This window comes from Bacteroides sp. HMSC067B03 (assembly GCF_001811315.1).
Lineage (GTDB): Bacteria > Bacteroidota > Bacteroidia > Bacteroidales > Bacteroidaceae > Bacteroides > Bacteroides faecis.
The window spans coordinates 71,585-123,663 of sequence record NZ_KV804450.1; the positions used below are offsets into that span (position 1 = coordinate 71,585).

Annotated in this window: 54 protein-coding genes; 24 read left to right on the top strand and 30 right to left on the bottom strand. The window is 40.3% G+C overall.

Features of this window, described 5'->3' with window-relative positions; all coding sequences use genetic code 11:
* Positions 1 to 219: 219 nt before the first annotated feature.
* From HMPREF2794_RS21985 to HMPREF2794_RS22000, 4 genes are all read right to left on the bottom strand, one after another.
* The gene (locus HMPREF2794_RS21985; protein ID WP_008763123.1) at positions 220 to 459 is read right to left on the bottom strand and encodes a hypothetical protein; all 240 of its coding nucleotides are present in this window, start codon (positions 457 to 459) and stop codon (positions 220 to 222) included.
* Positions 456 to 683 (bottom strand): hypothetical protein, encoded by a 228-nt coding sequence (locus HMPREF2794_RS21990; protein ID WP_070752688.1) that lies wholly within the window; start codon positions 681 to 683, stop codon positions 456 to 458. Before HMPREF2794_RS21990 ends, HMPREF2794_RS21985 begins: the two co-directional genes overlap by 4 nt.
* Positions 680 to 940, bottom strand: a complete 261-nt coding sequence (locus HMPREF2794_RS21995; protein WP_070752689.1) for a hypothetical protein — start codon at positions 938 to 940, stop codon at positions 680 to 682. The genes HMPREF2794_RS21990 and HMPREF2794_RS21995 overlap by 4 nt, the downstream gene beginning before the upstream one ends.
* Before the next feature lie 121 nt (positions 941 to 1,061).
* Positions 1,062 to 1,283 carry a hypothetical protein gene (locus HMPREF2794_RS22000; RefSeq protein ID WP_139147286.1) on the bottom strand — a complete coding sequence of 74 codons (222 nt, stop codon included), beginning with the start codon at positions 1,281 to 1,283 and terminating at the stop codon, positions 1,062 to 1,064.
* 180 nt (positions 1,284 to 1,463) lie between these two features.
* On the opposite strand from HMPREF2794_RS22000, the gene HMPREF2794_RS22005 reads away from it, so the two are divergent.
* Complete coding sequence (locus tag HMPREF2794_RS22005; protein ID WP_070752693.1) at positions 1,464 to 1,751, top strand: helix-turn-helix domain-containing protein; 288 nt, start codon at positions 1,464 to 1,466, stop codon at positions 1,749 to 1,751.
* A gap of 40 nt (positions 1,752 to 1,791) precedes the next feature.
* On the opposite strand, the gene HMPREF2794_RS22010 is transcribed toward HMPREF2794_RS22005, so the two are convergent.
* Positions 1,792 to 2,406, bottom strand: coding sequence for a KilA-N domain-containing protein (locus HMPREF2794_RS22010; protein WP_309569013.1), 615 nt, complete (start codon positions 2,404 to 2,406; stop codon positions 1,792 to 1,794).
* Positions 2,407 to 2,964: 558 nt separating this feature from the next.
* Between HMPREF2794_RS22010 and HMPREF2794_RS22015 the strand changes: the two genes are divergently transcribed.
* Complete coding sequence (locus tag HMPREF2794_RS22015; RefSeq protein ID WP_070752697.1) at positions 2,965 to 3,210, top strand: hypothetical protein; 246 nt, start codon at positions 2,965 to 2,967, stop codon at positions 3,208 to 3,210.
* Positions 3,211 to 3,657: 447 nt separating this feature from the next.
* On the opposite strand, the gene HMPREF2794_RS22020 is transcribed toward HMPREF2794_RS22015, so the two are convergent.
* The 20 genes from HMPREF2794_RS22020 to HMPREF2794_RS22110 form a co-directional block, all read right to left on the bottom strand.
* Positions 3,658 to 5,055, bottom strand: coding sequence for a phage portal protein (locus HMPREF2794_RS22020; protein ID WP_070752699.1), 1,398 nt, complete (start codon positions 5,053 to 5,055; stop codon positions 3,658 to 3,660).
* Positions 5,056 to 5,108: 53 nt separating this feature from the next.
* Entirely contained in the window at positions 5,109 to 6,161 is a 1,053-nt protein-coding gene (locus HMPREF2794_RS22025) for a hypothetical protein (protein ID WP_070752701.1), read from the bottom strand.
* A gap of 1 nt (position 6,162) precedes the next feature.
* Positions 6,163 to 9,927: a hypothetical protein gene (locus HMPREF2794_RS22030; RefSeq protein ID WP_070752703.1), complete on the bottom strand. Its 3,765-nt coding sequence runs from the start codon at positions 9,925 to 9,927 to the stop codon at positions 6,163 to 6,165.
* Between the two features lie 19 nt (positions 9,928 to 9,946).
* On the bottom strand, positions 9,947 to 10,654 hold the full coding sequence (locus HMPREF2794_RS22035; RefSeq protein WP_070752705.1) for a hypothetical protein: 708 nt from the start codon (positions 10,652 to 10,654) through the stop codon (positions 9,947 to 9,949).
* 9 nt (positions 10,655 to 10,663) lie between these two features.
* The gene (locus HMPREF2794_RS22040; protein WP_070752707.1) at positions 10,664 to 12,166 is read right to left on the bottom strand and encodes a hypothetical protein; all 1,503 of its coding nucleotides are present in this window, start codon (positions 12,164 to 12,166) and stop codon (positions 10,664 to 10,666) included.
* On the bottom strand, positions 12,166 to 12,435 hold the full coding sequence (locus HMPREF2794_RS22045; RefSeq protein ID WP_139147287.1) for a hypothetical protein: 270 nt from the start codon (positions 12,433 to 12,435) through the stop codon (positions 12,166 to 12,168). The genes HMPREF2794_RS22040 and HMPREF2794_RS22045 overlap by 1 nt, the downstream gene beginning before the upstream one ends.
* Positions 12,436 to 12,518: 83 nt before the next feature.
* Complete coding sequence (locus HMPREF2794_RS22050) at positions 12,519 to 12,881, bottom strand: hypothetical protein (protein WP_070752711.1); 363 nt, start codon at positions 12,879 to 12,881, stop codon at positions 12,519 to 12,521.
* Positions 12,882 to 12,892: 11 nt separating this feature from the next.
* Entirely contained in the window at positions 12,893 to 13,192 is a 300-nt protein-coding gene (locus HMPREF2794_RS22055; protein WP_139147288.1) for a hypothetical protein, read from the bottom strand.
* Positions 13,193 to 13,202: 10 nt separating this feature from the next.
* The gene (locus HMPREF2794_RS29100; protein ID WP_153880813.1) at positions 13,203 to 13,376 is read right to left on the bottom strand and encodes a hypothetical protein; all 174 of its coding nucleotides are present in this window, start codon (positions 13,374 to 13,376) and stop codon (positions 13,203 to 13,205) included.
* Complete coding sequence (locus HMPREF2794_RS22060) at positions 13,373 to 13,660, bottom strand: hypothetical protein (RefSeq protein WP_070752715.1); 288 nt, start codon at positions 13,658 to 13,660, stop codon at positions 13,373 to 13,375. Before HMPREF2794_RS22060 ends, HMPREF2794_RS29100 begins: the two co-directional genes overlap by 4 nt.
* A 24-nt stretch (positions 13,661 to 13,684) precedes the next feature.
* Positions 13,685 to 13,978 (bottom strand): hypothetical protein, encoded by a 294-nt coding sequence (locus HMPREF2794_RS22065; protein WP_070752717.1) that lies wholly within the window; start codon positions 13,976 to 13,978, stop codon positions 13,685 to 13,687.
* A 3-nt stretch (positions 13,979 to 13,981) separates the two neighbouring features.
* A complete protein-coding gene (locus tag HMPREF2794_RS22070; protein WP_070752719.1) occupies positions 13,982 to 14,467 on the bottom strand; it encodes a hypothetical protein in 486 nt (161 codons plus the stop codon).
* On the bottom strand, positions 14,454 to 14,645 hold the full coding sequence (locus tag HMPREF2794_RS22075; protein ID WP_070752721.1) for a hypothetical protein: 192 nt from the start codon (positions 14,643 to 14,645) through the stop codon (positions 14,454 to 14,456). The genes HMPREF2794_RS22070 and HMPREF2794_RS22075 overlap by 14 nt, the downstream gene beginning before the upstream one ends.
* A gap of 378 nt (positions 14,646 to 15,023) precedes the next feature.
* Positions 15,024 to 16,115: a DUF6371 domain-containing protein gene (locus tag HMPREF2794_RS22080; protein ID WP_070752723.1), complete on the bottom strand. Its 1,092-nt coding sequence runs from the start codon at positions 16,113 to 16,115 to the stop codon at positions 15,024 to 15,026.
* A gap of 140 nt (positions 16,116 to 16,255) precedes the next feature.
* Positions 16,256 to 17,701: a DNA primase family protein gene (locus HMPREF2794_RS22085; RefSeq protein ID WP_083312163.1), complete on the bottom strand. Its 1,446-nt coding sequence runs from the start codon at positions 17,699 to 17,701 to the stop codon at positions 16,256 to 16,258.
* On the bottom strand, positions 17,688 to 18,017 hold the full coding sequence (locus tag HMPREF2794_RS22090) for a hypothetical protein (protein WP_008763106.1): 330 nt from the start codon (positions 18,015 to 18,017) through the stop codon (positions 17,688 to 17,690). Before HMPREF2794_RS22090 ends, HMPREF2794_RS22085 begins: the two co-directional genes overlap by 14 nt.
* 11 nt (positions 18,018 to 18,028) lie before the next feature.
* A complete protein-coding gene (locus HMPREF2794_RS22095; RefSeq protein ID WP_070752725.1) occupies positions 18,029 to 18,304 on the bottom strand; it encodes a helix-turn-helix transcriptional regulator in 276 nt (91 codons plus the stop codon).
* 211 nt (positions 18,305 to 18,515) lie between these two features.
* Positions 18,516 to 19,151, bottom strand: coding sequence for a hypothetical protein (locus HMPREF2794_RS22100; protein WP_070752727.1), 636 nt, complete (start codon positions 19,149 to 19,151; stop codon positions 18,516 to 18,518).
* An 8-nt stretch (positions 19,152 to 19,159) separates the two neighbouring features.
* Positions 19,160 to 20,311: a site-specific integrase gene (locus HMPREF2794_RS22105; RefSeq protein ID WP_070752775.1), complete on the bottom strand. Its 1,152-nt coding sequence runs from the start codon at positions 20,309 to 20,311 to the stop codon at positions 19,160 to 19,162.
* A 262-nt stretch (positions 20,312 to 20,573) separates the two neighbouring features.
* Positions 20,574 to 21,152, bottom strand: coding sequence for an HdeD family acid-resistance protein (locus tag HMPREF2794_RS22110; RefSeq protein WP_022301893.1), 579 nt, complete (start codon positions 21,150 to 21,152; stop codon positions 20,574 to 20,576).
* 172 nt (positions 21,153 to 21,324) lie between these two features.
* On the opposite strand from HMPREF2794_RS22110, the gene HMPREF2794_RS22115 reads away from it, so the two are divergent.
* Both HMPREF2794_RS22115 and HMPREF2794_RS22120 read left to right on the top strand, forming a co-directional pair.
* Complete coding sequence (locus HMPREF2794_RS22115; protein WP_010538427.1) at positions 21,325 to 23,442, top strand: RNA degradosome polyphosphate kinase; 2,118 nt, start codon at positions 21,325 to 21,327, stop codon at positions 23,440 to 23,442.
* Positions 23,439 to 24,368 carry a Ppx/GppA phosphatase family protein gene (locus tag HMPREF2794_RS22120; RefSeq protein ID WP_010538428.1) on the top strand — a complete coding sequence of 310 codons (930 nt, stop codon included), beginning with the start codon at positions 23,439 to 23,441 and terminating at the stop codon, positions 24,366 to 24,368. The genes HMPREF2794_RS22115 and HMPREF2794_RS22120 overlap by 4 nt, the downstream gene beginning before the upstream one ends.
* A gap of 67 nt (positions 24,369 to 24,435) precedes the next feature.
* Here HMPREF2794_RS22120 and HMPREF2794_RS22125 read toward each other — a convergent pair whose 3' ends face one another.
* Complete coding sequence (locus HMPREF2794_RS22125; RefSeq protein WP_022301895.1) at positions 24,436 to 26,295, bottom strand: SLC13 family permease; 1,860 nt, start codon at positions 26,293 to 26,295, stop codon at positions 24,436 to 24,438.
* A gap of 345 nt (positions 26,296 to 26,640) precedes the next feature.
* Between HMPREF2794_RS22125 and HMPREF2794_RS22130 the strand changes: the two genes are divergently transcribed.
* Positions 26,641 to 28,257, top strand: a complete 1,617-nt coding sequence (locus tag HMPREF2794_RS22130) for a PAS domain-containing sensor histidine kinase (protein WP_022301896.1) — start codon at positions 26,641 to 26,643, stop codon at positions 28,255 to 28,257.
* A 118-nt stretch (positions 28,258 to 28,375) separates the two neighbouring features.
* On the opposite strand, the gene HMPREF2794_RS22135 is transcribed toward HMPREF2794_RS22130, so the two are convergent.
* Positions 28,376 to 29,521, bottom strand: a complete 1,146-nt coding sequence (locus tag HMPREF2794_RS22135; protein ID WP_010538431.1) for an iron-containing alcohol dehydrogenase — start codon at positions 29,519 to 29,521, stop codon at positions 28,376 to 28,378.
* A gap of 78 nt (positions 29,522 to 29,599) precedes the next feature.
* Positions 29,600 to 29,740 (bottom strand): hypothetical protein, encoded by a 141-nt coding sequence (locus HMPREF2794_RS29105; RefSeq protein WP_022301897.1) that lies wholly within the window; start codon positions 29,738 to 29,740, stop codon positions 29,600 to 29,602.
* 367 nt (positions 29,741 to 30,107) lie between these two features.
* On the opposite strand from HMPREF2794_RS29105, the gene trpB reads away from it, so the two are divergent.
* From trpB to HMPREF2794_RS22200, 13 genes are all read left to right on the top strand, one after another.
* Positions 30,108 to 31,292: a tryptophan synthase subunit beta gene (trpB, locus tag HMPREF2794_RS22140; protein WP_010538432.1), complete on the top strand. Its 1,185-nt coding sequence runs from the start codon at positions 30,108 to 30,110 to the stop codon at positions 31,290 to 31,292.
* A gap of 43 nt (positions 31,293 to 31,335) precedes the next feature.
* Positions 31,336 to 32,742: an anthranilate synthase component I family protein gene (locus tag HMPREF2794_RS22145; protein ID WP_022300754.1), complete on the top strand. Its 1,407-nt coding sequence runs from the start codon at positions 31,336 to 31,338 to the stop codon at positions 32,740 to 32,742.
* Positions 32,743 to 32,811: 69 nt separating this feature from the next.
* Positions 32,812 to 33,378 (top strand): anthranilate synthase component II, encoded by a 567-nt coding sequence (locus HMPREF2794_RS22150; RefSeq protein ID WP_022300755.1) that lies wholly within the window; start codon positions 32,812 to 32,814, stop codon positions 33,376 to 33,378.
* Between the two features lie 4 nt (positions 33,379 to 33,382).
* Complete coding sequence (trpD, locus tag HMPREF2794_RS22155) at positions 33,383 to 34,381, top strand: anthranilate phosphoribosyltransferase (protein ID WP_022300756.1); 999 nt, start codon at positions 33,383 to 33,385, stop codon at positions 34,379 to 34,381.
* A gap of 27 nt (positions 34,382 to 34,408) precedes the next feature.
* Positions 34,409 to 35,191, top strand: a complete 783-nt coding sequence (trpC, locus tag HMPREF2794_RS22160) for an indole-3-glycerol phosphate synthase TrpC (RefSeq protein ID WP_022300757.1) — start codon at positions 34,409 to 34,411, stop codon at positions 35,189 to 35,191.
* 30 nt (positions 35,192 to 35,221) lie between these two features.
* On the top strand, positions 35,222 to 35,845 hold the full coding sequence (locus HMPREF2794_RS22165; protein WP_010538437.1) for a phosphoribosylanthranilate isomerase: 624 nt from the start codon (positions 35,222 to 35,224) through the stop codon (positions 35,843 to 35,845).
* 19 nt (positions 35,846 to 35,864) lie between these two features.
* Positions 35,865 to 36,635, top strand: a complete 771-nt coding sequence (gene trpA / locus HMPREF2794_RS22170) for a tryptophan synthase subunit alpha (RefSeq protein ID WP_010538438.1) — start codon at positions 35,865 to 35,867, stop codon at positions 36,633 to 36,635.
* Between the two features lie 265 nt (positions 36,636 to 36,900).
* The gene (locus tag HMPREF2794_RS22175) at positions 36,901 to 37,941 is read left to right on the top strand and encodes an asparaginase (protein WP_010538439.1); all 1,041 of its coding nucleotides are present in this window, start codon (positions 36,901 to 36,903) and stop codon (positions 37,939 to 37,941) included.
* A gap of 212 nt (positions 37,942 to 38,153) precedes the next feature.
* The gene (locus HMPREF2794_RS22180; protein ID WP_010538440.1) at positions 38,154 to 40,568 is read left to right on the top strand and encodes an LruC domain-containing protein; all 2,415 of its coding nucleotides are present in this window, start codon (positions 38,154 to 38,156) and stop codon (positions 40,566 to 40,568) included.
* 240 nt (positions 40,569 to 40,808) lie between these two features.
* Positions 40,809 to 41,174: a response regulator gene (locus HMPREF2794_RS22185; RefSeq protein ID WP_008763087.1), complete on the top strand. Its 366-nt coding sequence runs from the start codon at positions 40,809 to 40,811 to the stop codon at positions 41,172 to 41,174.
* Between the two features lie 12 nt (positions 41,175 to 41,186).
* Positions 41,187 to 42,347 (top strand): sugar transferase, encoded by a 1,161-nt coding sequence (locus HMPREF2794_RS22190; protein ID WP_070752728.1) that lies wholly within the window; start codon positions 41,187 to 41,189, stop codon positions 42,345 to 42,347.
* A gap of 189 nt (positions 42,348 to 42,536) precedes the next feature.
* On the top strand, positions 42,537 to 43,274 hold the full coding sequence (locus HMPREF2794_RS22195) for a glycosyltransferase family 2 protein (RefSeq protein WP_371441465.1): 738 nt from the start codon (positions 42,537 to 42,539) through the stop codon (positions 43,272 to 43,274).
* The gene (locus HMPREF2794_RS22200; RefSeq protein WP_010538443.1) at positions 43,256 to 43,879 is read left to right on the top strand and encodes an acyltransferase; all 624 of its coding nucleotides are present in this window, start codon (positions 43,256 to 43,258) and stop codon (positions 43,877 to 43,879) included. Before HMPREF2794_RS22195 ends, HMPREF2794_RS22200 begins: the two co-directional genes overlap by 19 nt.
* Before the next feature lie 599 nt (positions 43,880 to 44,478).
* Here HMPREF2794_RS22200 and HMPREF2794_RS22205 read toward each other — a convergent pair.
* Both HMPREF2794_RS22205 and HMPREF2794_RS22210 read right to left on the bottom strand, forming a co-directional pair.
* Positions 44,479 to 45,090 carry a response regulator transcription factor gene (locus tag HMPREF2794_RS22205; protein ID WP_055269694.1) on the bottom strand — a complete coding sequence of 204 codons (612 nt, stop codon included), beginning with the start codon at positions 45,088 to 45,090 and terminating at the stop codon, positions 44,479 to 44,481.
* Entirely contained in the window at positions 45,080 to 45,784 is a 705-nt protein-coding gene (locus HMPREF2794_RS22210; RefSeq protein ID WP_008763082.1) for a hemerythrin domain-containing protein, read from the bottom strand. The genes HMPREF2794_RS22205 and HMPREF2794_RS22210 overlap by 11 nt, the downstream gene beginning before the upstream one ends.
* Before the next feature lie 202 nt (positions 45,785 to 45,986).
* Between HMPREF2794_RS22210 and HMPREF2794_RS22215 the strand changes: the two genes are divergently transcribed.
* The 6 genes from HMPREF2794_RS22215 to HMPREF2794_RS22250 all read left to right on the top strand — a co-directional run bounded on the left by HMPREF2794_RS22215 (position 45,987) and on the right by HMPREF2794_RS22250 (position 51,894).
* Positions 45,987 to 47,162: a phosphoribosylaminoimidazolecarboxamide formyltransferase gene (locus tag HMPREF2794_RS22215; RefSeq protein WP_010538446.1), complete on the top strand. Its 1,176-nt coding sequence runs from the start codon at positions 45,987 to 45,989 to the stop codon at positions 47,160 to 47,162.
* Positions 47,163 to 47,312: 150 nt separating this feature from the next.
* Positions 47,313 to 47,819, top strand: coding sequence for a flavodoxin FldA (gene fldA, locus HMPREF2794_RS22220; protein WP_070752731.1), 507 nt, complete (start codon positions 47,313 to 47,315; stop codon positions 47,817 to 47,819).
* A gap of 33 nt (positions 47,820 to 47,852) precedes the next feature.
* Entirely contained in the window at positions 47,853 to 48,215 is a 363-nt protein-coding gene (locus HMPREF2794_RS22225; protein WP_010538448.1) for a DUF2023 family protein, read from the top strand.
* Between the two features lie 151 nt (positions 48,216 to 48,366).
* Entirely contained in the window at positions 48,367 to 49,392 is a 1,026-nt protein-coding gene (locus HMPREF2794_RS22230; RefSeq protein ID WP_010538449.1) for a TQO small subunit DoxD, read from the top strand.
* Between the two features lie 952 nt (positions 49,393 to 50,344).
* Complete coding sequence (locus HMPREF2794_RS22245) at positions 50,345 to 50,806, top strand: radical SAM-associated putative lipoprotein (protein WP_055269688.1); 462 nt, start codon at positions 50,345 to 50,347, stop codon at positions 50,804 to 50,806.
* Positions 50,803 to 51,894: a TIGR04133 family radical SAM/SPASM protein gene (locus tag HMPREF2794_RS22250; protein WP_055269686.1), complete on the top strand. Its 1,092-nt coding sequence runs from the start codon at positions 50,803 to 50,805 to the stop codon at positions 51,892 to 51,894. Before HMPREF2794_RS22245 ends, HMPREF2794_RS22250 begins: the two co-directional genes overlap by 4 nt.
* The last annotated feature ends 185 nt before the right edge of the window (positions 51,895 to 52,079 follow it).

Sequence of the window (52,079 nt, forward strand, 5' to 3'; positions counted from 1 at the left end):
TTTATTCTTGCGTCATTTGCGTCATATCCGTCATAAAAGCATGGTTTATTGCCGGAAATGGCGGCATTTAAGCCGACTTGCTAAAGGCAACTATAATGCTAATCTTTGAATATTCTTCAATAATTTGCAAGAAATGTAATCCCGGCAACCATATTGTTACCGGGGTGGCTTTGTTGATTGGCGTCAACTTCAGTGTCGGACCGAGATCCCTGATACTTACTATGTATTCTCATCACTCCTATGTGTACTTCCTTTCCCAATTGTTGCCCATTTGATAACATCATAAGCGTTACAATACCATCTCCCATTTTGACGGTTAGGCGGTATTTTCTCAGCGCGAATATCACCGGAACCTACCAATTTAAACAAACGCCCTCTACCTCCAACAATGTCAGCTGCTTCACGCTGACCAAAAGTCTTATCATTAAGTACAATCTTCAATATTTCCTCGTTTATCATACCCGCCCCTCATCATCTATAGATAATTCCTCTATCAACTTATGATAATCATGTATTACCATCAACGGGTAAAGATCCGCCTCACTGTATTCATCATTAGCCAAAACCTGTTCCACTGCTTTTGTATAAGTATCACAAAGGAAAACTTTCCTTTCCTCTATTCCTTCTTCCCGTAACTGTTTGATAAACCGAGCGGCTGCGTCTGTTACTTTGATCGTCTTCATACCTTCTCCTCCTTTTTAAGTTCTGCGTGCACCTGAGATAAAATATCATCTCCTATAAAATCGCTTATTGTTGCGATCATGTCCAAAGTACTATTTTGCATCTCTCCGATCTGTTTGGCCGGATATTCCTGCCAGTCCTGATAATCTAGATCTTTGAAATGCTCTTTTACATAGTTGTTGAGTAAGCCGTTCAGCTCTGTAGCAGACCGCAATAGGTCCGCCAACTCTTCGTTAATGTTTAATGGGAAATAAACCATAATATAATATCTTTATGATGGGGTCGTGATTCACGACGTCATCGGGTTAATAATCTAGTAAAGATAGGACACCTATTTTCACAAACCAGTATCCCCAAAATGGATAAAGTATAATCACAAATTACACAGTTTTAAAGTGTACAAGGCATGGATAATCCTTGCTTATGTCAAACATAGCATTGTAGTTATGTTTCCGACCTTGTGCAGTAAGATGAAGCTTGTTGTAACGCTTCGGTTCTATACAAACTTCTCTGCTGCTTACTTCTTCATAACTGGAACAGTGTTTCAAAAAGATGTGCTCCACCTGTTCCAAGATTTTAGTAATGTTCTTCTTTGTTGCCATAATCATTTTTATTGGTGTTTATTATGATTTTCTGTTTTTGATGACGCAAAAGTAAGCATAAAATATTACTAAACAACAAAATGGGTAACTTTTAATTCTTACCTTAACATTAATTAGTAATATAACGATGTTACCAACCGAATATATCAGTAATTTTACATCATAAATAACAGATATTATATGAACATTGAAGTATTACTAAAGAAAAAAGGGCTAACAAAAACTGCGTTTGCTGACTTATTAGGTGTACCCAAACAGACCGTAAATTCTTTAATGAAGAACCCAACTTTAGCAACTTTGGAACGATTTGCAGCGGCTTTAGATGTTCCGGTAAGAGAATTGTTTGCCGAAAACGAAGAAGCCAAAGGTGAAGAGCTAACCGCCTTAATTCAGCATAAAAGTGACTATTACAAAGCCACTTCTGTAGAGGAATTGAAAAAAATCATATCCCAGATAGAAGAAAAATAGTATTCTTGCGATAAAATAAAAGAGCTTTTAAGTAAATAGCTCATTCTTCCATAGCGTCAGGGGTGTCGTGAATCACGACGCCCTGTGATTTACAATGACTAAACCCGTTGCGGAAATTCCCGTTTTGGGTGATAAGTTTCGCAAGATCTCCTATGAGAATATTTGTAGACGAACTTGTTACACATTCCGTGAATACTACGGCTGGCTTTGTTTCCTCTATGATAGACAGCTTCTCCTGTTCCTTTTTCTCCACTTCCAATGCCAATCGTTGCTTCTCCTCACGTTTGCCATTTTGGGCAAGACTGATAACCAAGTCGGGGTTATTAATCATTTGTTCAAGTGTGGGCTGCGTGGCGGTCATGCCGTATCGCATCAACTCATCAAGTTTTTCAGTACACCACAGCTTCAAATCAATGTCTAACCATTGACAGAAATCAACTACTATTAATCTGTGCATCCAAGTACCACCTCCGTTATGTGATGAACCTGCCTTTGATATAACTAATTGATTTTCAGAAATACCATATTTTCTTGTAATTGCGTTAATTAATTGATTTGTAGCAGGTAAGGACAAATAATCATTGGGACGCTTCCCATAGATTTTTGCAAGCTGTGTGGCGTTAACCATTACACTATCACCTTTCAGAAAGGTGATAGGATTCCCTTTTTTATGTCAGCGCAAAATTGCGCCCACATTGATAATCAAGCAACAAGGTGAAACGCCGGAACGGTTAACGAGCGTAAATTTGCGCCCACATTGATTTTCACTCATACGGGCAATTACCCCTATGTAACGTCTGTTATCTGCCCCAAACAATGTTTGGGTCAGCTTTTCATCTTCAGGCAACAAGGTGAAACACGATAATGCCCGTATTTAAAATACGTGTTCAAACCGTATTTAAAGCGTAACTACCTGATTATCAATTTTAGGGGAAATTTCCCCTAAATGGCAAAAAGGCATATTCTATTTTACTAACTTGCTGATTTTCCACTCGCCAATTTTGGCGAGTCTGAAAATCAATAAGTTACCTTGACAGGTGATTATTATCAAGTTTTCAACAAAAATGGCGAAAACTTGCTCCATAATTTTGTGGAGCAAGACGTAATTATCCGGTGGTCAAAAAAGTCAATTAATTAAATTCTACTGATTTCGTTTGATTTCTCGCTGCAAATTCCTATCTTTGTATTTATAATACATATACAACAATGCAAAATGGGTAGCTGGAGCGAAAGACAAGAAGAAAAAAGAGAAGGAAAGGAGAAAGACAAGACCAGGCGGGAAAAGCTTGCAGGGTATTTCTTTAATCTTTCACAATTAACATATACAGCTTTGGTTCTTGGTGGTATGGTGCTATTTTTTCAAGGTAGCGTTATAAACTTAAAACTTTTAATCATGTTACTTGTTGGTTGTATATTAGCTTATTCATGGGCGAAAATTGGAAACAACTTATTAAAATGAATTGATATGAATGCAGGAATATTTGTATTTGTTGTGTTGGCTGTTATAGCGGTGCTATTCTTGATTTATACCGAAACTCCATCCGGGAAGAAATGGATCAAGAATTTATAGAATATTATGAACGGATTAACGATAATATTCATGTTTACTAGCGCCGTAGGGGCTGGAATAGCAATTTGGCTTAACACCAAAAGTGGCAAAAAGTGGCTTAACAGTCTTTGATATAATAAACTGATTCGCTATATTTGTGAACAGGTCTTTTACGAAAGGGGGTAATGTGAATAATAGTAGCATTGCCCCCTTTTTCTATTGCTCAAATCAGACCTACACACTTACACATGCCTAGGTTATTTTTATATCTTCATGGCATAAAAAAAGAGCGACCGTTTCACAACGCCCGCCCCTTCAGGACTAAAAACATTATTATGAACAAATCAAAATGAACCCTTAAAACGCACTAACATTTATTGAACCCTTGCTTTCTTCCGCTACGGCTTCTTCTTCCTGAATCTGCTTTAATGTCGCTTCCGGATCATTAGAATAACCGAGTGCCTTAATACTTTCCAACTGGCTTAATATTGGTTTACCACCGTTTGCAGTAGTAAGCTTTTCTATTTCATTCTTTTCGTCGTTCTGGATAAACGGAGTTATGATGTTTTCAACGTCTACATTATCTATCTCTTCCTTCCACTGTACATTCATCAGGGAAAGGAACGCTTTCACAATACTACTTTCACGGTCTAGAAGTTCCAACCAGTTCCCCGCCTCGTCACCTACTTTCAGATGTGCATCAGTAAGAAGCGTCTGGCGTGCATCGTAGCCGATATTTCCCAAATTTTTCATCTTTTCAAAGGAAATATCCGGCATCTGTGATTGTGACCAGAAGGAGTTAGTAAGCGTTTCCACATGATACTTCAAGGCTTCGATAGATTGCGCCCATGAAACATAGGAAACATCTCCCCCGTTTTCAACACGGAACACTCTACGGCTTTCCCCTTTGTCCTCTTTCCCTTGCATTCCTCCCGCAACTTTCAGGATAGGTGCACTATTATATGCGATCACATCGCTATTACGTGAAAGGGTATACTCGATCTCTTTTCTGATATATGACAAATCAGCGTAGATAGCAGAATCCCTGTAAGCATAGATAGCCGGTATCTTCATCAGAACGATAGGTTCGTTGGTCACTTCTTCCCAGGACCGGTTATTTTCCTGTTTCCACTTGTAATGCTTATTGGCTGTGTATGTCTCGAAATACGTAATTTCCTTATCCAGTATCTTTTTGGTGTATTCCAGTGACATTGCGAGCATGTCGCCCCGTTCGTCAAAAAGAGGATACAGGCTAACACCGTCCATTGGTGAGTAAGTATTGCATTTAAGTTTAAATTTGCTTCTGAATCCGTACAGGCTGTTAGGCTTCTCAACCGCATACCATATCGTACAGATTTCACATGCCGCATAATAGGCATTTCCTCGCCTGATGTTTTCCGCATCGATGCGGGCGTACTTGTATATTGCTTCAATAGCTTTTGCAATACTTTGGCGAGTTTCATTATCTTCGATGTTGTGATATACACGTTTGACCGGGATAGCGAAAGTAAATTCAGTCATTCGCCTTGTGAGAAGTTTCTCCAGCCCGAGATAGATTCGGGAAGCCTTTTCTACCGAACCATCTGTTTTTACTTTATTTTTCCGGGTGACTGTATCCGTCACTATCTCGTGCTCTTTGGGTTCATAATCCTTGATAAGTTTATCCCATGAAGGAACACAGACGGATTTCCTTTTCAATGCTTCAATGATAACATCAACCGATCCTGCGGTTAGAATTTGGTTTATTTCGTTCATAATTCGGGTGCGCTGCATCTTCACAACGCTTGGTTTAATTCGTTACAAATATACTATTTTTTTTGTGGATAAAGAATATTATTTACTATTTCCTGATTGTCCTTAATAAAATACGGAGAAGTCCCTTTTCTTTTGGCCGCTTTGATACGGCGCGCATTTGCTCCTACCCACCGTTTGAAAGTATCCGGCACGTCCTTAACTTCGTTTACACTGCTCGTATCGTTCGGATCATCAAAGTAGCCATGTGCCCAGAATTCCTCATCAGTTTTCATTATTGGCAAACAGTAATCTTTGCAAAGCGGATGCCAGCCGACCCATTTGAAATTCTTGGGGTATTTACCGGCCAGAAGGTCGCAAATGTCCTTTTTCTTATGCATCCCGCTAGGCTTGATTTCATAGCCTACTATAAAATTCATTTGTTCCCATCTCATTTGCTCCGCCCTTCTATATGCGATGTTTATTTCAGATGCAGCGAGTCGGGCACTCCTGAACTCACAGTCATGAATATCAGATGCTTTGCCATATTTCTCTTTATAGTCCTTCTGGAACGTCGGAAAGTTATTCAGATACTTACTTACCTTCTTGCTAAGAGTTATTGCGCTGTAGCCCTTCTGAATGGCTGTAGAGATTGTTTCCTCCAGCTCTTCTTTCAGCTCCTGCGACTGGTTCCATAACCTTTGCGAAAGATTCATCCCGTTATCTCTTCTTTGTTGAAAAGCTTTCAGGGCATCCGAGTTGGTCTGGTAGTACATTTTATACTTCTTCCTGTCTATCTCGCCTACATAAGATTGTAGAACCTTATCTGCAAGCAAACTCTGGATTTCGTTACTTTGCTCCCATTCTTTAGACGTCCCTTGGTAGATGAGAACCTGCATATCTTCCACGAAGTTGCGCAAAAGATTGTCTATCCCCGCTTTCGTCTGGGGATAGTCCTTGAACCGGAAAATCTTCTTTGCCTCCGGATCGTAGCCGGTACGAAGTGCGAGTTTTGACGCTTCGAGTGCCAAATCTTTGTATATCTGCTGCACCATGAGTATATACTTCTGCAATCGTCGGTCCAACTCCTGGTACTGCTGCTTCTGATTGGGTATTTTAGGCTTTGTCATATTATCTGCGTGCTAATCCTGCCGTATTATTCTTTACCGCTGCGAGATCATTCTTCATTTCTTGCAATGCTTTTGTATATTTGGTGATATCCTCCAGGTAACTGTTAGTTAATACCTGTTGGTACAACATGTTGTTTAATGTGGCATTTCCCGCCTCGTTTACACTTAACAATGCATCTGTTACCTGATTAAGTAACATGAGCTGGTTTTTGCTTTCTTCACCAGCGATCTGAAGGGCTGTGAAACGACCTCTCAACTCTCCGGCATCCTCATGTGTCATTTCGGTACCAAAGCCTTTCTTGGAAGATTCCTGAGATGAAGAGGAAGAACCACCAACAATAGCATCAATATTCTTTGCTTCTTCTGTAGCAGCTCTTATAATATCATTCCAATCTTTTCTAAGGTCGCTTATCTCTTCTGCTGTTAAATCCAACTTTCCATTATTATCACTATCGGCCAAAAGAGTATATTTTTTATAGAATTCTTGTGCTTTACCACGTAACTGGTCAATAACAAATGACTGTAACAAGGCGTTACGCATTATTTCTTCGAAGTCTTCTCCAAAGTCAGCTATTCCCCTTTTCCCACCTTTCAACCCTTCCAAGATGGCTTCTTCTATACTCTGCGATGTTGCCTGAAACAAATCTTTATTTAAGGTTTCTTCCAAATCCTTTGCTTGGTCATTTAATTCTACGAACTTATCAATGGCTTGCTGCATCCAATCAGGCAATTTGGACCAAATATCAGCATTATTTTTCATAGCCCATATTGCTTCCTCTGATATGAGTTTATTATCTAAATCATATCCTCCATTAGCATTTATAAAATCAAATATTTCCTTAGCATCTGGATATTGTCTAAAATCAAGAAACTTTCCATGATTAAACAGTTGAACAAGCCCTAATGTTGTATGGTCAACATCACCAACAGGCATAGATTTTATGATATCTTCATAAGCTTTTTTTCTTGCATCTTCAAGTGTGGTCAATGATTTGCCGGCTATTTCAAAATAATCATTTGCTGCTGCTTCCTTCAGCAATTCCAGATAACGTTCGGTTTGGTAGTTAATAGCCTGCCAGTAGCCCTCCTGTCGACGTTGATATTCTTCATATCTTTTTTGTTGGGCTTCGCTATCATCAAATAAGCTTGTTATTTTAGTCGCAACTTGCAAGGCCGCACCGATAATAGCGAGAACTACAGATGCTTTTTCTACTGTTGTAATGGCCGAAGATGCCGCTTTAGCGGTTCCTTCCATTGCCTTTGCTGAACTTTCGGCAAGTAATGTAATACCATCAATCATTTGTAAAGTTGATGACGTTATACTCCCGGCAGCAGAAAGGATTTCTCCCGCAGTCCCTCCTACGGTATTTCCTATTTTGTCAAATTCCTCTTCTACCTTAGAAAGAACTTTATACAAAGATTTCCACTCTTTTTCACTACGTTTATCAGGGGAAGTTGTATTTTTATTAGCCTTGCCGATCTGCTGCTTTAGTGCATTTACTTTTGCCCGTTGAGTAGCTAATCCCTCACTGCCAGGCGTGAGAAATTCCGTTCGCTCCAATTCCCGTTCCGCTTCAGCCAATAACCGTTGTAATTCTTTCAGGCTTAAATCTGCAATACTATTGGCCCACGACTGGAAAGACTCTTCACGCATGGCAAATTCTTGATCTATGGAATTGAGCGTCTCTGTACGCTGATATTCTAATTCATTCAGTTGCGCGTCAGAAGCACCGGATTTCTCTAATTTTTCACGATCTCTATTAAATCGTTTTTCAGCATTCAATCGCTTTGTTGTATAGTCTTGATACTTGGAGAGTAGATCGTCATAGTATTCCGTTAGATCATTGGTTTGCTTCTTTAACGTTTCACTCTTAATTATATCAAAAACAGAAGTATCAACAGAGACGGAAGAAGGATTGAACGTCTGCTTTTTGTAGCTCTTATCTTTTGACAATTTGGCGTCTTCTTCCGCTTCAAATATTTGTCTTTGAATATCAACCACTTTATTAATATAGTCCTGCCTCTGCCTTTCGATAGACTCCAGTTCCATTTTATTATTTAACTTTCGCTGTCTCTCCTCCTTCTCGAACCCATCCTGCATTGCATCAATACGGGCTTGTTCTTCTTGGTTGGCCAATTCCACCTCTAGGCGGATACGTTCACGGCTGCTTTTGCTTCGGAGCTCTGCAATACGGTGCAACCGGTCGGAGTAGGCGTTTACGTCTTCGGCACCGGTATCCTCATCGCTGTCATCGCCTGCGTTAAATGTAAGATCAATGGCGGAAACACTATTTGCAAGTTCTTGACTTTGCTTGTTAAGTTGATATAATTCTGTTCTCAATTCTGCCGCCTCATTTTCCATGCTCTTTATTCTTCCCAACTGGGCACCTATTCCCATTTGAGCGGATGCGTACAAATCAGGCATAGCTTCTCGGTCTATTTTGTCCCTTTCTGCAATTAATTCCTTTAATTTGTTCTGGGCTTCTTCATAGCCTTTATATGCCTCATTTATTTGTGTTTCTAAGTCTATCGTTTTACTTTTATTTTCAGCAATCCGGCTTTCTACCGCCCTTGCTTGTGCCGCCTTAAGAATGGAAGCGGCCAAATTCTCGTAGCTTTGTTGTGCTGTTCCGTTTTTGATGGCTTCTGCATCTAGGTTTTTGAAATAATCAGGGTATTCTTTTTGGAGTTCTTTTACGGCTTTGTTTCTTTCTTCCTGCCCTCTTGCTGTATCTATGGCAGCTTTGTATAGCAGTTGCAATCGGGTTATATCTTGTTGAGCGTTTTTTGATCCTTCATTCAACGCTTCACTGAAAACCTTTTGGGATTCTTTTAAATCATCTACCGCCTTTTTTGCCTTAAACAGCGTTCCGACCCACTTTATAATATCATCACCAAAGGTAACAAACAACGTAGTAACTACCGCCAAAATAGGACCGCTACCTTTCAGAGATGAAAGCAACTGTTTCCATACAGGAATCCCCTTTTGTCCGGCTTTAACCATATCCTGATACTCTTTCCGCGCAGCCGCCAAAACATCTTGAAACGGTCCAATATTGTTAGAAATAGCCAGAAAGAACATTTGCGGGCCCATTGCCAAAGATGGTAATTCGCGTGCGATCTGCGTGATGCTGAATCCTAAAGCATCAAATCTGGTTTTTGCCCCGGATGCATACTTATTCATCGACAAAGAAGCGTTATCCATCTGCGTCTGCGTCTCCTGTAGGTTCTTCAGCAGTGCCGCGCCTTCGGTTCCTTCCCGTTGGGCTTTGGAAAGATTCATGTAGTCAGTCGTCAACATCAACACTTTTGCATGAAGTCCGGCAATAGAATCTTCTGCAATCTTGGTTGTTGTGGTTTCGGCTTCGAGTGCCGCCCGGCTTTCATTGATACCCTTAGCCAGTTCCTCATGTAGAACGGTTAATCGGGCTTGTGACTGAATATATGCGTTCAAGTCAATATCCCCATCCTCATACAGTGAATTTAATCCCGCCTGCATCTTTTCTACTTGCTGGAGGCTTAATATATTCTGCTGTATCTCCTTTACGTATTTCTGGGCGTCTTTTGACATATTATCGAACGCTTCCCGACTCTGTTGATCCAGGCGTTTAAAATTCTCTCCTAGTAATGAGAAATCAACTCCTGCACTTAGATCAATCTTTTTCTTTTGATTATTATAGACCTTCTTTAACTCTGTCTGTATCTGATTGATTTTCTTTAATACGTCTTGGTTGTCACCTGTGAAAGTAAATTTTAATCCTGCCATAATAATATATTTTAGTGATTTAATCCCAATGCATAGCTTTAATTTTGGCAATATTTGCCGGATCGTCCGCGTTGATAACGGTTCCGACCTGTTTCAGATGTGCTTTCTTCCGTTCTTCATCCGTCAAGTAGACACTATCCGAACGATCATTGAACAACATTAACAGATTGTTATAACTGATTTCCCACATGACATAATCAAACGGCCATCCGTAACGCTCGCATGCAAAATCTACCAATGTGCCCCAAATGGAATGTCCGCCGAACGCAACGGTATTATTACTTTTTTTCACCTCGGCTATCTTCCGCCGGTTTTCGTTATCCCGGTCGATACCGAAATACTTGATAAGATCGGAAACGGTGGTGTCTGAAATAGTGGTCAGCAATAATGTCGCCAATTCGTCCGGTTCCAGATTGGAAAGAACGGAAATGCGTTCTTTTATCCTCTTTTCATTCAGAACGTTTTCTTTTCCCTGTAGAGTACTATATGCAAGAATACGCAAAACGATTTCCTTGCTTTCATTGCATACCCGCAAAGCTTCTTCTAGTGGGTCCGCTTTTGAACATTCGGGATTGATTGACAACTTTCTTTTCAGTTGATCAATAAGTAGCTTCTTTCCCAAAGTAGGGGGATAGATACTATATCTTTTATTGTTTATCTCAAATCCTACCGGTGCATCTGTCAGCGCATCCAGTATCAGGGATTCAATATTTATATAATTTGCCATAATTTAGAATTATAAAAAGTCCTGTAATAGTTCCGCATCATCCTTATACGTGAATGAATACGGGTAAAATGTCTCTGAAAGCGCATCCATGTAATCGGGTGAACGCTTGATGCGCTTCTTTATCTCCTCCTTCGGTTCAATGATTATTTTCCCGTCACTCCTGAATTTCCAGCGTGTTTCGGTTGCTTCCTCTGTAAATTGGTCGCACGGTGGCAACATGGCAAAGAAATTGTTTTTAGGGTCCAACCAGTCACGCAAGGCCCAATACAGATAAGCCCGCATATTGGCGAAGCTGTATTCACCCGTTATATCATGTAGTCCTTTCGCTCCCTGTGAGTTCTTAACGGAAAATACGCCTCTTATCCCTTGCTCTATGAGACGGGAATACACGCCCGCACCTTCTCCGATAGTGTCGATAAAGATAATATCCCTATCCGTCCTTCTGTATGAAAGTGCCTTGCCTGCTACATGCATGTGACTTGCTTTGCCTGCCGACTGGAACACGTCGAACTGTGCAACATAGTTCCCATATCGGGGACAAAATACACTGTTATCGCGTCCCATACCGGCAACGTCGACACCTAGTTTGCAAGATTTACGTGGTCTATACGGGTGGTTCTCCTGCCAACGTTTATTGGCAATCTCGATCCATTCATAGGGGATGAGCACATCTTCAGATACTTTCGGAAACATTCCGCGTACTTTGACGCGAAACAGATCATTCGGACGATATAAGTTATTCTCAAAGAGAAAATCCCCCTCGCCCTCATTATATTCTTCTTTCGTGATAGGGTTACACCAGTGTTTAACTTTGTCCTCCACCCATTCGTAGTTAACTTGTCCGGGGATAATCTCCCTTTTTGCCGTCACATTGGTTGCATTCAGGGAATCAAGACGGAATTTTGCGAAACGATCCGATTTCATAGCGTTTGCCGCATAACCTGTAGTGATGTTGGGATTGAATACAAGCAAAAGGCGCGAGTTTCCCTGTAGGTTTCCTTCTATGGCATTATAAATAACTTCAGGAATACCAGACGCTTCTGTAACAACGAACATTACGTTTGCAGCATGAAAACCGGACCAGACCTCCGTATTATTGTTATCTGATTTAAACCCCGTCAGGTACCACTCTTCATAATCGGTACGAATATCATTTGCAACCAGACGTCCCGGCAATATACCTGCATTACGCATTAGCCTTCTTACTTCTGGAGTCATAATATTCTCTACCTGCCTAGCTGTTGGTGCAGTCATTGCTATCTTTGTATTGCGGATTAAATTTCCGTCGTCGTCCCATTCCGGGGTTAAATACATGAAGCATAAGGCGGCACAAGCGGAAACATAATCTTTCCCGCGTGCAACGCCGGACGCTACGACCGTCATAGGGTTTGTTTGCACCGAACGCAACACGGCTTTCTGTTCTTCGTCCAGATTAGCCCGTAGAACGTCAGATGCAAAAGCGCACCAGTCATTACGCCATTCTGCCAAATATTTTAATGCTATATCGTCCATCAGTCACAAACTACCGGAAAATCATCATCTTCATCGATTTGTTGTTGCGGAGGTTCTTCTTCAGCACATACGTATGCAAAACCATTGACATCGAACCTTATAGGCTTGTTGAAGAACTCGCATTTGCCATTCCGCACCGCTTCCATAACGTCCCACCTTGATAGACATTCGGGAATGATAAACGAGCGGTAAGCCTTACATCTCCAAACCCAGCCCAAAGACTCATCAAAGACTTTCCGTTTATGGATGCATATATCACATATTGCCATATACAGGAATTTTAAACGGCGTCCCTGCCTGATAATCGTATGAAGGTATTTTTGATTTACGCAGGCAGGAACAACCATTGATTTTACCAACCTTTAGCGATGGCAATTACTTCTTCATTTGACAGGACGTCGTCTCTATCCTCCGGGGTGTCTATCCCTAACTCTTCACGGATTCTTTTACGGTAAGCTTCTTCCCGCTTCTTCTCTTCCGGTGATTGATAAATTTCACCTCTAGCAATAGCAATAACTTCATCATCCGGCAACGCTTCCGCTTGTTTTTGCTCTGCTTTCAGGCGTTTAATCTCCTGGCTATATCTCAACGCATAATCAAACGCACTTTGACCGTTAGGCAATTTATCACCTTTGGTCCTTTGATGAAGGTAGAGTGCATCCAAACACTCCTGTTTCTTCTTCAATTCCGCTTTAATCTCTTCTACTGTTCTCATGATAATATGTTTTAGAAGTTACTTACTACTGCATCCAACCAAGCTTCATCCTCAGGGGATAGTTCTTCTTTCTTGGTTACTCCCATACCGGGAAAGAAAGAAGATGCGATAGCGTCTGCTTCTTCGTCTGTGATAACTCCCTCGCCATTATTGTATACCTGTTCGGCTTTTCTTAATTCTGCCTTACATCGGTCTATTTCTGCCAGAGGTACGCTTTCCGGTGATTTGTCCCAAGCTTTTTGAAGGATGGCGAGCTTCTCCTTCAATACGTCAATCTTGATACACAATCTTTTTGATTCTTCTTTTGTCATATCGGTGTAATTAATCATTAGTACTCTTGTTCTCCGTCCTCCGCTTAATCAGCTCGGCGAACCAAGTGTTTTGCGCCTGGTTCTGTTCCTTCTTCAACGCCGGTATATCATCCGTATTGATGACGCCCTTTTGCAGCCATTTAAGAAGAATGATCTTTATTTCACGGTTTATCGGTATTCTCATTTCATGTCTTTAATGATACGGTTTATCAGTTCATCCAGTTGTTCATCTGTGAGCTGTGACGGATCTATTTGTGCGGAAGTCATTTTGGGGACAATGTAGCCTGTCAACTTCTCAAACATCTGCCATTTATCCTTTGGTTCCAGTTTATCCCATTCCTTTTCCATTTCGGGCTGTTTCCGGGTTAAGAAGTCCTCTATCCACTGCTTTTGCGTGGCTGTAATCTTATTCTTTGTCCCCTTGACGCGTCCGCCTGTTTTGGGGGTTCCTTTCTTCCTTCCAACCATTTCTAAACATTTCTACTTTAGTAATTATTCATAACGGAAGATTTTCTTCAAATTTACCCACACCTTCCAGATGTTTTCACGTTCTACTATCAGTTTCTCCGACTCAAAACGCTTTGAAATGCCTTTGGCATCTATGTTAAACTCACGGAAACTAACAGGAGAAGACAATATTTTACGGCATGTTCCGTAGAACTCTTCCGCTTCCTCGTATGAAAGCACGTAGACTCCCTCCTCATGATGCAGAAATACGTTTTGCGTCTTTGGCATGTTCTCAACTCGGAACATTACCTTTCTCTCTTTTTTTACTTCCTTCTTCATAAATCAAAATATTTGGATTTTATTAATATCTTTTTCTATCCGGTCTTTCAAAGCCTTTTCCATATATCTCCATTCTTCAATAGCGAAAAGATGAGCACCTGCAAGAACATTCTTGTTTTCTAGCGCTTCGACCTTGTCAGCATAATTCATTCCGGCAACCAGAACAAGAGAAAAGCTATTTTCTTTCGATATTTGAGTAACAACTTCCTTTAAGAACTTTTCCCCTTCCGCCCTTCCTTGTGCTCCGTTGCCTTCTGGCGCTGTTGTTGGTTTGAATCCGCCTTGCTGTACAGGTTGACCGTCATATAGGACCATATAGCCTACAGAGCTGCGCAGGTTTCCTGTATGGTCTTTCCAGCTTTCTTCAGGAGTACGGTCACGCACATACTTAACGCATTCCTCACCAAGCTTGGAAAGGGCCTGTATCGTGTTGTGCTTGATGATCTCCCTGCATTTGCTGACATATATAGCCGGATCAAAGCTTTTCATCTTCTTTCTGCTTTTGTTTCTTCGCCAGCCTGTCGGCAGCTTCTTTGATTTTTCCAGAGAACGTGCGAGCAAAGGCAATACTTAGATCCCGGTAAGTATTCCCGATATACAGACGGATTTTATCACCGTTTTCACACAATCGGAGATTTCCGGGAGCATTATACGCTTGTTTTTCCATTGGGCAATTTGTTTGCAGAAGACGCTGAGGACCGTTTATTTTACGACAAAGGCACTTTTTCCGCATGGATGATAACTTTGTATCTCCAGTTGGAAAAAGTGCCTTATATCACCTAAAGCAGGTTTATGATCGGGAAACAATAAAAAAGAGCCTTATTTCTGTTCATAACATTACGGTTCCGTGCATCTTCACACGGTTAATAAAACAATAAGGGCGATTAACCTTTGCTCACATAAATGCGGGGACTAGCAACGGTTAAAACACCCTCAAAATTATATCTTTACGAGAATGTCCCTATTCTCCTGATTTCCTGAATGCAAATATAATATATTTTTGCAAAATAACACTATGATTCAACCATGAAAATTTCAACTTTAATTAGACAATAAGCTTTAAATCAAACGTATCAATTAATATCTGTAAAGATGGATTCACTTCTGTCATGTATCGCAACATTTTTTCTGTTTCAGTAAATTCAGTATCTACTATCATAACAGTATCTGACATTTCTGTCTCTACAGATAACTGTTTAATAAGCCAGTCTGCCAAATCTATTTTATTGGTTCTGTCTACATCACTGGCGTTCTTCTCTAGTAGATCGGAAACCACCACTTTACAACCGATTGCCTCAACCTCTTTAGCCTTATCACTCCAATACTCGAAGCCGTCCACATCCGGAAACATGATAACAGTTCTTCCCTGCAGTACCTTTAGTTTATCAATAGAGAGTTGAGATTTCCCTCCGGTAGCCAGCCAAATGTATTCAGGATAAACACCAGAAGCGATTAGAGCACTTTTTTCTGATTCAACTAAAGCGACCACTTTATCTGGGTACATTCTCAGAAGATGCTCACCAAACAAGCATTGTACTAGATTGAAATCTTCAGGTAACAAGCCCTGTCTTTTCATTATTGAATGAATCCAGTTAATACCTCCACCGTCTTTAATCCTATGCCCAGTATTCGGGTCATACTTCATCACTTTACCGGTTCTTACCTTTCCTTTGATGTCTATCTGCCAGTAAATCACACTACCGCCTTTTGTAGCTCCTAATGCGTAATCCTGCATCATTTTCTCAATAGTGGGTGATTCAAGCGTATAGCGGTCAAACAAGCCACATAAGAAGTAGATAAATGAACTATTATAACTTACTGACTTTTCCACATATGAAAATGGAATATATCCCGTTTCCCGTTGCGATTCCTGTATCGGATTCCGGAATGTCTTCTGTTTGACGGGATCGGTAAACCGATCCTTCTCTACCGGATTATCAATAAAGAACTGTTTAGGTGTATAGTGATAGCCACATCCACTTTCATGGTTACATCTGCCTACTGCCTTATCTATCACTTCTCCAGTGTTACCGTCCAAGTAATAAGCGAATGAATGAGGATCACCGCATTTCGGGCATTTATGACGGGATGATTTCCCGGTGTATTTTTCTAAATATGGTTGAATATAGATGTTCATATTATTAACTTTTTACATATTCTAACTAGAAAATAAAATGTTTTATTTCATCGTCATATTCGTCATGTGCGTCATACTCATATCTCTTTTTCATGACGGATATGACGCAAATGACGCAAGAATAAAACTTTATTTTTTTGCTATTCGCGAATTGCATAGATAATACGTCCGTTCATTTTCTTCTCACCATCAAATCCAAGCATTCTCAATCTTTCCGAGAATGTTCTGATACTCACAGACTTATAACCATTATCTAGAGAATAAGCTTTATATTCATCGTATATTGCTTTTAACGAATAACTACTTCGATAAGATGGAACATAACTATATTCACCCACATACATTGCCACACTATCTGATTCCATCCGATACTTATCTATCTGCTCCTTCACCTTCATTGATTGTGTAAACTTTTTATTAACCAGCAACCTTCGTAGACCTTCTAATATCCAATTGAAAACTCCAGAGAGTTCTTGACCTATAATTTTGTTTGCTAATTCGGGGTCTTGTTCTTCAGGTGGAATGGTCTCACTAAATGGAATAATGATAAAGCGTCGGAAGAAAGCATTTGTCTGTTCTACCTCTTTGGGAAGCTCATTGCAATTAAACATCAACTTCCCATAATCAGTCATGACAAACGGCTTACCGTAAATCTGTCTAGCTTCTACCGGTTCGCCTGACACTAATTGCTTAAATATTGAGGCTTCCAATTTCCCGTTGATCTCACTGGCATAATTTAATAACTTATTAGCTAACTCTGCACGCTGATAGCTATCGTATTTAGTTAGATTCTGCAATGAATAGGAACAAATATTCTCTGTGCCTAGAATTGCGTTTATAATCTCAAAGAACACGCTTTTCCCGTTAGCACCACTTCCATATAGAATAACAGCCTTCTCTAGTTTTAAATTATTGATGAATATGTATCCTAGGTATTCAGCCAATACCTTACGACAATCTTCATCCGGTAAAACACGCAGGAGATACTTGTCAAATACTGGACATACAGATTTCGGATCATATTCAAATGAAAGCTGATATTTGATGAAGTCGTCCCTGTCAAATTCTCTAAGTCCTTGCCAATCTGGAGATATTTCAAATGTACCATTTTTTAAGTTAATAAGTACTTTATTTCCTCTAGTGGGTGGTTGAAGGTTAGCCTCTGATAAAAACTGCTTGTATAGTTCATCCTTAAACATATGATACTTTGATTCCATCACAGGAACACCCATTCTCATCGCGGCTTTTGCAAGAAAGGGTTTGAAATCATCTGCGCCCACCGGTTGCCAGTACTCACCGTTAAAGATATAGATAAATCCATCACGGGTAGCTAATCCCCAGTTGTTAGCAGTGGCTACATCTAGCACTTCGTCAACGGTAACAACCACGTAAATCTTCCGTGATATCTTTCCTTCATCTGGCAATCCTGACTTTGCCCGAAAGTCAATGGATTTAATCTGCTCTAATAACTCTGTGAGAACTGCCTCGCATGTTCCCGGCTTAGGAGTTCTGTACTTGCGTTCAGCTGTGCTAACACAACGTTTTAGTTCGTCACCTATTACATCCTTTAAATTAAATGCTTTCATCGAAAACTATATTTAATTGCCTATCACTTATATTTTTCCACATAGCAGGATCGGCAGAATAATGTTTGGCCATCCTACGAGTGTGTTTATCTCTAGCTCTGAATACAGCTTGCAATAGGTTCATCTTTTCCAAATCACGAATATAGTAGGTGATACAATTTCGAAGGATACCAATTTCCAACATACAATCTAAAGAAGTTCCTGTTGTATATCGAAAGTAATTGTACACCTTGTTTATTCCCTTTTCTTTTTCTATCTTTGCCTCATCATCATGGAATTGGGTGGTTGTGGAGACTGCCCTTTTTCTTTTTTCCATAGCCTACCTCCTTACTTCCTTGAAGCCTTTGCTAAATAAACAGCTGCCATCTGTTCACTTTCATCAATAGTATTCACTTTCCCCTGCTTCATCCATGCTTCTATTTCAGCACGATCAAAGTACAACTGTTTTCCATTAGGTTTGTAGTGCGGTATTTGATGATTACAGGTAAGTTTATACAAATGACTTTTACTAAGCCCAGTTAATAGCGATACATCATCCAATGTCAGCACGTTCTTTGCTGCCAATAAGGTATAAACTAAAATCTGATTAATCTTTTCTTCCATTGTTCTTGTTTTTATATGGAAGAGCCTTAATGCAGAACGTTGGTCGGTTCTGCCTATTTGCTCATTCAAAACGGTGTTACCAACTATCACCGTTGTAAGAACAATGCAAACATAAACAAGAAAATTAACCTAATATCAAACAAAAAAATAGCACTTAATAGCCACTTTATTTGTGTCTACTAAGTGCTACTAAATGCCGCTTTAAGAGTATCTAATTTTGTAATTTAGCTTTAATACCCACTATTTCATCAGATGTAAATTTATCGCCATTAATATACTTGTTGTAGTTGCTTCTATTCCCTATATTACCAAATTCATCAGCTACCGCTTTATAAGTAGGCTTTGTAATCCAGCCTATTTGTATTGCTACTTTAATCACTAAAGCCACCTCTTTACCTCCTTTCCCACTCATAACATCGTGTAAAGTCTGAAGTTTAGAGCCATCATCATTTTGCAAGTAATCTTTAAACGGCTTACTTCTTCTCCCTCTTTTGAGAATTTCTTTCTTTTCTTGTTTACCTGACAAACTTTTTTCATCAGTATATGATTCATTGGCCATCATATCAAAATACATAGTTTCGCAATTAAACGCATCTATCACCACAGAGTTTGCTCCCGCATTTCTTAGTCTTTCTGTTGCTTCACGCAGGAATTGGGCTATATCCTTATCTTTGCCTACCGATATTACTTCAATGCACCTTTCACCAACAAGCCCCAAATCGCATACTTTAAAGAATTTATCAAAGTGAAAATCGAACCATACTTTACCATTGTTGCCCAATATTTCCTTGCTATATTTGTAGCTTTCCTCGCCAAGATACTTAAGAGTTCTTATTTTATCCATCATTACTCACTTTATTTATTAAACACATCATTTACAAGGTTTACAGCGTCAACTTTTTTCCTATCCACCACTTTGGCATAAATTTGAGTTGTAGCCACATTAGTGTGCCCTAACATTTTGCTAACAGTGTATAGATCGGTTCCTAACGTAAGCAATAAAGTTGCATAAGTATGGCGAGCTGTGTGAAAAGTCAAATGCTTATTTATTCCTGCCGCTTCTGCCCATTTCTTCAAATTATCTTCTACGGTGGGATTGGAAGGCAAAGAGAATACCTCATCTTCATCATTACCTCTTATTGGTATTATTTCCATCGCTTTATCCGGTAAAGGTATTTTCAACTCCTTACCAGTCTTTTGCATGAAAAGCATAGCAAAGAATTGCCCATCTTCTACTATAATATTCTTCCATCTCAACGCACGAATATCAGAAATTCTTAGTCCGGAAAAGCAGGCAAAAAGATATGCTTTCCCTATATCATCCCTTCTACATGGTGTTATCATTAACTTTAGCAGTTCTTCTTGACTTAAATATTCCCTATGACTATCCGGCTGTTTTACTTTCTCATCAGAAGAAAGAAGTTTAAAAGGATTGATTATTTTATATCCGTCTTTTATAGCAGCATTTATCGCGACTGAAAATGTCCTCACATAGTCTACGATTGTACTATTCTGCAAACGCTTGTTGCCCTTGTAGCTTACATAATCATGTTTCAAGTAATCAATGAAGCCTTTTGCAAAGCCCTTATCAATGCTTGTTAGTCTTGCTACTACTGCAGGTTTATATTCCGCAAGTATTCTCATTAAATTGTCAACATGGGAAATGTCTTTATACTGCCTCTTTTCAAGTTTGACTCTGTAGATCTTAAGCCAGTCCATCAATAATAGCTTATTCTTAACACTGGTATCAGTAATTCCAGCCTGCCCCTTAACTATCGCATTTTGTCGCTCACTTCTTATAACCTCTGCCGCCTGCAAGGTGTTTTCATTCTGCTGTCTTGCTGTTACATTGTTCTTTTCTGGAACAAGATACATTTTCAAGAACTCATAACTTCTTACTCCGTCTCGATAAATATCGAGATACAGGCTTTTATTGCCATTAGCTAATTTCTTGTTCCGAAGCCTAACAAAGTTTTTAGGCTTAACGCTCGCTTTTTGCCTTGCCATTGCTACTATATTTTTTGTTACCTCTACAAAGATAACAGATTCTTTTGATACGAGTAACAAAACGGGTAACAAAAATGCACCCAAAAAGAACAAAGTAACAGAAAACAAACAACCAATACAGTACACTAATCACTTGTTTTTCTTTATGTTTTAATTGTTGTTGTTTTCATGTAAAGTCAATTGTTGGTTGTTTTAAGTTTGCAGGGGAGGGGTACCGCGAGGTAGTCCTCTTCTTTTTTATATAGCAACCGAAATCTGACCTTTATTCTATAATTTTAGCATCTTCAATATCTTCATCATCAGGTGTAATTGGGTTCTTAGGGCGGCGGCGTGTAAATTTAAACCAGTTTATCAACTCAGACAACGAATAAACCAAACTACTGATACCAATGATTATAAATGCTGTATTACGGGCACCAGTCGGATTAAACAGAGCAACGATACCTGCAATAAGAATCAGCGAAGGAATCAGATAAAACGCTCCCGAAACAGACATCCATCGACGTGCCATCGACAAAGAAGCTATTTGCTGTACTCCACCCATAATCAGGATAAAACCTAACAAGAACATCAGCACATCTGCGAAAAACTCGGGCATCACTATCAGCCAAAGACCGAACAGCAAACTCCCTACCCCCTCAATCGGAAAACGGGGAGCCGGGGCATTCTCCGGTCTTTTCCGTCCGAAATAACCGAAAAGGCTGATTACACCGGGAATTAGAAATGCCACCCCTACCGTGATGACAATATAACTAGCTGCCGCATTGGGCCAAAGCACCAACACCAAACCTATGACAAGCGCAAACAAAATGCGAATCAGAGAATAATTCATTGTTTTCATATATTCTATATTTTTTAACGAAGTCTGTTTCAATACTTTTGCGAATATAAGTGTTTCTATCCATATATAAAAATAACAAACGTAGATTGTAATAAGTTCGTAACAAAATCGTTATAGCCATTACACCTCACTTAGATACTTTTGCAGAAAATAAAAAAACAGGTCTTTCATCATGAAATCAAGCGAAGCAAAAAAGAAGTGTCCTTATGTAGAACGTGACATCAGCTGGATGTATTTTAATCAGCGTATCCTCCTCGAAGCTGCCCGTCCGGAAGTACCCCTTCTGGAACGCCTGACTTTTCTCGGCATCTATTCTAACAATCTGGACGAGTTCTTTCGTGTCCGCGTCGCCACACTGAACCGAATCATAGAATATGCTGATAAGAACATATTAAAAGAGCAGGAAACCGCCACACGCACACTCAAACAGATAAGTAAACTACACAATCGCTTCTACGAACAATTTGAAGATACTTTCGCTTCCATCATGGAAGAACTGAAAAAGGAGAATATCTATGTAATCAAAGAAACGGAGATGAACGATGAACAGAAAACATTCATCACCTCTTTCTACCGAAATAAACTGAACGGCTCTACCAATCCGCTTTTCCTCAATGGAGCCCGACCTTTAGACGACCAGACAGATGAGGATATCTATCTCGCTATCCGTTTGCTTCGCAAAGACGAAACAGGAAAAATAAAGGAAAAAGACTATGCTGTTATCGAATTACCAGCCGGAGAATTCGGACGTTTCATCCAACTACCGGATTCGGACGGGAAAACATATCTGATGTTTCTCGATGATGTGATCCGTTATTGCCTGCCTATGATTTTTGTCGGAATGAAGTACACTGATTACGAAGCTTATACTTTCAAATTCACCAAAGACGCCGAAATGGAGATAGACAGCGATCTGCGAACAGGCGTACTTCAGAAGATTTCAAAAGGAGTAAAAAGCCGCAAGAGAGGAGAACCGATTCGATTTGTTTATGATGAACAGATACCCAAAGATTTGCTGAAAAGATTAGTTGACCGGCTGAATGTAGACAAAAACGATACCCGTGTGGCAGGAGGACGTTATCATAACTTCAAAGATCTGATGAAGTTTCCGGTATGCGGGCGTAATGACCTGAAGTATCCCGTCTGGGAACCGATTTTCAAACCGGAACTAAACGGTAAGGAAAGCCTTCTGACGCTGATCCGACAAAAAGACCGCTCATTACACTATCCGTTTCATAGCTTTGATACTTTCATCCGTGTGCTTCGTGAAGCGGCTATCAGCAAAGAAGTAAAAAGCATCAAAATGACACTTTACCGGTTGGCCAAAGAATCAAAAGTGATAAAAGCACTGATCTGCGCAGCCAAGAACGGGAAAAAAGTAACGGTAGTCATCGAACTGCTGGCGCGTTTCGACGAAGCTTCCAACATCAACTGGAGCAAAAGAATGCAGGATGCAGGTATTCATGTCATATTCGGTGTGGAAGGATTGAAAATCCATTCCAAGCTAGTGCACATCGGTACCCGCCACGGAGATATTGCCTGTGTCAGTACAGGCAACTTTCATGAAGGAAACGCACGTATGTACACTGACTATACAATTATGACTGCCCATCGCCCTATCGTCCGGGAAGTAAATGCAGTATTCGACTTTATTGAAAAACCGTACACTCCTGTCAACTTCAAAGAGTTGCTCGTTTCTCCTAATGACATGCGTAAACGACTGATCGCCCTCATCAACAAAGAAATTAAGAACAAGGAACAAGGAAAAGAAGCCTATATTCTGGCAAAAGTGAACCATATTACCGATCAAGCACTCATTGAAAAATTATATGAAGCCTCGGCTACCGGAGTTCAGATAGAGCTGGTAGTACGCGGTAACTGTTCCCTGGTAACAGGTATCCCAGGTATCAGCGAAAATATACATATCAATGGTATTATCGACCGATATCTGGAACACTCCCGCATTTTCATCTTTGCCAATGACGGAGACGAAAAATACTATATCGGTTCTGCCGACTGGATGCCACGAAACCTGGATAACCGCATTGAAGTACTGGCTCCGGTCTATGATAAGGAGATACAGGCAGACTTAAAGCGAATCGTCTGTTACGGATACCGGGATACAGCGAAAGGACGCATAGTAGACGGTACGGGAGAAAATCGGCTTTGGAAAGGATTCCGTTCCACTCTTTGCAAAGGCTCCACTCCTGCCTTCGTCGAAGCAGACAAGACAAACGTACTTTTCCGCTCACAAGAAGAATTATACAAAGAATACAAGAATACATTATGATTAGTATGAAGAAAGTGAATTATGCAGCCATCGACATCGGCTCCAATGCCGTACGATTACTGATAAAATGCGTAAACGAAGAAAATGCCCCCGAACTAATGAGTAAGGTGCAACTCATTCGCATCCCTTTACGACTGGGAGAAGATGCTTTCACAATGGGTGTGATTTCCGCAGAAAAAGAGAAAAAGCTAATCCGCCTGATGAAAGCTTACAAACAGTTGATGAAGATATATGATGTGGTAGACTACCGTGCCTGCGCTACATCTGCCATGCGCGATGCCCGGAACGGTAAAGACATCGTCCGACAAATAGCTAAGAAAACAGGTATACGTGTAGATATCATCGACGGACAGGAGGAGGCACACATCGTGTACGACAATCACATCGAACAGCTTTTCGCCTCCGGGCAGAACTACCTGTATGTAGATGTCGGCGGCGGTAGTACTGAAATTAATCTGATCAGCAACGGAGAACTGAAGAGCTCCCGCTCATACAATATCGGCACGGTCCGTATGCTCAGCGGCATGGTGAAAGAAGAAGAAAGAGAGGCTTTACATACCGATCTGACAGGGCTTGCCACGGAATATGCACCTATCAGCATCATCGGTTCGGGAGGAAACATCAACAAACTGTTCCGTCTGGCAGACAAAAAAGATAAAAAGGCTTCTTTCCTACCCGTTGAATCGCTACGCGAAATCTACGAAGCATTGCAAACTCTTCCTGCCGAGCAACGTATCAAACAATATAAGCTAAAACCGGACCGGGCAGATGTCATCGTTCCGGCTGCGGAAATATTCCTGGAAGTAGCTACTTATGTAAAAGCGACCGGAATCATTGTACCTACTATCGGACTGTCAGATGGAATTATTGATAGTCTGTATACACAAAATATGGCATCCTTTGACACCTCTTCCACCCATATATAAAGAACTGCCCTGTAAATCCGGACTGGATTACAGGGCAGTTTCTTAAACGTTATAAGGGTATAATCTATCAGAATGGGAAAATCAATGGCAGCACAAATATCATCACAATTCCCATGATAATCTGCAACGGTAATCCCACCTTCACATAATCCATGAAAGTATATTGTCCAGCAGGCATTACCAACGCATTAGGCGGTGTAGAGAACGGAGAAGCAAAACACATACTTGCACCCACCGTCACTGCAAACAGGAAAGGAACCGGACTAACACCAATCTGCATAGCACTTTGCAAAGCAATCGGTGCAAGCAGGACAGCTGTAGCCGTGTTACTGATAAACATAGTCATCAATGAAGTTGTAAAATAAATACCCGCCATCAATGCTACAGGCCCGTAAGCTCCCAACCCACTGACCAAAGTATTGGAGATATATTCCGAAGCACCTGTTTTCTCTAATGCCAGCGACATAGGAAGCATAGCTGCAATCAACACGATACTTTCCCAGTTAATCGTTTTATAAGCAGCCTCTACATTACGGAAACATCCTGTCAGAACCATCAAAATACCTGCTATCATAACGGCTGTTACCGGGGCAATCGGGATAAAGTCAAATACCATCATTGCCACCATCAGCACCATGATAGAGGCGGCAACGGGAGCTTTATAGTCCAAAGTTACTTTCGCCGCTTCTGCCAAAGGCTGTCCTAACACCACCCAATCCGAATCCTCTTTACTAAGACGGGCAATGTTACTCCAGGTTCCCTGCACTAAAAGCACATCACCACTATGAATCCGCTCATTCCCCAAATCCTGCAACAGATATTCCTTCTTACGACGGATACCCAACACATTCACATTAAATTTATCACGGAATCCGGACTCCTTGATGGTCTGGTTGATCAGGCTAGAGGCAGGCATCAATACTATTTCAGCGATACCTATATCATAAAAATCAAGAGAATTGGTAGTACTTTTCGTCTCTTCCGTAGCGTGATCATCCAATATATCGAGCAAGTAATCTTCAGCAAACTGTTGTACTTTATCAAATTCTCCAGACACATACAGAATATCTTCCGCTTCCAACATAGTATCCGGTTCGGCAAGTTTCTGAGTGATCGTCTTCAGAAAACGATGTTGCGAGGCGTCTCCACGACGGACTTCCATAATGTTGAGTCCATATTTACGACGAATATCCAAATCAAGAATAGTCTTTCCCAAAAGAAGCGAATCTTTTATCACTTGCATACGGAACAGATTACTCGAAAGTCCATATTCATTTACCAGTTCTTTTAGTGACTTACCCGAACGGCTATTATCATCTTTCTGCCCTTTTTTAGAAAGAAACCACTTACTAAGAGGCATCAAAACCAGTGTACCGACTGCCACACTCACAAGACCTACGGGCAAGAAGGTAAAGAAAGAAAGCGGTTCGAAACCTGCGGAAGTCAATGTATTTTGTATGACAAGATTCGGTGGTGTACCGATCAGCGTCATCATTCCTCCCATACTACTGGCAAAAGCTAATGGCATCAGCAACCGGCTCGGATTCATTTTGGCACTCATCGCCAGACTAACCACAATAGGAAGCATCAATGCTACCGTACCGGTATTACTGACAAATGCACCAATAGCAGAAGTGACCAGCATAACAAGCAAAAACAAGCGAATTTCGCTGTTTCCTGCAAGTTTAAGAATACGAGAACTAATCATTTTTGCCAGACCTGTCTGAAAAATAGCTCCACCCACCACAAACAGTCCGATCATCATAATGACTACCGAATTGGAGAAACCGGAAAGGGCCTCATCAGGTGTTAATATCTGAAAGATAAGTAAAGCTACTAACGCACATAGTGCCACAAGATCCGAACGTACCTTACCGTTTACAAAAAAGATAGCCGAAAGAACGAGAATGATAATGGTTATCAACATAAGCAAAAAAATAAAATGATTGTTTTATCCTGAATGTATCAAAGATTTGTTTTGGATGAGCAAAATTAAAAAATACTTTGCCGCTATAAAAACAAATTAGAATTGTTTTTAGTTCACAGGAGATCATTTAATATTTTAATACATTCTTACTTTTTACAAAAAGACGTTCAATCAAAATATTTTAAAACCAAACAGGAAATAAAGAGCACCAAAGTTCCACAAACCGGACATACACAGCCCTCCCGACAGACTTTACAAGATTAAACAACAATATATTTTAGAATTTCCCTTTAAGTATTACAGAAAATGCATATATTTACCACAGATTTAGTACAAACATAAATTATGGCAAACAATATCCTATCCATTATTTGGAATACAGACCAGCATTGGAGCTATTATTATTTACTAATAGGCATTTTACTCCTGATTATCTGCTTTTTATTATACAGATTGAAACAACTGAAAAAGAATACAGGAAAAGAAAAGGATTACTACCATTCTTTATTCGATATACTTGATAATCTCCCTTTTCCTATTATGGTAAAAGATATTCAGGATAGCTTTCGATATTACTACTGGAACAAAGAATCCGAACTGCAATCCGGTATCAAGCGGGAAGGAGCAGTGGGATATACTGATTATGAAATCTATGGAGAAGAACGGGGCAGAAGATATCGTGAAGTGGATGAGTCTCTTGTACAGGCAGGAAAGATATATCGGGCAGAAGAAAGTTACAGTACAGCAGACGGAGTAGCACATGATACAATCGCTGTAAAATCAATCATCAAATGGAAAGAAAAGAAAAAATGGCTGTTAGTAGTCCGATGGGATATCACCCGGTTGAAAACCTACGAACGGGAATTGATTGCAGCCAAAGAAGAGTTGGAAAAAGCACTAAACAAACAGAAGTTAGCACTGAAGAGCGTGAATTTCGGACTCATCTATATCGATAAAAACTACCTGGTACAATGGGAAGAGACAACGCAAATTACTAATATGGTGAAAGGAAGGCGTTATATACCGGGACAAATCTGTTATAAAACGAGTGCACTGCGCGATACTCCATGCGGGCAATGTGCCTTTCAGAAAGCGATTGAACAAGGAAAAATCATACGTCACACCATCCGGATTGATCAGGTAGACTTTGAGGTAACAGCTACTCCGGTATACGATCATGAAGGAACAGAAATTATCGGTGGCCTGCTGCGTTTCGAGGATATCACCGAAAAACTGAAAATGGACAAAATGCTTCAGGAAGCCAAAGAACGGGCGGAAGAATCAAATCGCCTGAAATCAGCCTTTCTTGCCAATATGAGTCACGAGATACGTACTCCGTTGAATGCGATTATTGGATTTTCTGACATGATCTGTCAAATGGGTGAAGAGGAAGAGAAACAGGAATACATGAAGATAGTATCCAGTAATAATGAGCTGTTGCTGCAATTGATAGATGACATTCTCGACCTGTCCAAAATCGAAGCCGGCACCATGGAATTTACCTTTGCTCCTACTGATATCAATGAGTTAATGGAAGGTATCTGCAGACAAATGCAAGAGAAAAATACTTCTCCCGATGTAGCAATCACTTTTACGGAGAAAGCAACAGAGTGTATTTTTCATACAGACCGCGTACGTCTTTCACAAGTTATCATCAACTTCACAAACAATGCAATGAAATTCACTTCAGAAGGTTCTATCCAAATGGGATACAGGATTGATGAAACAAAAGATGAAATTTACTTCTATGTAAAAGATACAGGCATTGGAATACCGGCAGATAAAATAGACGAAGTATTTGAACGTTTTGTTAAGTTAAACACATTTGCAAAGGGTACAGGACTTGGGTTAGCTATCTGTCGTGTAATTGTAGAACGGTTAGAAGGTACCATCGGAGCAAATTCCAGGGAAGGAGAAGGTTCATGCTTCTGGTTCAGACTTCCGATGCATCAAAAAGTATAAAGTCTGATACTGCTTATAAGTAAAAAACTGTCCGAAAAGTACGTTTACCTCTATCAAAGTGATAGTAAACAGACCCTTTTCGGACAGCTTTGTTCGTTTATATTAAAAGAAGAAGTGATCAGAGAGCAGTTTCCAATATTTTACGGGCAACAGCACCTGTCACATTCTCATTTTCTCCATACTTTGCACCACGTTCATTAAAACGACGCTCAATTTCCAGAATGGTCTCTTCACCAATATTTTCTTCGTGCAAACGAGTAGTCAATCCTAATGAACGGAAAAATTCTTCAGTACGACGAATCGTTTCCTCAATGCGTTCTTCTTTCGTTCCGGAAGTGATCTTCCATACTCTTTCACCGTACTGCAATAACTTGTCCGCTTTTGCTTCCCGGAGCACACGCAAAGTTGCGGGGAGAACAATCACCAGCGTATGGCCATGCGTCAGCCCATGCAATGCAGTGATTTCATGACCAATCATGTGAGTTGCCCAGTCTTGAGATACCCCCATTGCTATAAATCCGTTCAATGCCATAGTGGCCGAAAGCATAAAATCCGCCATCAGTTGATAATCATGCTGGTTTTCACGAATCTTCGGAGCTATTTCCACCAGAGTTTGCAGAATTCCCTCCGCCCAACGGTCCATCACACGGCTCTGTCCGGCGGCAGTCATATATTGTTCCATTACATGAACGAATGTATCTGCCAATCCGCAGGCTACCTGATGGGGAGGCAAAGTAAAGGTTACTTCCGGATCGAGGATAGAAAACAAAGGGAAATTGGAATAGAAAGGATATTTCTCTTTGGTTTCGTGACGGGAGATAACAGCTCCGTTATTCATTTCCGAACCTGTAGCAGGGAGTGTCAGTACGGTAGAAAGAGGAACGGTTTTGGTTACCGGGCGTCCGGCAAGCACCAGGTCCCAGGCATCACCGTCGTACAGCAAACCTGCGGAAATCAGCTTCGTACCATCAATAACCGAACCGCCACCCACAGCTAATAAATAATCTATTTTCTGCTCCTTACCTAAAGCTATCGCTTTTCGAAGCGTTTCAATGGCAGGATTGGGCTCAATACCCCAGAACTCTACTGTAAAATGATGTTTAAGTGCTTCTTTCACCTGATCATACACACCATTCTTTTTCACGCTGCCTCCACCAAAGGTAATCATGATACGTTTGTCGGATGGTATCTCTTTACTCAGTCGGGCAATCATTCCATGCCCCATAATCAGCTTTACGGGATTCTGAAAGATAAAATTTTCCATATCTGTCTATTGTTGTTATTTGGGTTATTAGTTACTAACCTTACAAATATACATCAATTATCTGAAACCTCCCGGAGATCAGACAATGAATTGCTGTGCTACCGAAGGGACCATAGCAGACAACCACGGTTTCATGTCTTCAGCTACCAATAACCAATACAACAATAGTATAATAAAAATAGCAATAGCTATACCTACTAAAACTTTTCTCTGTTTCATAATTGTTTTTGTTTAAATATTCAATATTTATAAGAACAGATTTGACTGAGAATTGTTCTATATCAGAAAAATGAGGGAGAAAAAGAAAAAAAGTCAGATTTTGTTTGTTGTTTCAAACAAAGTGTCTATATTTGCCCCCGTTAAATAACAATTAAATAACGAAAGACAATGAGAACAATGTTAGTAAATACATATTGGTGGTGGCGCCCGTTACAACTCCGACAGTCGTAAGGGAGCAGCGCTCGTATGTATATACCTCATTAAAGATATAACAGATTTGAAAGAGCCCTGTCGCAACCTGCGACAGGGCTCTTTTTATTTACCCGTTTTGAAAATCGAATAAATAACAATAAATACAAATAGGATTATGAAAAGTTTTTTAGTTGACCAGGATGGCTATTACGGAGAGTTCGGCGGTGCTTATGTACCGGAAATTCTCCACAAATGTGTAGAAGAATTAAAGAACAGGTACCTTGAAGTACTCGAAAGTGAGGAATTTAAAAGAGAATTTGACCAGTTATTGCGTGACTACGTAGGACGTCCTTCCCCACTCTATCTGGCACGCCGGCTTTCAGAGAAGTATGGTTGCAAAATGTATCTGAAACGGGAAGATCTGAATCATACGGGTGCTCATAAGATCAATAACACCATCGGGCAGATTCTGCTGGCACGACGCATGGGTAAGAAACGTATCATCGCCGAAACCGGAGCGGGACAACACGGTGTGGCTACAGCTACCGTATGTGCACTGATGGATATGGAATGTATCGTCTACATGGGTAAAACGGATGTTGAACGCCAACACATCAATGTAGAAAAAATGAAGATGCTGGGAGCTACGGTAATCCCTGTCACTTCCGGAAATATGACGCTGAAAGATGCGACTAACGAAGCGATCCGCGACTGGTGCTGTCATCCTGCCGACACTTATTATATCATCGGTTCTACAGTAGGTCCTCACCCTTATCCTGACATGGTGGCGCGACTGCAATCTGTAATCAGCGAAGAAATCAAAAAACAACTTTTGGAAAAAGAAGGTCGTGATTACCCTGATTATCTGATAGCTTGTGTAGGTGGAGGAAGTAATGCCGCCGGAACTATTTATCATTATATCAACGACGAACGGGTAGGCATCATTCTGGCAGAAGCAGGCGGGAAAGGAATAGAGACCGGAATGACCGCCGCTACGATCCAACTTGGTAAAATGGGAATCATTCACGGAGCACGTACTTACGTTATCCAAAACGAGGACGGACAGATTGAAGAGCCTTACTCTATATCTGCCGGGCTGGATTATCCGGGAATCGGTCCGATACACGCTAATCTTGCCGCTCAAAGACGTGCTACCGTATTGGCGGTCAATGATGACGAAGCAATAGACGCCGCTTATGAACTGACCCAACTTGAAGGAATCATTCCCGCACTGGAATCTGCCCATGCAATCGGTGCACTGAAAAAACTGAAGTTCAAACCGGAAGATGTGGTTGTACTGACCGTATCGGGACGAGGCGACAAGGACATTGAAACTTATTTGTCTTTCAATGAAAAGTGATTATCAACATCTAATTTGTAGTTTGGATTTAGAATTTATAAAAATGAAAACATTCAGTTATACAGCCCATAGCAAACAGGTACTCGGAGATATGCATACTCCGGTCAGTATCTATCTGAAAGTACGTGATATGTATCCGCAATCCGCATTGATGGAAAGCTCCGACTACCATGCTGGAGAAAATTCCCTGTCATTCATCGCTCTATGCCCACTGGCAAGTATAGGCGTCAATAGTGGAATTGTTACGACGAGTTATCCCGACAATAGCCGGAAGGAAGAACCGTTAACCAAATCATTCACCGTAGAAAAAGCGATGAATCAATTCATCAGCCAGTTTCTGGTGACCGGAGAGAACAAAAATGTTTGCGGACTTTACGGATATACCACGTTCAACGCGGTAAAATATTTCGAGCATATTTCGGTAAAAGAAAGTCATGATGAACAGAATGATGCTCCGGATTTGCTATACATATTATATAAGTATATCATTGTTTTCAATCACTTCAAGAATGAATTGACTCTGGTAGAGATGCTGGGTGAAGGAGAAGAAAGCGGTTTGCCGGAACTGGAAGCTGCTATCGAGAACAGGAATTATGCTTCTTACAATTTCTCGGTGACAGGTCCTGTCACCAGTCCGATCTCCGATGAAGAACATAAAGCGAATGTTCGCAAGGGAATTGCACATTGTATGCGTGGGGATGTTTTTCAAATTGTTCTTTCCAGAAGATTCGTCCAACCGTACGCCGGAGATGATTTCAAAGTTTATCGTGCTCTTCGAAGTATCAACCCTTCTCCTTATCTTTTCTATTTCGACTTCGGAGGATATCGTATTTTCGGTTCTTCACCGGAGACACATTGTAAAATTGAAGACGGACGTGCCTATATCGACCCGATCGCCGGAACAACCCGCCGTACCGGAGATACGGTAAAAGACCGCGAACTGACTGAAGCACTCCTTGCAGATCCAAAAGAAAATGCAGAGCACGTGATGCTGGTTGATCTGGCAAGAAATGACCTTTCGCGTAACTGTCACGATGTACGGGTATTGTTTTATAAGGAGCCACAGTATTACAGCCATGTAATTCACTTGGTCAGCCGTGTAAGCGGCCAGTTGAATGAAGGAGCGGATAAGATTAAAACTTTCATCGATACTTTCCCTGCGGGAACATTGAGCGGTGCACCTAAAGTACGTGCCATGCAGTTGATTAGCGAAATCGAACCTCACAATCGAGGTGCTTATGGTGGTTGTATCGGTTTTATCGGACTAAACGGAGAACTAAATCAAGCGATTACCATTCGTACTTTTGTCAGTCGGAATAATGAATTATGGTTTCAAGCCGGAGGAGGCATCGTAGCACGTAGCCAGGATGAATACGAGTTGCAAGAGGTGAACAATAAATTAGGAGCTCTGAAAAAAGCAATCGATTTGGCTGTCAATTTAAAAAACTAATCGTTCAAAGTAGCCCGTCTGAAAAAGTCAGAATAACCATTTGAACAACAATTTTACAATGAAAACAAAATGAAAATATTACTTTTAGATAACTACGATTCTTTCACCTACAACTTGTTGCATGTAGTGAAAGAACTGGGAGCTACAGACATCGAAGTAGCCCGCAACGACCAGATAGACCTTGATGAAGTGGAACGATTTGACAAAATTATTCTCTCGCCGGGTCCGGGGATACCTGAAGAAGCAGGATTGTTATTGCCCGTCATCAAAAGATATGCACCGACAAAGAGTATCTTAGGCGTTTGTCTGGGGCATCAGGCTATCGGCGAGGCTTTTGGCGCACATCTGGAAAACCTGAAAGAAGTATATCATGGTGTACAGACACCGATCAGTATCCTACAGAAAGAGGTACTTTTTGAAGGATTAGGCAAAGAGATACCTGTCGGGCGCTATCATTCCTGGGTAGTCAGCCGGGAAGGTTTTCCTGAATGCCTGGAGATAACGGCAGAAAGCCGGGAAGGACAAATTATGGCACTACGCCATAAGACCTACGATGTACATGGAATCCAGTTCCATCCCGAGTCCGTACTAACGCCACAAGGAAAAGAAATTATCAAAAACTTCTTAAACGAATAAACTTATGAAACAGATCCTATACAAACTTTTCGAGCACCAATATCTGGGACGCGATGAAGCCCGTACTATCTTGCAAAACATCGCACAAGGAAAATACAATGATGTACAGGTGGCATCACTGATCACTGTCTTTCTGATGCGTAATATCTCTGTAGAGGAGTTATGCGGATTTCGTGATGCATTATTGGAAATGCGGGTTCCGGTTGACTTGAGCGAGTTCTCTCCGATAGATATTGTCGGCACGGGAGGTGATGGGAAAAATACGTTCAATATTTCGACAGCCGCCTGCTTTACAGTAGCCGGAGCAGGTATTCCGGTGGTGAAACATGGCAATTATGGAGCAACTTCAGTCAGTGGCGCCAGCAATGTAATGGAACAGCATGGTGTCAAATTCACAAGTGATGTAGACCAGATGCGTCGCAGCATGGAACTATGTAATATCGCCTATCTGCATGCTCCATTGTTTAATCCGGCACTGAAAGCAGTTGCCCCGATTCGTAAAGGACTGGCAGTACGTACCTTCTTTAATATGCTCGGTCCGTTGGTTAACCCGGTATTACCGGCTTATCAGCTCTTAGGTGTATATAATCTTCCGCTTTTGCGCCTTTATACCTATACTTATCAGGAAAGTAAGACTAAATTTGCAGTTGTCCATAGTCTGGACGGATATGATGAAATTTCTCTGACAAACGAGTTCAAGGTAGCAACCTGTGGGAATGAGAAGATCTACACTCCGGAAAGTCTCGGATTTTCCCGTTATCAAGATGCTGATCTGGATGGCGGGCAAACACCGGAAGACGCCGCAAAAATCTTTGATAACATCATGAATAATACGGCTACGGAAGCACAAAAGAACGTAGTTGTTATTAATGCAGCTTTCGCTATTCAGGTAGTTCATCCGGAAAAAACGATTGAAGAGTGCATCGCCCTCGCTAAGGAATCTCTGGAAAGTGGCCGGGCATTGACTACATTAAAGAAATTCATTGAATTGAATAATAAATAATAGGTGATAAGTAATAATTCAAAATAAATGAAAGATATATTATCCGAAATTATAGCTAACAAGCGATTTGAAGTTGATTTGCAGAAGCAAGCTATTTCCATCGAGCAATTGCAGGAAGGTATCCATGAAATTCCGGCTTCCCGCTCCATGAAAAAAGCCTTAGCTTCTTCCGATTCCGGTATCATTGCCGAATTTAAGCGTCGTTCGCCATCTAAAGGGTGGATCAAGCAGGAGGCACGTCCCGAAGAAATTGTTCCATCCTATGTCACTGCAGGTGCTTCTGCCCTCTCTATTCTCACTGATGAAAAATTCTTTGGAGGAAGCCTGAAAGACATCCGCACCGCACGTCCTTTAGTCGACATACCTATTATAAGGAAAGATTTCATCATTGATGAATATCAGCTATATCAAGCTAAAATAGTCGGTGCAGATGCTGTACTCCTTATTGCCGCCGCATTGGAACAAGGGAAATGTCAGGAACTGGCGGGACAGGCACATGAACTGGGACTGGAAGTATTACTGGAAATACATAGCGCGGAAGAATTACCTTATATTAATAGCCAAATAGACATGATAGGAATTAATAATCGCAATCTGGGTACTTTCTACACAGATGTAGAGAACTCTTTCCGGCTGGCAGGACAACTTCCACAAAATACAGTATTGGTATCGGAGAGTGGCATTTCCGATCCGGAAGTGGTAAAACGTCTTCGGACAGCGGGATTCCGGGGATTCCTTGTCGGAGAGACATTTATGAAAACTCCACAACCGGGAAAAACTTTGCAGAATTTCTTAAAAGCCATCCAATAAATTTATTAACCATTAAGAACGGACAGACTTATGATCAACGGAAAAATCATCAAAGTATGCGGTATGCGTGAAGCCCAGAATATACGGGACGTGGAATCACTACAGAAAGTGGATATGATGGGATTTATTTTCTATCCCAAATCTCCCCGTTATCTCTACGAACTTCCTGCCTACTTGCCTACTCATGCCCGCCGTGTCGGAGTTTTTGTGAATGAAGACAAAAAAGTAATCACGATGTACGCCGATCGTTTCGGACTGGAATATATCCAGCTTCACGGCAAAGAATCACCGGAATACTGCCAGTCATTGCGCGCCTCCGGTCTGAAAATCATCAAAGCTTTTTCCGTAGCCCGTCCGAAAGATTTGAATCATGTAAGCGAGTATGAAAAAGCTTGCAATCTCTTCCTGTTTGATACGAAATGTGAGCAGTATGGTGGCTCAGGAAATCAATTCGACTGGAATATCCTGCATACCTACAACGGACAAGTTCCATTCTTATTGAGCGGCGGCATCAATTGTCACAGTGCCAACGCATTGAAAGAATTCAATCATCCCCGACTGGCAGGTTACGACCTGAACAGCCGCTTCGAACGGAAAGCAGGAGAAAAAGACCCGGAACGCATTCGGATGTTTCTAAATGAACTAAAATCATAAATTTAAATTTTCAATAGTCATGAACAGAATTAATCAACTCTTCAATAGCAACAAGAAAGACATTCTTTCTATTTATTTTTGTGCAGGTGATCCTACATTAGATGGAACAGCCAACGTTATCCGTACGCTCGAAAAACATGGAGTCAGTATGATCGAAGTCGGTATTCCATTCAGTGACCCTATGGCAGACGGTATTGTTATCCAAAATGCGGCTACTCAGGCTTTACGTAATGGAATGTCATTAAAGATCCTTTTCGAACAATTACGCAACATTCGTCAGGATGTAAACATTCCATTGGTATTTATGGGGTATTTAAACCCGATCATGCAGTTCGGATTTGAAAACTTCTGCCATCAATGTGTAGAATGTGGAATAGATGGTGTTATCATCCCCGATTTGCCCTTTAGGGATTATCAAGACCACTACCGCATCATTGCCGAGCGTTATGGAATCAAAGTAATCATGCTCATTACCCCGGAAACCAGTGAAGAGCGGGTAAGGGAGATTGATGCACATACAGATGGATTCATCTATATGGTTTCATCTGCAGCAACTACGGGCGCACAACAAGACTTCAACGAACAGAAGCGTGCCTATTTTAAGAAGATTGAAGATATGAATTTGCGCAACCCGTTAATGGTAGGGTTCGGCATCTCTAACAAAGCAACTTTCCAAGCGGCTTGCGAACATGCTTCCGGAGCTATTATAGGCAGCCGCTTTGTCACTCTGCTTGAAGAAGAAAAAGATCCGGAAAAAGCCATTCTAAAACTGAAAGAAGCACTCAGATAACCATAGGAAACAGCTTAACAGCAAGTAGCTAAAATAATCGGATAACATCATTTTGCTTTGCATTACGATTTTACCCGATTATCTTAGTTACCTTACTACTTTTTATGACTCACCTCATTTTTTCTTTTAATCCATCGCAGCTTTTCGCATAAATATTCATATTTATAACATTTCACAGCAAACTACGAACAAATTCATCTTTTACTATTCATAATTCACAATTAATCTATATCTTTGTCAGCGTTTTAACAGAAATTTATCAATTATGAGTATAGAGACCCCTTCCGTTTTGTTAATTTACACAGGTGGAACTATCGGAATGATAGAAAATTCGGAGACAGGTGCCTTAGAAAACTTTAATTTCGACCACTTGCTCAAACACGTGCCTGAACTGAAAAGATTCAACTATCGCATTTCTTCCTATCAATTCGATCCCCCTCTCGACTCTTCTGATATGGAACCTGCTTATTGGGCGAAACTTGTAAAAATAATCAACTATAATTACGACTACTTCGACGGCTTTGTAATTCTACATGGAACAGATACAATGGCCTATACAGCTTCTGCACTGAGTTTCATGCTCGAAAATCTGAATAAACCTGTTATTCTTACCGGTTCTCAGTTGCCTATCGGAACACTGCGTACAGACGGAAAAGAAAATCTGATTACAGCAATCGAAATTGCCGCTGCCAAGAATCCGGACGGTACGGCTATTGTCCCCGAAGTATGCATTTTCTTCGAAAACCATCTGATGCGCGGCAATCGTACTACAAAAATTAATGCCGAGAACTTTAATGCCTTCCGGTCTTTCAATTATCCGCCATTGGCACGTGTGGGCATTCACATTAAATACGAACCTAATCTTATTCGCAAACCCGACCCTGACAAACCGTTAAAGCCACATTATCTATTTGATACGAATGTAGTCATACTAACTCTCTTTCCCGGCATTCAGGAGGAAATCATTCATTCACTTCTCCATGTTCCAGGATTAAAAGCTGTTGTTATGAAAACTTTCGGATCAGGAAATGCACCACAAAAAGAATGGTTCATCCGGGAATTAAAAGAGGCTACTGATCGTGGAATTATTATTGTAAACATCACGCAATGCGCTTCCGGAGCAGTAGAAATGGGGCGTTATGAAACAGGAATGCATCTGTTAGAAGCAGGCGTCATCAGCGGATATGACAGCACTCCAGAATGTGCTGTAACCAAACTAATGTTTTTGCTAGGACACGGACTGCCTAATAAAGAGATACGATACAAAATGAACTCTTGTTTAATAGGAGAAATAACCAAACCTTAGAGAAATAACCATCATAGTAATCCCCTGATTGTTACTATCTAATGTTTCGACAAAAGAAAAACAAGACAAACATCTTTTCACTTTTCGAAAAAAGTGAACCAAAACGGAAATATAGTTGTTTTCCACACAATAAATATCAAAAAATACATCTTTAATTCAAAATATACAACTATCTTTGCAACAAACAAAAGAACAATCAAACAATAGACATTATGATGAAAAAAACAATTCTGCTTACGCCGGTTATTGCGATAGCAATAGTAAGTATGTTATTCAGTTGTGTAGATTCTGAAAAGGATTTATATGATCCGTCTTATCAGACATCCAATCCAATGGGGGATGGTTTTGCTGCACCGGATGGATTTAATTGGGCAACAACCTCCAATGTAAAAGTCAATGTAGAAGTTAATGCTCAGACTGATGATGAATTTTATTATGTAGTTGAGATATATGATACAAATCCTATTATTTCGCCAAATGCACACCTTCTAGATAAAGGTGTAGCCAAAGGAAATGAACCATATACATCAGAAATTTCAATCGAAAGTACAATCAAAACTATTTTTGTAAAAGAAATCACTCCAACGGGACTTGCTACTATCAGAACAGCAGAGATTACAGATGGAATTGCCAACTGCAATTTCAAAACAACTACACCTTCTGTGCGGAGTCTTGCTGCTACGACTCGCGGTTTTACCACAATAACAGACCCCAATCCCGATGATACGTCTTTATTTCCTTTAGAATGTCCTAGTAACATTGAAAATTTTAACGCTGAAAAATGCGTAGAAGGCAACAGCTATAAAGTTACTTCTTCCACGAAGAGAATCAGTTTATGGATAAAAAATATAAAATTATATATAACTGAAGATATTGAACTATCTGAGCAGATTTATCTTACTGAAGGCTCTTGTTTATATATTCTCCCTGGGAAAAAAGTTTCCATGCCTCAGGCCCAAAATAACGGACAAGCCAATTGTATGATTACGATTGGTACTGGAGCAACTTTGACAGTAACTAAAACAATACAATTAGACAATAATTATAAACTTTACAATTTAGGAACAATTACTGCCGAAAAATTAATCTGCACCAACTCTTCTACCTTCTTCAATGCTGGTACTGCCAACATTGAAGACAGATTAAGTGGAGAAAATGGTCAAAGCACGATATCCAATTCTGGAAACTTAAAAGCGGAGGAAATATATGCTCAAGGAAATAGTCACATAATTAACACGGGTACTATAGAAGCAGAGGAAACAGTAATCAACAGTACCGGAGCTTCTTGGGTTAATGAAGGATCATGGACCACAGAAGATATGAAAATATCTGCATGGAATGACTATTGTTATAATAAATGTAAACTGATAGTAACTGATGAATTTGAAATGACAGAAGGTCATTTAATAGTTGATGGTGGCGGCTTTGTCCAATGCAAAGAGCTATACATGAACAATGCAAAAATAGAATTAGGAGCTAAAGCACTGTTTGAAATTACAGAAAAAGCTAAATACGGATACCAAGACAAAGACAAAGGATTTAAAGGGACAGGAGCTGAAAAAGCACTCCTGATCATTAAGAAAGCTGTCGCTAAAACATTAAGCCCAAATCTTATCCATTATTCAGGTAACCTCCAGATAGTTTGTTCTGATCATGTAATTGAAAAGATAGATGACTGGAATATATGTTGGACAATGACAGGTGGAGCAGAATGGGGAGAAGAAGGTAAAAACACTGTTTCAATACCTGAGTCCGAATGTAGTAACGGATATAATGGAGGGACTCCTACTCCACCTGTAAATCCGGAATTCCCCATTGAAGTGGAAGATAATCAGAATTACACCTACCTTTTTGAAGATCAATGGCCATTATATGGAGATTATGACATGAATGACATCGTCTTGACCATTCAGAAAAGGCAAATATTCACTAATAAAAAAAATAAGGTAACAAAGTTCGAATTGAGTATTGACCTATCCGCAGCCGGAGCAACAAAAAGCATCGGAGCAGCTATCATGCTGGACAATGTGCCTGCCACAGCAATTACTCAATCAGTAGAATTCAACGACAAGACTCTTGTCAGAAACTTCAATCTGAATAATAACAATATTGAAAATGGTCAGGATTATGCTGTAATACCTTTGTTTGATGACGCCCATAAAGTATTGGGAAGAGATCGATATGAACAGATTAATACGTTTTCAGATTACGCTGGTAATACCAAACCTAAAAATATCAGTTTCTCTATTGTATTCAATAATCCGACAATATCAGCAGAGGCTTTCAATATCAATAAACTGAATGTCTTTATTATTGTGGATGGCAATAGAAACCAACGAAAGGAAATACATGTTGCAGGATATCAACCAACAAAGCTGGCAAATACAGATCTGTTTGGCGGAAACAACGACAACAGTCATTCGGGCAGTAAGAAATACTACATAAGTAAAGAGAATCTAGCATGGGGCATTATGGTTCCTTCTAATTTCAAATGGCCTTTAGAGTATGTAAATATCAAGACTGCCTATTCACAATTCGGTGACTGGGTTACGAGCGGTGGCACAGAAAATGAAAAATGGTGGAATGATTTTGATGTAAATAAAGTATTCCAAACAAATAAAAACTAACCTCCCTTATCAGCACGGGTTTCATAAAAATCATGAAATCCGTGTTTTTTCCTCACTAAACGCATCTGATATGTCCTATTAATAAATAAAAATAATAGTTTCTATGAATTTTACTTCTGCTAATTGAAAGTTTATTCTAAAATTATATATATATTTGCACGAAGTGAAACAAATACAAGAGATTCAATTTAATCTATATAAATCAAGTAACAAAGCAGGCAATAGAAAGGTTCTATTTGTATGAAAAAAAAAATACTATTAGTTGATGATAAAGCGACTATTGGAAAAGTTGCAAGTATATATTTAGGTAAAGATTACGATGTTATGTACTTGGAAAATCCTATTAAAGCAATAGATTGGCTTAATGAAGGTAATGTACCCGATCTCATTATTTCCGATATCCGTATGCCGTTAATGAGAGGAGATGAATTCCTCAGATATATGAAAGCCAATGAGTTATTCAAGTCAATTCCTATCGTTATGCTATCCAGCGAAGAAAGTACTACGGAAAGAATTAAATTACTGGAAGAAGGAGCAGAGGACTATATCCTGAAGCCATTCAATCCTTTGGAACTAAAAATCCGAATCAAAAAGATTATCGACTAATACAGCCTTTAAATGCAATATTTTGTTTACATAGGTAGACACAACAAAACGATAGAACTGTTTTCGAAGTTAAGTACCGGAGTATTCTATGCAGCACCAAACTGCCATAAAGCAACTAAAGTGTTAGACAAGATACGAGAAAAATACGATGCAGCTTTATTTATTGAGCAGATCGAACTATCAAAAGATATCGCGGATATCCGTTCTCTGCGCAAAAGATATCCGGGACTTTATATGGTACTGGTTATAGATAGCATCACTAAGGAAGAAGCTACAGAATACCTGAAAGCGGGGGTTAACAACACTATTAAGTACGAAACCAACAGTCAAGTACTAAAAGATTTATCAACTTTCCTCACACGTAGAAAAGAGCAAAAAATAGAGGCTCTACAACTCAAAACACAAAATCTGAATGCTTTTTGTCTGCCCACATGGAAAAGAATCTTTGATATAATCTTTTCCGGAATAGCATTACTTTTTCTCTCTCCTCTTTTAATAGCCACAGCTATAGCTATTCGCATGGAGAGTAAAGGACCGATTATCTACAAATCCAAACGTGTAGGAAGCAACTACCTGATATTCGATTTTCTCAAATTTCGTTCGATGTATACCGACGCCGATAAACATCTGAAGGATTTTAATGCTCTCAACCAGTATCAGCAGGAAGAACAGGAAGAAGATGATATCTGGGGAGAAGAATCCGGCATATCTGAAGAAGCAGATGAAGAAGAAATCCTCCTGATATCCGATGATTTCGTTATTTCGGAAGAAGACTATATTCACAAAAAATCGAAAGAGAAGAACAACGCTTTTGTAAAATTGGAAAATGACCCAAGAATAACAAAGGTAGGGCGTTTCATACGTAAATACAGCATTGATGAACTACCACAGCTTATCAATATCCTCAAAGGAGATATGTCTATAGTAGGTAATCGCCCTCTCCCACTTTACGAAGCAGAGTTACTGACCAGCGATGAACATATCGACCGGTTCATGGGACCCGCCGGACTTACCGGACTATGGCAGGTTGAAAAAAGAGGTGAAGCAGGCAAACTCTCTGCGGAAGAACGCAAGCAACTGGATATCCAATATGCAAAAACATTCTCCTTCGGACTGGACATAAAAATCATTCTGAAAACAGTTACTGCATTTGTTCAAAAAGAGAACGTATAACTCATTCACTACAGAATGGATAACTTTATCTACATAACAGATGATTTTTTATTTTTTTGTATAGGACTTTTGCTCCTATATCTTTTCATATTGGTTGTTGCTTCACATTTCAAACGAACAAATTACCCTAAAGCTCAAAAACAATATCATTGCGCTATATTGGTTCCAGCCGGAAGTCTTCTTCCTTCAATGTATCAAGAAGCATATGAGTTCATCACATACAAAGACTTGTTGGAAGCAATTCATTCATTGGATAAAGAACGATATAAGTTAGTTATTCTTCTTTCTGACAAGAGCAGTTCTTTATCATCCCATTTTCTAGAAAAGATTTATAATGCCTACGATGCCGGAATACAAGCCATACAACTACATACAGTTGTCAATGAACATAAAGGAATTCGAAAACATTTTCATGTCCTATCCGAAGAAATAAACAATAGTCTCTTCAGATCAGGAAATACTCAGATCGGCTTTTCTTCAAACCTCTTCGGAACCAATATGGCTTTTGACCTGGAATGGCTACAAAAGAATCAAAAAACTGCCAGAACAAATCTCGAACGAAAGTTATTCAAACAGAATATATATATTGAATACCTACCTGACGTAATTGTATACTGTGATTCAGCTCCTGTTTATCCTTATCGCAGACGCATACGAAAGACTCTCTCTTATCTATTGCCATCTCTATTAGAGGGAAACTGGAATTTCTGTAACCGCATAGCCCAACAACTGATCCCTTCTCCGATAAAATTGTGTACCTTTGTCAGCATCTGGACTTTATTGATAACAGGATACAGCTGGACTTCGTCGCTCAAATGGTGGATATTGCTCTTAGGATCGGCAATAACATACAGCCTGGCAATACCGGATTATTTAGTAGAAGATAAAAAAAAGCAAAAACATTCAATATGGAGAAAAAGACACTAAAACAGCGAATCAAACAGAATCCAGCATTAAAAAAAGCTGTACACCGTTTTATTATGCATCCTGTAAAAACACGTCCCAACTGGTGGATACGACTCTTCTATTTTGTATATCTGAAACGTGGAAAAGGTTCCGTTATTTATCGCAGTGTCCGCAAAGACCTTCCTCCTTTCAATCAGTTCTCGTTAGGATGTTATTCAGTAGTAGAGGATTTCTGCTGCCTTAATAATGCGGTGGGAGACTTATTTATTGGAGATTATACCCGTATCGGACTGGGAAATACCCTAATCGGTCCGGTTCGCATAGGAAACCATGTGAATCTTGCCCAGAATATAACAGTCACAGGACTTAATCACAATTATCAAGATGCGGAGAAATTAATCGATGAACAGGGAGTAAGTACCCAACCCGTTACTATTGAAGATGATGTGTGGATAGGAGCAAATTCTGTCATACTACCGGGAGTAATTCTAGGAAAACACAGTGTAGTAGCTGCCGGAAGCGTTGTCAGCCGCTCCATCCCGGCATACTCTATCTGTGCCGGATGCCCTGCAAAAGTGATCAAATCCTATGATTTCGCAACCAAAGAGTGGAAAAAAGTAAAATGATACCTACCTCTAATTATTAATAGTGAGAACAACTACGCAATATACCTCATAAAGGGGATTGTGACAGATACTGAAACACACTATCTTTGCAGTATCAGAATTGAATTAATTAGTCATAATTTTATTACGTAGCCACATTTAAGTAAAAAATGAAATAGAGTCCCGCCGAAGCGATTTCGTCGGGATTTTGTTTTTATATCGATTCTTTAGGATCAATCCGAAACCCCGGTTGTTTTCAGTTTGTTTCTTTTCCGGTGCCCCGCATTTATAAACAAAAAAACGAGTCAATTCCTAAAAGGGAACCACTCGCCACAGCATCAGAAAAGCCAGGAAGGCTTTTCTTTTATTACCTCAATTCCTGAAAACCAATCTTCTTTTTACCTTTTAAACTTCTTACCTATTGTTATCCTTTTTACCTTTTACCAAAAAATGTCCTATTGAACACTAAAAAATTTAATACCTTTATTATTTAAATCTAATACCTTAATAATCTTTTCTTTTACCTTTTAAACTAATAGCAATTTCTCAACTGCTCTGCAAAGGTACGAAAAGTTTCCGTGTTCGCAAACGGTTTCAGATTTTATAACATAATTTGAAGGTTATAAATCCTTCACTTCATTAAGTGTAACAAGCTTATTTACAATGGCATAAATAGTCAATCCAGCCGCACTATGTATCTGTAGCTTTTTGCTGATATTTCTACGGTGAGTAATAACAGTATGGATAGATAAAAACAGATTTTCCGCAATCTCCTTATTTGTCATGCCTTTCACCACACAAATCACGATCTCTTTCTCTCGTTGACTAAGCGCTTCCTGACTGTCAACCTCCTCTTCTTCCGAAACCAGATTCAGCAGTCCATGAATCTTTTTAGAAAGAATATCCAAGTCATCGAAGATGGAAATAGACTCATCGTATTTACTCAGCAAAGAGGCATCTACGAAAGAACTAACCAAGGCAATCAAACGTATTTTCTTGCCAGCAGTTTCTTCCCGGAACCGACTCACATCAAAGTAATCACCAAAAGCAGGATTTACAATCAACATTTCCGGGTACTGCGTACGCAGACAATCATTCAGAGCTTCAACTGAAAGTAATTCAATAGGCTGCACCTTCACATTAGGAAGGCGCTTCAAGGCAGCGGTCAGCCCCCCTCGAATAATTACTGAGGTTTCGGCAATCGCTATTCGAACGGCTTCGTTATTTTTCATTTTCCCTAATCCTCCTTTCCAGCTTCAGAATGGCAGGAACAAAAATATAATCTTCAACTTTACAATGAGATTCCAAACCGGCCTCACAAGCATATATATCGAAAAGAGCCGCGTTCAGCAGATTCTCATTAGCTTTGGCTGGACAATATTTAATGATGATATTCTTCAGTTCTGTCAGCTTCTCTCCCACTTGGTCATGATGTTTGGAGAATGTGCTGATCTGATAATTTCTGGGAGCATTGCCATTTATCAGCGCATCCACATACTTAAATACCGTTTTCTCTTCGTAGTCCATATGCTTACGCACTTCCCGTGTATATTCATCGAAGAATTTGAGGATCAGAAAAGCGACGTCATCCTGTGAGCAGTCAATTGCTTCAATCAATTTACGACGAATCGCAGGGAGAGAAAAGTCCAGGAAATAAATATGGGCTTGCCGCAGATAATCAATCAGCGCAGGAATAGAAATATCCTCACTGCTTCCATCCATTCGGGAGAAACCTTCAGACATAAAATTGACTACAATCAGGAAAGTCCGGCAATCTACTCCATTGAGCTCACAGACTTCTTTCACTGTCTTGTCACCAAATCCCAACGAAAGACCGAAACGGCTCATCACTTGTAACAAGGAATAGTTATCACTGATGAGATCGATCATCTTATCAGTTGGTTTGTATTTTTGCAAATTATCCATTTACACCTATTTATATTAGCGACTGCAAAGAAACGGAATATTTCGAGGATATGCAATCACCACAAATAGGTATTTTCGCTGTTTACAGTTTTCCAAATACTAATTACATGTTACTAATTTATAACAGGAGTGTAGGCTGGCTATTCTTTTTTTAGTAATTTTGTCGCTATCAATCTGTAATCAGTAATTCATAATTAAAAATATGGCAAACGAACTCGAACTGAAATACGGCTGCAACCCGAATCAAAAGCCTGCCCGTATCTTCATGAAAGAAGGCGAACTACCTATTGAGGTATTAAACGGACGCCCCGGTTATATCAATCTGTTGGATGCATTCAACAGTTGGCAACTAGTAAAAGAACTGAAAGAAGCTACCGGCCTTCCGGCGGCTGCATCATTCAAACACGTCAGCCCGGCAGGGGCTGCTGTTGCCGTAGAAATGAGCGACACGCTGAAGAAAATCTATTTTGTAGATGATGTAAAACTATCGCCACTGGCTACTGCCTATGCACGTGCACGTGGTGCCGACCGTATGTCTTCTTACGGAGACTTTATCGCACTGTCCGACACTTGTGACGAAGAAACAGCACGCATCATCAATCGTGAAGTATCTGATGGTGTAATTGCACCTGATTATACTCCCGAAGCCCTGGAAATTCTAAAAAACAAAAGAAAAGGAACTTACAATGTCATCAAAATAGATCCGGCTTACCGTCCGGCCCCTATTGAGCATAAAGATGTTTTTGGAGTTACTTTTGAGCAAGGCAGAAACGAGCTGAAAATAGACGAGAGTCTTTTGAAAGAAATGCCTACGCAAAACAAAGAAATTCCGGCTGAAGCAAAGCGTGACCTGATTATTGCACTAATCACCTTAAAATATACACAATCCAATTCCGTATGCTATGCAAAAGACGGACAAGCGATTGGTATCGGTGCCGGACAACAGTCACGTATCCACTGTACACGCCTTGCCGGAAACAAAGCTGATATCTGGTATCTCCGCCAACACCCGAAAGTGATGAATCTGCCCTGGATTGAAAAGATCCGCCGCGCAGACCGTGACAATACGATTGACGTTTATATCTCAGAAGATCACGACGATGTATTAGCAGAAGGTATCTGGCAGCAATTCTTCACAGAAAAGCCGGAAGTGCTGACCCGTGAAGAGAAACGTGCGTGGCTGGATACAATGACAGGAGTGGCTTTAGGCTCTGACGCATTCTTCCCTTTCGGAGACAATATCGAACGCGCGCATAAAAGCGGTGTAAGCTATATCGCACAGCCGGGTGGTTCTGTACGCGATGACCATGTTATCAGTACTTGCGACAAGTATAATATGGCGATGGCATTCACAGGTATTCGCCTGTTCCACCATTAAAAAGGATTGGTCTCAACTAATTTACAGTTCCATATTCTATTTTATCCCCATTTATAATGAGAATGAAGCAATTATTCCATTATAAATGGGGATTTTCTATGTCTCCGATACCCTCTATCTTTGCACCATCACATTAAAATAGAATCAAAGATGAATAAAATTGGAGTATTTTATGGTTCCACAACCGGAACAACAGAAGACCTCGCCCGTCGGATTGCAGAAAAACTAGAAGTTCCTTCCACACATATTTATGATGTATCCAAACTCACTGAAGCTTTGGTTAATGAATATGATGTATTGGTATTAGGTAGCTCCACATGGGGAGCCGGAGAATTACAGGACAACTGGTATGACGGAGTTAAAGTTTTAAAGAAATGCGACCTGTCTCACAAACATGTAGCCTTGTTTGGTTGCGGTGATTCCGATTCTTACAGTGATACTTTCTGTGATGCCATCGGAATTCTTTATGAAGAGTTGAAAGGCACTCATTGCAAGTTTTGTGGAGCAGTAGACACTGCCGGTTATACATTCGATTCTTCTACCGCTGTCGTGAACGGTAAATTCGTGGGTCTCCCACTCGACGAAGTCAATGAAGACGGTCAGACCGATGAACGTATCAGCACATGGGCTGAACAAATAAAGCAAGAAATCAGCTAATCTTTATCTCCATATTAAATAACAGTTTGCATTATGGCTACCGAAAGAATCATTCCCGGAGAAATCCGGATTTTCCTCAACCACATTTATGAGTTCAAGAAAGGCGTACGCAATATGGTACTCTATACGATGAGCAGAGAGCACGAAGAATTTGCTATCCGCCGGCTGAAGAATCAGAAGATCAGTTATATGATACAAGAAGTAGGTACTAACAAGATTAACCTGTTTTTTGGCAAGCCCGAATGCATGGAAGCCATGCGGCACATCATCATTCGTCCCTTAAACCAACTGACAGCTGAGGAAGATTTCATTCTGGGAGCCATGCTGGGATATGACCTTTGCCAACAATGCAAGCGGTATTGTAATAAAAAAGAAGGCATAAAGATAGCCGTTTAAAAAATAACTTTTGCATTGTTAGCTTTGTTTTGTATGTAGTTTGTCTCGAGTAGAATCGTTTCATAAAAACAGGTTTCCTTTAGAACATTTTCCATTGGAAACTTGTTTAATAAGAAACGATTCTCTCAACAACAAACTAACAACAAGCAGTATGGTGACACAGCAACAAGAACAAACCAAAGCCTACGTACTTGCAGGTATTTTCACTCTTTCACTACGATTGATAGTCGGCTGGACTTACTTCTCAGCTTTCTGGCGCAGACTTGTCCTCGAAAACAAGCTCATTCCGGACAGCAGCGGATACATCGGAGAAAAATTCAATCATTTCCTTCCCAACTCTATTGGTATCAAACCCATTATTGAATACCTGGTCAGCACCCCCGATTTACTTTGGTGGGCAATGCTTATTTTCACTTTAGTAGAAGGCGTTGTCGGGCTCCTTTATATGCTTGGTTTCTTCACCAGGTTAATGAGCATCGGTGTATTCAGCCTGGCATTCGGTATTCTCCTAGGCTCCGGCTGGCTAGGTACTACCTGTCTTGACGAATGGCAAATCGGCATTTTGGGAGTAGCCGCAGGGTTTACCATTTTCCTGTCCGGAGGCGGAAAGTATTCATTAGATCATTTGTTCCAATCCAAACTGTCCAAAAAGAAATGGCTTGTATGGCTCACCTCCGGTGAACTCCCGCTACCTATTAAGCAATTCAGTAAAGTGGCGATAACCGGAGCGATACTACTTTTCATTCTTACCCTATATACCAATCAAGAATTTCACAATGGTGTGTGGGGACCGCTACATAATAAATCAGTCAAACCAAAACTGGAGATATCCAATGCAGATATCCACAATGATGCCCTCAACTTTAAAGTATACCGTATAGAAGGTGCGGATGTATACGGATCATTCCTTATAGGTATTACTTTAAAAGATTCCAGAGGAAAGACCATACTTCAAAAAGATGGAGAAGAACTTTCCCGATTCCCTCTTACCGGAATTAAAAATGACTATATAGCCAAGGTAACTCCGGGCAAGCACAGCCTGATCATTCCGTTAGGGAGTAAAGCAACCCTTACAATAAAAGACAGCAGTCTACAGAATTTACCCAAAGGCAGGTATGAACTTACTTTGACAGACATAAGCGGGATAACCTGGAAGCAAGATATTACTGTCGATTAAGTAAAATCAGCAGCATCTGAAAACAAACAGAAGGTGGATATCAGTAAACTATAGATTGCCACAAGAATAGAATTCCCTCTGTTTCGCAAGCCAATGTTCCTCCACATTTTCTCCACTATAACATTCCTACGACATCGATTATCTATTTCAGTGTGAATTTTCCACCAGGTGAGATGCATAGCCATGCTAAGACTCACTCTAAAAGCTAAAATACAAAGTGTCACTTTTGACACTTTGTATTTTAGCTTCCCCATAGCTTCCATATTTCCGGTCTATCATCATACCCGATATTTTTATTCGACTCCAGAGCGTTAGAGATTTATCAGTATCACTCCTTTATGACATAAGACTCGTCACTCTGCACACTTTTTCTTTCGCTTTCCGCTCTCAATGCGAACTAATTTACCAAATATCTTCCCTTCTGCACTATCTGATTCAACCGACATAACGAATGAAATAGAAGAAAGAATGTTTTGAAACAGTACATTTTTACTCATTTTCAAGATACTGACGCTATCTTACAAGCATAGTTACGCTATTTACCAAGCATAGTGACGCTATCCGCCAAGCATAGTTACTCTATTTGTTCCTTATACTTACTCTATATTTCGTCTGACCTCGCTCTTCACCCCAACTCCCCCCCTACCTGAAGTACTCTGAGAGCCGGGCATAAAATAGAAAGCTTGGTTCTTGAAAGGTGCAGCCCCCTATTTGAAGCTTTTTATGATAATCAGGAGAAAGAAAAACACCGCTATTGAAATCAAAATGCAACCATATAGCAGAATATGCAAACCAATCGACTTTTTCATCTCTCCTATTAAGCAGATCGTTGCCCTTCAGTTTCTTTTTTATATCAATTTATCTTATTCACAAAATAAAAACAGACAAAATCAATATAATGAGCCAAAAGAATACTTATCTTTGTCCCATCAAGAACTAAACACTTAAAGATATGAAAAACAAATATCTACTAAGCCTTCTGGCAGCTCTCGGATTCTCCGGATGCAGCAATAACAACGTTTGGGATGAGCCTTGTTATTACGGTCCCGGTCCCGACTGGACTCCCGATGTCAAACTAACCACTCAGGTACAAAATGAAGATGAGGACACCATCAATGGAATCCGCGTAGTAGCCAGCTACAAAAATCAAAATGATTCATTAATTACAGATACTGCCTACACAGAATCACACGAGATAGACAACTACACGGTAAGCGGCATAGCAACCAGTACACTAAAATTCAAAGAGTACCCTCCCAAAAACAGTGAAATATACCTTGAGTATACCGATGTAGACGGTGAGAAGAATGGTGCATACCAGCAAAAAACAATAAAAATGCAGGAGCTCGGACAAGACAGAAAAGTCACCTTAATAAAAGAAGAAAAAAAAGAAGAAGAGGAAACTAAAGAATGAAACGTATCATTCCCTTATCTCCGCGTCGATGGCTGGCTTTAGAGATATTCCGCCGGATGAAACGCGAAAGAATAGAAGAACATCCCCTCAGACAACTATTTTGGGAATGTACATTACGCTGCAACGTACGTTGTCGCCATTGTGGTAGCGACTGCAAATCTTCTCCTTCTACTCCGGATATGCCTTTGGAAGATTTCCTGAAAGTACTGGACAGCATAGCCACACACACCGATCCGCATAACGTATTTGTAATCATCTCAGGCGGTGAACCGACCGTACGTGAAGATCTTGAAACTTGTGCCAAAGAAATAGCCCGACGAGGTTATCCGTGGGGAATGGTATGCAACGGACTTTACCTCACACGCCAACGGCTACACAACTTAATCCGCAACGGTATGAGCAGCATATCCATCAGCCTTGACGGACTGGAAGATGTACACAACTGGATGCGCCGCCATCCCGAAAGTTTCGACCGTGCAGTGAATGCCATACGCGAAATTACAGCCATTCCTGAACTGACATTCGATGTCATTACCTGTGTCACCCGCCGTAGCCTGCCACAATTGTCGGCCATGAAAAAGCTGCTTATCAGTCTCGGAGTCAAACGATGGAGAGTATCTACCATCTTTCCGGTAGGACGAGCCGCCGAAGAACCGGAATTTCGCATGAACGGAGAAGAATTAAAACAAGTACTCGACTTCATCCGCGACACCCGAAAAGAAGGAATAATCCGAGCCAGTTATGCCTGCGAAGGTTTCCTGGGAAATTACGAAGGTGAAGTACGGAACACACCTTTCTTTTGTAGCGCCGGAGTTTCAGTAGGTTCCGTCTTGATTGACGGTTCCATCAGCGCTTGTAGCAGTATCCGCTCCAACTATCACCAGGGCAATATCTATCAAGACGACTTCTGGGAAGTATGGCAAACGAGATTCCAACCTTACCGTGACCGTTCATGGATGAAAAAGGACGAATGTGCCCGGTGTAAATACTTCCGCTATTGCCAGGGCAACGGTATGCATTTGAGAGATAATGAAGGAAAACTGTTGGTATGCCATCTGAACAGATTGACGGAAGATTCTGCCAAATGACAGAGACAAAACAGTTTATAATATAAATGTCCGGTTTACCGTTATAATCGTTATATTGGCAGATAACCACACGATATAAACCCACCATATATAGTTACTAACTCCCCCAAGAATACCCATTTCAGGTGATTGCATGAAATCGTAAAAGCCTCTATCTTTGCAGTATCAGAATTGAATTAATTAGT

Coding starts and splice junctions, on each gene's coding strand:
- HMPREF2794_RS22210 (WP_008763082.1), bottom strand. CDS start 45,784: ATGGATAATTTGCAAAAATACAAACCAACTGATAAGATGATCGATCTC.
- HMPREF2794_RS22245 (WP_055269688.1), top strand. CDS start 50,345: ATGAAAAACAAATATCTACTAAGCCTTCTGGCAGCTCTCGGATTCTCC.
- HMPREF2794_RS22000 (WP_139147286.1), bottom strand. CDS start 1,283: ATGGCAACAAAGAAGAACATTACTAAAATCTTGGAACAGGTGGAGCAC.
- HMPREF2794_RS22150 (WP_022300755.1), top strand. CDS start 32,812: ATGAAAATATTACTTTTAGATAACTACGATTCTTTCACCTACAACTTG.
- HMPREF2794_RS22110 (WP_022301893.1), bottom strand. CDS start 21,152: ATGAAAACAATGAATTATTCTCTGATTCGCATTTTGTTTGCGCTTGTC.
- HMPREF2794_RS22080 (WP_070752723.1), bottom strand. CDS start 16,115: ATGAACATCTATATTCAACCATATTTAGAAAAATACACCGGGAAATCA.
- HMPREF2794_RS22105 (WP_070752775.1), bottom strand. CDS start 20,311: ATGGCAAGGCAAAAAGCGAGCGTTAAGCCTAAAAACTTTGTTAGGCTT.
- HMPREF2794_RS22145 (WP_022300754.1), top strand. CDS start 31,336: ATGAAAACATTCAGTTATACAGCCCATAGCAAACAGGTACTCGGAGAT.
- HMPREF2794_RS22130 (WP_022301896.1), top strand. CDS start 26,641: ATGGCAAACAATATCCTATCCATTATTTGGAATACAGACCAGCATTGG.
- HMPREF2794_RS22020 (WP_070752699.1), bottom strand. CDS start 5,055: ATGAACGAAATAAACCAAATTCTAACCGCAGGATCGGTTGATGTTATC.
- trpC (WP_022300757.1), top strand. CDS start 34,409: ATGAAAGATATATTATCCGAAATTATAGCTAACAAGCGATTTGAAGTT.
- HMPREF2794_RS22090 (WP_008763106.1), bottom strand. CDS start 18,017: ATGGAAAAAAGAAAAAGGGCAGTCTCCACAACCACCCAATTCCATGAT.
- HMPREF2794_RS22035 (WP_070752705.1), bottom strand. CDS start 10,654: ATGGCAAATTATATAAATATTGAATCCCTGATACTGGATGCGCTGACA.
- trpD (WP_022300756.1), top strand. CDS start 33,383: ATGAAACAGATCCTATACAAACTTTTCGAGCACCAATATCTGGGACGC.
- trpB (WP_010538432.1), top strand. CDS start 30,108: ATGAAAAGTTTTTTAGTTGACCAGGATGGCTATTACGGAGAGTTCGGC.
- HMPREF2794_RS22180 (WP_010538440.1), top strand. CDS start 38,154: ATGATGAAAAAAACAATTCTGCTTACGCCGGTTATTGCGATAGCAATA.
- HMPREF2794_RS21995 (WP_070752689.1), bottom strand. CDS start 940: ATGGTTTATTTCCCATTAAACATTAACGAAGAGTTGGCGGACCTATTG.
- HMPREF2794_RS22250 (WP_055269686.1), top strand. CDS start 50,803: ATGAAACGTATCATTCCCTTATCTCCGCGTCGATGGCTGGCTTTAGAG.
- HMPREF2794_RS22120 (WP_010538428.1), top strand. CDS start 23,439: ATGATTAGTATGAAGAAAGTGAATTATGCAGCCATCGACATCGGCTCC.
- HMPREF2794_RS22225 (WP_010538448.1), top strand. CDS start 47,853: ATGGCTACCGAAAGAATCATTCCCGGAGAAATCCGGATTTTCCTCAAC.
- HMPREF2794_RS22115 (WP_010538427.1), top strand. CDS start 21,325: ATGAAATCAAGCGAAGCAAAAAAGAAGTGTCCTTATGTAGAACGTGAC.
- HMPREF2794_RS22165 (WP_010538437.1), top strand. CDS start 35,222: ATGATCAACGGAAAAATCATCAAAGTATGCGGTATGCGTGAAGCCCAG.
- HMPREF2794_RS22045 (WP_139147287.1), bottom strand. CDS start 12,435: ATGGCAATATGTGATATATGCATCCATAAACGGAAAGTCTTTGATGAG.
- HMPREF2794_RS22025 (WP_070752701.1), bottom strand. CDS start 6,161: ATGACAAAGCCTAAAATACCCAATCAGAAGCAGCAGTACCAGGAGTTG.
- HMPREF2794_RS22135 (WP_010538431.1), bottom strand. CDS start 29,521: ATGGAAAATTTTATCTTTCAGAATCCCGTAAAGCTGATTATGGGGCAT.
- HMPREF2794_RS22205 (WP_055269694.1), bottom strand. CDS start 45,090: ATGAAAAATAACGAAGCCGTTCGAATAGCGATTGCCGAAACCTCAGTA.
- trpA (WP_010538438.1), top strand. CDS start 35,865: ATGAACAGAATTAATCAACTCTTCAATAGCAACAAGAAAGACATTCTT.
- HMPREF2794_RS22230 (WP_010538449.1), top strand. CDS start 48,367: ATGGTGACACAGCAACAAGAACAAACCAAAGCCTACGTACTTGCAGGT.
- HMPREF2794_RS22200 (WP_010538443.1), top strand. CDS start 43,256: ATGGAGAAAAAGACACTAAAACAGCGAATCAAACAGAATCCAGCATTA.
- HMPREF2794_RS22185 (WP_008763087.1), top strand. CDS start 40,809: ATGAAAAAAAAAATACTATTAGTTGATGATAAAGCGACTATTGGAAAA.
- HMPREF2794_RS22015 (WP_070752697.1), top strand. CDS start 2,965: ATGGGTAGCTGGAGCGAAAGACAAGAAGAAAAAAGAGAAGGAAAGGAG.
- HMPREF2794_RS22055 (WP_139147288.1), bottom strand. CDS start 13,192: ATGACAAAAGAAGAATCAAAAAGATTGTGTATCAAGATTGACGTATTG.
- HMPREF2794_RS22125 (WP_022301895.1), bottom strand. CDS start 26,295: ATGTTGATAACCATTATCATTCTCGTTCTTTCGGCTATCTTTTTTGTA.
- HMPREF2794_RS22065 (WP_070752717.1), bottom strand. CDS start 13,978: ATGAAGAAGGAAGTAAAAAAAGAGAGAAAGGTAATGTTCCGAGTTGAG.
- HMPREF2794_RS22190 (WP_070752728.1), top strand. CDS start 41,187: ATGCAATATTTTGTTTACATAGGTAGACACAACAAAACGATAGAACTG.
- HMPREF2794_RS22100 (WP_070752727.1), bottom strand. CDS start 19,151: ATGATGGATAAAATAAGAACTCTTAAGTATCTTGGCGAGGAAAGCTAC.
- HMPREF2794_RS22175 (WP_010538439.1), top strand. CDS start 36,901: ATGAGTATAGAGACCCCTTCCGTTTTGTTAATTTACACAGGTGGAACT.
- fldA (WP_070752731.1), top strand. CDS start 47,313: ATGAATAAAATTGGAGTATTTTATGGTTCCACAACCGGAACAACAGAA.
- HMPREF2794_RS22070 (WP_070752719.1), bottom strand. CDS start 14,467: ATGAAAAGCTTTGATCCGGCTATATATGTCAGCAAATGCAGGGAGATC.
- HMPREF2794_RS21990 (WP_070752688.1), bottom strand. CDS start 683: ATGAAGACGATCAAAGTAACAGACGCAGCCGCTCGGTTTATCAAACAG.
- HMPREF2794_RS22215 (WP_010538446.1), top strand. CDS start 45,987: ATGGCAAACGAACTCGAACTGAAATACGGCTGCAACCCGAATCAAAAG.
- HMPREF2794_RS22075 (WP_070752721.1), bottom strand. CDS start 14,645: ATGGAAAAACAAGCGTATAATGCTCCCGGAAATCTCCGATTGTGTGAA.
- HMPREF2794_RS29105 (WP_022301897.1), bottom strand. CDS start 29,740: ATGAAACAGAGAAAAGTTTTAGTAGGTATAGCTATTGCTATTTTTATT.
- HMPREF2794_RS21985 (WP_008763123.1), bottom strand. CDS start 459: ATGATAAACGAGGAAATATTGAAGATTGTACTTAATGATAAGACTTTT.
- HMPREF2794_RS22060 (WP_070752715.1), bottom strand. CDS start 13,660: ATGGTTGGAAGGAAGAAAGGAACCCCCAAAACAGGCGGACGCGTCAAG.
- HMPREF2794_RS22040 (WP_070752707.1), bottom strand. CDS start 12,166: ATGGACGATATAGCATTAAAATATTTGGCAGAATGGCGTAATGACTGG.
- HMPREF2794_RS22030 (WP_070752703.1), bottom strand. CDS start 9,927: ATGGCAGGATTAAAATTTACTTTCACAGGTGACAACCAAGACGTATTA.
- HMPREF2794_RS22195 (WP_371441465.1), top strand. CDS start 42,537: ATGTATCAAGAAGCATATGAGTTCATCACATACAAAGACTTGTTGGAA.
- HMPREF2794_RS22085 (WP_083312163.1), bottom strand. CDS start 17,701: ATGAAAGCATTTAATTTAAAGGATGTAATAGGTGACGAACTAAAACGT.
- HMPREF2794_RS29100 (WP_153880813.1), bottom strand. CDS start 13,376: ATGAGAATACCGATAAACCGTGAAATAAAGATCATTCTTCTTAAATGG.
- HMPREF2794_RS22095 (WP_070752725.1), bottom strand. CDS start 18,304: ATGGAAGAAAAGATTAATCAGATTTTAGTTTATACCTTATTGGCAGCA.
- HMPREF2794_RS22005 (WP_070752693.1), top strand. CDS start 1,464: ATGAACATTGAAGTATTACTAAAGAAAAAAGGGCTAACAAAAACTGCG.
- HMPREF2794_RS22050 (WP_070752711.1), bottom strand. CDS start 12,881: ATGAGAACAGTAGAAGAGATTAAAGCGGAATTGAAGAAGAAACAGGAG.